Here is a 45,950-nt window from a genome sequence, read left to right as displayed (position 1 = left end):
CCCTCAATCCATCAGAAAAACGCCTAAGCCATCGTCACGCCAAATGGCCGGCTTTTACTCCGCCACACTGGCAGGTTTTTAATCCGCCGTTGACAGGTGATCCACACATCAAGCAACAGCGCCGTCAAAGAGCTCAGGAAATTGCGACAAATCAAATGTTGAGCGATGTTCCAAGCGCTGATGTGATTATAGTCAATCCGACCCACTATGCAGTCGCGCTCAAATGGAATCGTGCTCCTGGCGAGGCACCGGTGTGTGTGGCAAAGGGAGTGGACGAAGTTGCGAAATCAATAAGGGAATGTGCGCACGACGCTGGTGTGCCAATCAAGAGCGATCCGCCCACCGCACGCGCGCTTCACGCGATCGTGGAAATCGGTCACGAAGTTCCACCTGATCTATATCGCCCTGTTGCAACGGCAATTCGATTTGCTGAAGCCATGCGGCAAAAGGCAAAGGCGTTTGGATGAAAAAAGATGATTTGGCAGGGCTGCTGGAGATTTCGCTTACTGTTTTTGAGGCAAGCCAAGCAAAACTACATCCGATTTTGAAAGAAGAAATGCGATTGAGAGATTTGTTGGCCGATTTATCTCAAGACGCGGCCGTGGCGCGCCTGTCATTTCAAACGGATTTGAACATGCGCGCCGTTCGGGCAGACGAAGCATGGAACACTTGGGCAGAGCAAAACAGGCGCACCCTAAACCTGAAATTGGCACAGATTTTGGCGCAAAAGGAAGTTGCGATGGCGAGCGTAAAGAAGTCGTTTGGAAAGTTGGAAGCTTTAAGGGCGATCTCTGCTGTCGCAAAGAAAGAAAGCGAGGCCCGTCTTGCAGTTCGCAACAGCGACGCACAGCTTCAAGCATATTTGACACGTGTAAACAACACACGCACCTTTTGAGCACCGGTACACGCTTTCGAAATTGCTGTCTGGAACAAGGTATCGTTTCACACAAATGTTGCCAGCTTCTTCTCGGAAAAATTCAGTTCTTGGAGCATTGGTCATTCTGGCGCGATGAACCAAAGCCCTAAAATCGATCATGCTTGAACTGCGCTCGTTGCCAAAACTCTATTGATTTATTTCGCGCGATAAGAAAGCGTAAGGTTTGGGAAACTTTTTGAGGGGCCAGTTGCAATGCGCACAACCAGCATCCGTAATATGGAAGAATTCGCGTCATTCAGCGGAATCTCACGGCCGACAGTTTCCAAGTATTTTAATGATCCAAGCAGCGTGCGCCGTTCTACCCGCGAAAAAATCGAACGGGCATTGGAACGATGTGACTATCAGCCCAACATCTTTGCGATCAATCAGAACCGCAAGTTGACCAAGAACATTGGGATCATGGTGCCCTATCTGGCCGATCCGTTTTTTGCCGAAATCGCGCGGCGAATTGAGACTCTGGTGATTTCGTCCGGCTACACTCCCATTTTACTCAGTTCACATGGCGACGCGGACCTTGAGGTCGACAACCTGAATTCGCTGCGCGCCATAAAACCTGCTGGCGTATTGTTGGCGCCACTAGGTCGTGCATCCAACAGGGGCGCAATTGAATCGTTTTGTGCGGACTTTCCGACTGTGAATTTCGATGCAAATATCGAAGGGGTCGGTGAAGCGTTCGTGGGGCACAACAACGCTCAGGCCACCGCCGTTATGTTGCAGTACTTAGTGCGCAGCGGCGAGCCACCGGTCTTTTTCGAGATGCGGACGCCGCCTAACCCGAACGCCAACAAACGCCGGATTGCTTACATTGAGACGATGGAGCAATTGGGACACTCTCCACATGTCGTGCAGGCGGATGGAGAGGGTTGGGAAATTGAAGAGATCGGGTTTCGCGAAGGCAAACGGGCCATCGCCAATCGTGAGCTGGCCTCTGGCACAGTTTTTTGCTCAAATGATCGTCTGGCCATCGGGTTTCTGGCCGCAGCATACGAAATGGGCATCCGTGTGGGCTTGGGTGACGATTGTAGTCTGCGGGTCGCGGGGCATGACAACCATCCATTTTCGAGGTTCACCTGTCCGACTTTGACAACGATTTCTCACAATTACTCTGCCATCGCGGCACGTAGCGTTGAGACAATTATGGCGTTTATCGATTCGGGCACACGTGCCTCTAATCGCGAATCCATGCTTTTTGATGGAGAATTGATCATGCGGGCATCTGCGTAACACGCTATTTTCAAACATAAATTTTTTTAAATTTTTACGCGAGTAAACTTTTAGATTGACGTGACGCAAGCCTGTTGCGTAGGTTGGTCGGGCAAAACTTAAATCGAGGGGAGGACTCGTATGTATTTTAGAAACGCACTTGGTGCGGCAACCGCAATGTCGCTTATCACGGCTGGCGCATTGTCCGCTGAAACCATTACCATCGCGACCGTCAACAACGGCGACATGATCCGCATGCAGGGTTACACAGATGACTTCACGGCCAAAACAGGCCATGAAGTTGAGTGGGTGACGTTGGAAGAGAACGTTCTGCGTCAGCGTGTCACCACCGACATCACCACCAAGGGTGGTGCTTTCGACATCATGACCATTGGCATGTACGAAACCCCAATTTGGGGCGCAAACGGCTGGCTGGTTCCACTGGACAACCTATCCGCGGAATATGACGCTGGCGACATCCTTCCTGCGATGGCAGGTGGTTTGAGCCACGAAGGCACGCTCTATGCGGCGCCCTTCTATGGCGAAAGCTCAATGATCATGTACCGCTCTGACCTTATGGCAAAGGCTGGTATGGAAATGCCAGACGCGCCAACATGGCAGTTCATCCGCGAAGCTGCGGCTGCAATGACCGACCGCGATGCCGAGATCAATGGTATCTGCCTGCGCGGCAAGGCCGGCTGGGGTGAAGGCGGCGCGTTCATCACCGCGATGTCCAACTCGTTTGGTGCACGTTGGTTCGACATGGACTGGAACGCTCAGTTCGACACCGAAGCTTGGGCCAACACCTTGAACTTCTACAAGGGTATGATGGACGAAAGCGGCCCTGCCGGTTACGCCACCAACGGCTTTAACGAAAACCTGTCTCTGTTCCAGCAAGGCAAATGCGGCATGTGGATTGACGCCACCGTGGCGGCATCCTTTGTGACCAACCCCAACGACTCGACTGTTGCTGACAGTGTCGGCTTTGCTCTGGCACCCGATACCGGGCTGGGTAAGCGTTCGAACTGGCTCTGGGCTTGGGCACTGGCAATTCCAGCCGGTACTCAGAAACAGGATGCTGCAGTGCAATTCATCGAGTGGGCGACTTCCAAGTCCTATATCGAGTTGGTTGCTGCGAATGAGGGCTGGGCCAACGTGCCTCCGGGCGCCCGTACTTCGCTGTACGAGAACGAGAACTATCAGGCTGTACCGTTTGCTAAGATGACACTGGACTCGATCCTGTCAGCTGATCCGAACGACTCGACCGTGGAGCCTTCGCCTTACGTTGGTGTTCAGTTTGCCGCTATTCCAGAATTCGCGGGTATCGCTACCGAAGTGAGCCAGGAATTCTCGGCAGCCTATGCCGGTCAGCAGACCGTCGAAGAGGCGCTTGCCAAGGCTCAGGCAATTACAAACGAAGCAATGGAAGCCGCTGGCTACCGCTAAGGCTTTGACCTAGTCAGGGGGGCGGTGCGCCCGCCCCCCTGCACACACCCCCCCCTGTCCTGTACATTCGAACCGACGCAACAAGACGGCACCGTCCGTCAACAAAGGAGGCGTGCCAATGGCGACCCAGCATTCACGATCCGCCGCCCGAGTGATGATGGCCCCCGCGGTTATCCTGCTCCTGGGATGGATGCTCATCCCCCTGACAATGACGCTCTACTTTTCCTTCAAGAAATACCTGCCACTGCGCGGTGGTGATCTCGGTTGGGTAGGGTTTGACAACTATGTTCGCTTTGTAAGTTCCAGCGCCTTTTGGCCGTCTATTCAGACGACGCTGATTATCGTTGGTGGCGTTCTGGCCATTACCGTGTCGCTGGGAGTGCTATTGGCGATCCTGCTGAACCAGCCCATGTGGGGCCAGGGCATTGTGCGCATTCTCGTTATCGCGCCCTTCTTTGTTATGCCGACAGTCTCGGCATTGGTTTGGAAGAACATGTTCATGGACCCAAACTATGGCCTGTTAGCGCATCTTTGGAAATTCTTCGGCGCCACCCCGGTGGAATGGCTTAGCCAAGCATCGCTGCCGTCGATTGTCATGATCGTATCCTGGCAATGGCTGCCATTTGCGACCCTGATCCTTCTGACCGCGATCCAGTCGCTGGACAGCGAACAACTTGAAGCCGCCGAAATGGACGGCGCCCCACCAATCAAACGGTTCGGGTTCATCGTTCTGCCGCATCTGGGGCGCGCGATCACTGTTGTGATCCTGATCCAGACGATCTTTTTGCTGGCCATCTTTGCAGAGATCTTTGTAACAACAGGCGGTGCCTTTGGAACCAAGACGCTCAGCTACCTGATCTTCCAGCGTGTGCTGGAAAGCCAGAACATCGGCCTAGGCTCTGCTGGCGGTGTCTACGCAATCATTCTCGCAAATATCGTTGCCATCTTCCTGATGCGCATCGTCGGCAAGAACCTGGACGCGTGAGGAGAACATCATGGCACGTGCAGTTACGCAACAACGCAAGATCATCAACACCGCCGCCGCATGGGGCATTGGGCTGCTGATCTTCTTCCCGATCCTCTGGACCATCCTGACCAGCTTCAAAACCGAAGCACAGGCGATTGCAGATCCGCCCATCTTTTTGGGCTTTGACTGGACGCTTGAGAACTACTCGGTTGTGATGGAACGCTCAAACTATGCCCGGTTCCTGTGGAATTCGATCATTATTGCAGGCGGCTCGACCGTTCTGGGCATTATCATCGCGGTGCCCGCTGCCTGGTCGATGGCCTTTGTGCCATCCAAGCGGACCAAGGACATCCTGATGTGGATGCTCAGCACCAAAATGCTGCCAGCGGTGGGTGTGCTGTATCCGATCTACTTGCTGTTCATTCAGCTGGGTCTGCTCGACACAAAGCTGGGTCTGGTAATCGTTCTGATGCTGATCAACCTGCCGATCATCGTCTGGATGCTCTACACCTACTTCAAGGAGATCCCTGGTGAAATCCTTGAAGCGGCTCGGATGGACGGGGCGACACTTAAGGATGAGGTGCTTTATGTCCTCACTCCAATGGCAATCCCCGGCATCGCGTCCACACTACTTTTGAACGTGATCCTTGCCTGGAACGAAGCCTTCTGGACGCTCAACCTGACGGCGGCCAAGGCGGCCCCCCTCACGGCATTCATTGCCAGCTACTCCAGCCCAGAGGGCCTGTTTTATGCAAAACTCAGCGCGGCCTCGACCATGGCTATCGCGCCAATCCTCATCCTTGGCTGGTTCAGCCAGAAACAACTTGTCAGCGGCCTGACCTTCGGCGCTGTGAAATAAGGAACGGACCAATGGGACAAATTCAACTGAACCAAGTCACCAAAAGCTTCGGCGACGTGCAGGTCATTCCACCTTTGGATCTGACCATCGAAGACGGAGAGTTTACAGTATTCGTCGGCCCTTCGGGTTGCGGAAAATCCACCCTGCTGCGCCTAATTGCAGGGTTGGAAGATGTCTCTAGCGGCATGATCTCGATTGATGGGGCGGATCAAACCATGACGCCCCCGGCCAAACGCGGTCTGGCGATGGTGTTCCAGTCATATGCGCTTTACCCGCATATGTCGGTACGCAAAAACATCGCCTTTCCACTGCGCATGGCCAAGATGGATCAAGCCGAGATCGACCGTCGCGTCGAAGGGGCCGCATCTGTTCTGAACCTCGCGGATTATCTTGACCGACGCCCCGGCCAATTGTCTGGCGGTCAGCGTCAGCGCGTTGCCATTGGCCGCGCCATTGTCCGTGAGCCTGCCGCATTCCTTTTTGACGAACCTTTGTCCAACCTCGACGCCGCGTTGCGCGTTGGGATGCGGTTGGAGATTTCGGAACTTCACAAACGTCTGACAACGACAATGATCTATGTGACCCATGATCAGGTTGAAGCCATGACAATGGCTGACAAAATTGTGGTGCTACATGCTGGTGTGATTGAACAGGTTGGCAGCCCGCTGGAGCTGTACCGCAACCCGCGCAACACATTTGTCGCTGGCTTCATCGGCAGCCCCAAAATGAACCTTCTGGAAGGGCCAGAGGCGCAAAAGTTCAACGCAAAAACCATCGGCATTCGCCCCGAGCATATTGGCATATCGGCGGACGCCGGAGACTGGGAAGGCGTCGTTGGGGTTTCGGAGCACCTTGGCTCGGACACTTTCTTCCATGTGAAATGCGATGCGTTTGAACACCCTCTGACTGTACGTGCCAGCGGGGAGTTGACCATGTCTTATGGCGCTAAGGTCTTCCTGACGCCGGACCAAGCTCATTTGCACCGCTTTGACGACCAAGGGCTCCGGCTGGGATGAAGCGACTGGACGGAAAAATTGCCCTTATCACGGGGGCTGCAAGGGGCATAGGTCTGGAGTTTGCCAAGGCCTATGCCGCTGAAGGCGCGACGGTTGCCATTGCAGATATAGATATCGAACGCGCACAAGGTGCCGCCGCCGATATCGGTGGCACGGCTATTGCAATCGAGATGGATGTATCTCGACAGGACAGCATCGATGCCGCGCTGAACCACGTCGTTGAGCAGTTTGGCGGTATAGACGTCCTTGTAAACAATGCTGCCTTGTTCACAGCTGGGCCGATTGTCGAAATAACGCGTGCTGAATACGATCGCATATTTTCCATCAACGTCTCTGGTGCCCTGTTCACGATGCAGGCCGCCGCACGCCACATGATTGCGCGCGGAAAGGGAGGCAAGATCGTCAATATGGCCAGTCAAGCCGGGCGTCGTGGCGAACCGCTTGTTGCGGTCTATTGCGCCTCCAAAGCCGCGATCATTAGCCTGACGCAATCTGCCGGGCTGAACCTGATCCAACATGGCATTAACGTGAACGCCATCGCGCCGGGCGTCGTGGATGGCGAACATTGGGACGGTGTGGACGCGTTGTTTGCAAAATACGAAGGCAAACCAGCCGGACAAAAGAAAAAAGAGGTTGGTAAAGCCGTTCCGTTTGGCCGCATGGGCCACGCCTCAGACCTGACCGGCATGGCCATCTTTCTCGCTTCCAGCGAAGCCGACTACATCGTGGGTCAAACGTTCGGTGTGGACGGCGGCAATTGGTTGGCGTGATGAATATAGACGTGCGGGGACACTCAATGATCAAGCTTTCGAACAAAACTCTTTCTGCGCTACCCGCCAAAACATCTCGCCCTAGCTATGATCGCGAGGCGTTGTCGGCGGGGATAGTGCATATCGGAGTTGGAAATTTTCACCGTGCGCATCAGGCTTGGTACCTTCATCGATTGTTTGAACAGGGGTTGGACCATGATTGGGCGATCGTTGGTGCCGGTGTTCGTGCATTCGATGAGACACAGCGTCAGAAACTCGCGGCTCAGGACTACTTAACAACGTTGATTGAACTCGACCCGCAGGGTCGGTCAGCCGAAGTCGTTGGAGCAATGATCGATTTTGTACCGGTCGAAGACGCGAATTGGGCGCTAATCGACAGAATGGCCAAGCCGGACATTCGCATTGTTGCCCTGACTGTAACTGAAGGCGGGTATTATATTGACCCGGCAACCAAAGGATTTGACGCTTCTCATCCGGACATCGTGCATGACGCGCAGAACCCAAACGCACCCCGCACGGCATTTGGTGCGATGATTGCAGCACTCAAGAAGCGTCGCCAAAACAGCGAACGGCCATTTACTGGAATGAGCTGTGACAATTTGCAGGGCAATGGTAACATCCTGAAGCAGACCGTTGTTTCGCTTGCTCGAATGTCAGACCCCGGATTGGCCGACTGGATCGAATCCGAGTGTAGTTTTCCCAATTCAATGGTTGATTGCATTGTGCCCGCGACAGGCCCAAATGAATTGGCCTTGGTCCAGGATTTCGGGATCGCGGATGCCGTACCTGTAACTCATGAAAATTTTCGCCAATGGGTTATTGAGGATGATTTTTGCGCTGGTCGTCCAAGCTGGGACAAGGCCGGTGCCATCTTTTCTGAGCAAGTTCACAGATTTGAGGCCATGAAAATCCGCGTTCTAAACGGAGGGCATCAGATAATCGCAAACGTGGGCGAAGTGCTGTCCGTCCCAACAATCGCGGACTGCATGGCCCACCCTCAGATTGGAGCGTTCTTTTCCAAAGTGGCCCGCGATGAAATCGCACCGCTTGTCCTTCCAGCGCCGGGGATGCCTGCACAGGCCTATGTCGATCTTGTGGAACGCCGATTTTCAAATCCCGAGATCATAGACACAACACGTCGCGTTGCATTTGATGGCTCTTCCCGCCATCCGGGCTTTATCGTACCCAGCATCCAATCTGCTTTACGAGAAGGCGGAGCATCAATGTCGGGTCTCGCGCTTGTAGAAGCTTGCTGGGCGCGTATGTGCGAAGGTACCCGTGAAGATGGAAGCGTCATTGAAGCAAATGATCCTTTTTGGGACGATCTGCGAAGAATCGCGATTGAAGCGAAAACACGTCCTGAGGCATGGATTTCCCAAAGCCAGTACTACGGTGACATCGGTTCTAATTCAGAGTTTTCGGAACGGTTTGATCACTGGTTACGAAAAATCTGGAACGACGGAATTATTGCGGCCATCGACGCGTACCTCGCTGAGTAATCCATTTTTCTGTGTGTGCGACGTGTAATTGCACACACATCGAACAGTATTATCAGAAGTCAGTTTTGCGAATTTGATGGCTTGTAGTTGCTAACTAAGCTTGCTTGCGTCGGTAGCTTTAAGTGAATGCGTTTCTAGGAGAGAGCAAATGGACGCGATTTCGAAACAGGACCTGATCCGCGAAATTAATCGGCTAGCGCATGTCAGAAAACGGACCATTGTTGCCATTGCCGGGCCGCCCGGCTCTGGCAAGACGACGCTTGCGAAAGAATTGGCCGCCGAGCTTAACGTGAAATCCGCTGTTCTTCCGATGGATGGCTTTCATTTTGATAACGAACAGCTCCGAGAAATGAAGCTACTTCATCGAAAGGGTGCCCCCGAAACGTTTGACGCGGTTGGATTTGTCGACCTTATCCAACTTGCCAGACAGGGTGGGGCATTGCGATTTCCCACATTTGACAGAACCCTTGACGCTACTGTGCCAGATACTGGCCTCATCACGAGTGACACATCCGTCGTGTTGGTTGAAGGGAACTACCTACTTCTAAAAACATCGCCGTGGAACCAACTGAGGGAAGCTTTCAATTTGACGGTTCTCCTTGATGTTTCCCAGCAGGAGCTGGAAACGCGGTTAATCGACAGATGGCTGAAACATGGATTTACATTAAATGAATCCCGTGATCGGGCACTGGCAAATGACATTCCAAACGCCCTATTTGTTCTGGAACAGTCCACGACACCCGATTTTGTCCTTGGCACCGGCCCATCGCCGGCTAGCCGTCAGTGAGGCCAGACAGAACAGCCGGGGAATGCGCGTCGTCTTCTGCATAGCTCCGAGCCTTGGACATCTTTCCAATGCCCGGATTAAAAGAGTTGGTCGGATCACAGCATTTGTAATGCGCGGCTAGATCTGGCTTTGCCTTGTAAAGATGCCCGACGTTGTGTTCTGCGGGGTATTCCGCACCTCTTTCGTCGAAGAGCTTTAACATGGCCGCCTTCAGCGCCTTGGGATCGGCACCTTTTTTGACCACATAGTCCTGATGCATGACGTGACACATAAAGTGCCCATAGTAGAGTTTGTGCACAATTTGGTCGTCAATCTCTTTGGGCAGCTTTTCCAACCAGTCATTATCATTGCGCCGCAAGGCCACGTCCAAGGCGATGATGTCTTCAACTTCGGAGCCATGGATCGCCATGTAACGCACTGCGGCACCAGCCGCCGCAAACCTATGCAGGCCGGCGATTTTGGCCTCGCGCGCGCTGCACTCAAAGAAATCACCATCACGATCAGAAAAGAACGTGGGCAGCGAATCCGCGGCTTCCTTAATGCCTTCGTTCTTCATTTTCAGGATCAAATGGTGCTCGTATTGATCGCGATAAGACGTCATCCGCAGCGGCAGCACACGCGGCCACAGGCGCGACACGACTTGCATAAGACGATCGGTGAAATTGCTCATCAGGGGGATTTTGCGCAACCGCGCGTCGACAGCGCCTTTCATTGCGAAGAATGTTGGCAACCTGGCAGTGCCCAGTTTGTCGATCATGACAACCGTGTCCTTGCCGTATGTCTCGGTAATGTTGAACACATCACGATGGACGTATTCAGCGGACACCGGCAGGGAGCCGAAGTTTTCGAGGATTTCGCGACGTAAATCGGCAAAATCGCCGGGATCGTTTGCGCCGATATAGAATATCTTTTCGGCCTCGTTTTTCTTGAACGTGTCAAGCCGGACAGCAAAGACTGCAAGCTTTCCCGCAGACCCGGCAGATTCAAACAGTTTGGATTTATCCGCGTTGAAACGTGCGGGTGTTTGGGCATTCACATCGCGCACGATCTGAACATAGTCACTAGCAGAGGCGCGCTTGTTTGTCGGTGTTGGATGTGGGTCAAAAGAGCCGTTTTCCAGCGTTGTCAGAATGTCCTCTGGAGTATTCCCCAGATCCATTCCCAAATGGTTCACCAGCTCCAGCCGCCCTTCGTCGGTAATCTGAGCGTAAAGCGAAAGTTCGGTATAGGCAGGGCCACGCTCGACCAAAGAACCACCGGAGTTATTACAGACACCACCGATGATTGATGCACCGATACAGGAGGATCCGATGACGGAATGCGGTTCTCGCCCCAATGGCGCCAACAGCTTTTCCAGCGCAAACAAGGTCGCCCCTGGAAAGCTGATCACTTGTTTTCCGTCTTGCAAGAGGGCCAGCTTGTCCATGCGGCGCGTATTGATCAGAACAACATCGCGGTCGTATGATCCGCTGGGTGTTGACCCTTCGGTCAAACCCGTGTTTGCAGCCTGCATGATGACAATTTTGTCGGCCGCAACACACGCCTGTAACACCTTCCACTGTTCCAAAAGTGTACCTGGGCGCAGCACACACAGCGCTTCGCCTTCGCCAGAGCGAAAGCCCCGCCGAAACCGTTCCGTGGCACGCATTCCTGTCAGAACGTGGCGATTACCGACAATTGTACGGAATTTTTCTAACAGTTCACCATTCGTCATGTTGCGGCCCTCTGGCTGTTCATTGCGGCACCGATCGGTGTACTGCGCAGATTTTCACGAGACAGCTGGTCGATGCTAGTCGCGCCCATCAATTTCATATCGCGCTCGATCTCTGCCTTCATGAGCCCCAGCGCCCGCTCTACTCCGGGCTGACCAGCGGCGGCCAACGCATAGAGGTAGCCCCGCCCGATCCCGACGGCTTTGGCCCCAAGCGACAATGCCTTAAGCACATGAGTTCCACGCTGTATTCCGCTATCCATCATAACATCAATACGGTCGCCAACCGCGTCCATGATCTCGGCCAGCTGATCAAAGGGGGTTCGTGACCCATCCAGCTGACGACCGCCATGGTTTGACAGCACAATGCCAGTGCAGCCGATTTCGGCCGCACGTTTTGCATCTTCGGCGGTCATAATCCCTTTGAGACAAAATTGACCATCCCAGTCTCGCACCATCTGGGCCACATCATCCCAGTTCATCGACGGGTCGAGCATCTCGGAAAAATAGCCGCCAATCGAGCTTGCACCGCCGCCCATGTCGACATGATCTTCCAGTTGCGGCAGGTGAAATTTTTCGTGGGTCACATAGTTGATACCCCACATCGGCTTGATCGCGAACTGGATCATGCCGCCCAAAGTCAGACGAAATGGGATCGAAAACCCAGTGCGCAGATCACGCTCGCGATTACCACCTGTGATGCTGTCAACTGTCAGCATCATCACTTCGACACCGGCCTCTTTGGCGCGCTGCATCATTGCGGCGTTCAACCCGCGATCTTTGTGAAAGTAAAACTGGTAGACTTGGGGGGATTTATGCTTTTTGCGCAATTCCTCTAGCGACACGGTGCCAAGGGACGATACGCCAAACAGCGTACCATATTTCTCTGCTGCGGCTGCGACGGCGCGTTCCCCTTGGTGGTGAAACAAACGTTGCAACGCAGTGGGAGAGCAATAAATCGGCATATCCAACCTTTGCCCCATCACCGTCACGGACATGTCCACGTCGGACACACCCGTCAGAACCGACGGCAAAAGATCACACTTATCAAAAGCCGCCGAATTCTTGCGATACGTGACTTCGTCGTCGGCCCCACCATCAATGTAGTTGAAGATGGGGCCCGGCAGGCGACGTTTGGCCAGAAGCCGGAAGTCATGGAAGTTGTGACAGTGACGCAGTGCCATATTGATGTCCCTCCTTAGTATGCGACCGAGGGAAGCCATGTCGCCAGTGTCGGCCACAGGAAGACCAGCGCAAGTCCCGTAAGCTGCAAGAGCACGAAGGGGATGATGCCGCGATAAATGTGCATCAAGCTGATTTCGGGGGGGCAGACACCTTTGAGGTAGAACAAGGCAAAGCCAACGGGTGGGGTGAGGAAGCTGGTTTGCAAAGTCACGGCGACAAGGATCACGAACCAGATCAGCGCGGGTTCGTCGACCACACCAAAGCCCGGAATATCAATACCAAGGCTGTTGATGATTGGGCGCATCAGCGGCAGCACGATTAACGTAATCTCGATCCAGTCCAGAACAAAGCCCAACAGGAAGACAATGAACAGGATGAAAATTACCGTTCCATTTGCCCCAAGACCAGTTGACAGAACAACATGTTCGATCAGCTCGTCACCGCCCAGTTCACGCAGTACATAAGAGAAGACGGTCGCGCCAAGGAAGATGGCAAAGATGTAAGCGGTGGTGTTGAACGTGGCCTTAAGCACGTTGACCAATTTTGCAATTGTCAGTTTGCGATACCCAAGCGCCAGCACCGTAGCACCCAGCGCGCCAATACCCGAGGCTTCGGTCGGCGTGGTTAAGCCCGCAAAGATTGAGCCAAGCACAGCAAGGATCAGAGCGAGCGTTGGAATGACCGCAATCAGCACATCCTTAACGGCGGCCCAGTCGGGACGTTTGGCCCCTTCGGGCACCGGGGCGGCATCGCGCTTAACCAAAGCGATAATGAAAATGTAGGTCAGGTAAAGACCACCAATAATCACGCCCGGAAACACGGCGGCCATAAAAAGATCACCGACCGAAAGCGCCATCTGATCCGCCATGATCACGAGCATAATTGACGGAGGGATCAGAATGCCAAGTGTGCCGCTTGCCGAAACAACACCCGCCGCAAGGCTTGGTGAGTATTTCTGCTGCATCATAGAGGGCAGCGACAGAACACCCAGCAGAACCACAGAGGCACCGATGATACCCGTCGAAGCGGCCAGAATAATGCCGATGAGTGTCACAGTGATCGCAAGTCCACCACGTACGGTGCCGAACAGGCGTTGCATGGAGGTCATAAGACGCTCTGCTACTCCGCTTTCATCCAGCATAAGGCCCATGAAAATGAACATCGGCAGCGCAACGAGAACTGCGTTCGACATTGTTGCGTAAACCCGGTTCACAACCGCGCCCAGCGTTAGATAGTCGAGTCCAGTAAAGGTGCTTTCTAATCCTGTCCACAGCATCAGATCGTTGTCAAAAAGGTAAGCCAACCCGCAGTAAGCGACGCCAACACCAGCCAAAACCCATGCCACTGGATAGCCAGTAAACAGTAGGGCAATGAAAGTCAGGAACATGGCGACGACCAGCTTTTCCTCGGTCGTTTCAACCAGGAATGTCAGGCCAAAGCAGATTGCCGCAAAGACAGCAAGCACGAGAAATACACGCCGCAATCCCGCGCCTGTGCGCTCGGAATCCGGGCCAGTGAACAGCGCGTGGAGATCGTGTATCAACCGGGCCAATGCGGCCAAAGCCAAAAGAACAAAGCTGATCGGGATGACGGATTTAAAAGCCCAGCGACCGGGCAATCCAGTGGGGCTGTCGGAGCGTTCGTTCACTCGAAGGCTCTCGTAAAAGTAATCGTACCCTTGGTCGATCATCAAGTAGATGAAGGGCACCAGCAATGTCAGGATCCCGCAAACCTCAATAATGCGCTGGGTCCGCCGGGAAAGCTGCATGTGCAAAACGTCTACGCGCACGTGGCTGTCGGTGACCAAGGCATAGGAAATGCCGATCATGGTAACAATGCCGTAAAAGTGCCACTGAATCTCGTCTAGCTTTGGGTAATTCTGACTAAACAGATAGCGTAGGGCGACTTGGCTAAAGATCGCAGCGACCAGCAAGATATTGGCCCACATCACCACATGGCCCACAGCCTTGACGCCACTGTCGATGACAACGGCGAGTTTTTGGCGATCTGCGTCTGGGTGCTCTAGCAACCCTTCATACACCTCGACCGGGTCGTTCAGCTTATTGTCGGCCATCAGAATTCCTCCTCAAATGCCCGGGCCACAGACAACAGCGGCCTCAGGGGCGGTCAGTCAGTTCAATAACGAAAATCATGGGATATACGGGGCGGCGAAATATGCCGCCCCGAAGGGAGAGCGCTTATTTGCGTGGGAGGAACGCGTGGCTCTTCCAAAGCTCGTAGCCTTCACGGAATTCGTTCATGTCGCCAAGAACCTTGGCAAAGAACGCGTCATTGGCGGCTTCTTCTGCGGCAACCGATTCCCAAGTGGTGCGGAACGTGTCGAGCATTTCTGGTGACCAGTCTTTGATCATGACGCCGTTGTTTTCGACGTTGTCGATCAATGCGGCGTGCTGGATCGCTTCGCCTTCGGCAAAGGAATCCGCCATCGAAGCTTTGCACGCGTTTTCAATGATCGCCTTGTGCTGATCAGAGGCCTCGTTCCAGACATCTTTGTTGACCATCAATTCAAAGACGGTCGCTTGCTGGTGCCAGCCCGGAAAGTAATTAAACTTGACCAGCTTGTGGAAACCCAAGCGCGCATCAATAGCGGGCATCGAGAATTCGGTCGCGTCAATCGCGCCCTTTTCCAAGGCTGGGAAGATTTCACCACCTGGCAGCAACGAAGTAGCAACTCCGAGCTTTTGCATGACTTTCCCACCAAGACCAAAGAAGCGCATTTTCAGGCCGTTCAGATCCTCGGGAGAGTTGATCTCTTTGGCGAACCAGCCCGACGTTTCCGGCGCGATGACGGCGCAAGGAATGACTTTGACGTTGTAACCTGCCTGGTCATACATCTCTTGGTACAGCGTCATACCGTTGCCGTAATAGAGCCATGCCATGTATTCGCCGGCCTCAGGCCCAAATGGGACAGCCGAGAACAGCGGCGCTGCTGGGATCTTGCCTGCCCAATAGCCGGCAGTCGTGTATCCGGAATTGATCTTGCCAGTCGACACCGCATCAAGGATTTCGAACGGGGCGACAAGTTTTCCCGGCTCATAGATTTTCATTCTGAGCGTACCGCCCGACATCAATTCGACCTGCTCTGCAACGCGTGGGATTGGCGAACCCAGACCCGGCAACGCGGTCGAGAAGGCAATTGGTGTTTTCAGCAATAGTTTGTCAGCGGCCAAAGCTGGTGCAGCGATCAGGCTGGCTGCAACGGCAAGGCTCGTCAGGGTCTTTTTCATGAGATCTCCTCCAAAGTAATTCGGAACACCCGTTCCTTGAATTGGTGCGGACGACCCGGCACCTTGGCGATGGTAAATAATATTGACCAGCTTATTCAGTCAACAACTTAATTTACCACTTGTCCGATCTGATTGCGCAATACTCGCAAGACCAAGTCCCGATTGTGAAATTAGTCAACCGCCCAATTACGACAAAAGAAAGATGTTAAGGTATTCAGTTTTAACGGTTAATTTGCATGGAACAGCGCGAAATCTCAGGGTTGCGCTTTGCGAATTGGAGGTTATATTTATTTACCACACAGCGGAGGCTTCTCTATGCCGAAAACCAGTTCACTGACGCCCGCGTCACTTTTCGAACCCGTCGGCCACGAATCATTGGCCGACGCCGTAGTTGCTCAAATCGAGGAGCTTATTGCTGCGGGAATCCTGAAGCAGGGCCGTAAGCTACCATCGGAGCGGGACCTTGCGGAAAGCCTTGGAGTATCCCGACCGAAGCTTCGCGAAGCTTTGCAGGCCCTGGAAGAGCGCGGCCTTGTCAAAACCCGACACGGAGAAGGGACTTTCGTAGCGCCACTGACAGGTCAGGCCATGCTTCCTGCATTGCTGTCCCTCTATGGACGCCACGAGCCAGCCTTTTTTGATTATCTGGAATACCGTCGAGAACAAGAAGGGTTTGCCGCGCGCTTGGCCGCGGAACGGGCAACAAAATCAGACAAGGCTCGAATTGCCGAGATCCTTGTCGAGAATGAACGCGCTTGGAAGGAAAACGATCCAGGTGCTTCCAGAGAAGCCGATTTCCAATTGCATACCGCCATCGTTGACGCCAGCCAGAATGCTACCCTCATCCACATGATGGCGTCAATTTTTGAACTTACGCGGCAAGGGGTCTTTTACAATCGAGATTTTCTCAAAACCATTGATGGTACGGGACGCAAATTGCTGGATCAGCACTTGGAACTCGGCAACGCGGTAATTGAAGGGGATCCGACACGAGCCGAAAACGCAGCGCTTGATCACATTTCGTTTGTCGAAAAATCGTTCCGCACGGGGATAGAACAACAACAGCGTGAAGCAATGGCGGAAAAGAGGCGCTTGCTATCCAAGGAACGTTGACGTGGATAGGTGCCTGCGTTCCGGAGGTGTTTCTGTGGACGGCAAACGAGTTGCCGTCCACAGAGAGTGAAATTAGGCAGCTTCTTCGACCAACTTTTTGAGCACACCAAGCATTTCAGCAACCTCTGCCTCTGTGTTGTAGTGGCAAAAAGAAATCCGAATGCAATCGGGCAGCCCCAGAGGATCAAGAACGTTACCGCTGTAGTGATCTGCTTTGCGTGTATGTGTGCGAATGCCCTGTTGATTGAGCAATTCCACAACTTTCTCAGACGCAATCCCGTCAACTGCAATCGACACTAGTCCCTCGCGTGCAGGGTTGTCCTCACCGGCGATGATCTGAACACGCTCCATGTCGCGCAAACCGGGCAAATTACCTGTGCCATTGATCGCCGTTTGAGTCAGCCTCGTCTCATATGCGTGGATGGCTCGGCCAGCTGCCTCGATCCGGGCGCGGCGGTCTGTTTCATCAGCCGCCACTTCGCCGCCAAGCCAGTCAAAATATGAGATGACATCAGACATGGTCGCATATGAGCCAGTGTCGCGCGTACCAAATTCCCATCCAGTCGCTGGGGCGTTGATCAGCATATCATGCGGCATCGCACTCAGCTTGTCGGAGATCCAGGCAAGACCATAGCCGTGACGTGAGAAAACTTTGTACGGAGAAACCGCATAGCCGTCGACATTGTAGGCCTCGAGATCTAGCTGACCGTGGGCCGCGTGCTGGATACCGTCGACAATGATCAGGCAATCCGGTGAAACAGCACGGATAGCCTTGGAAATTGCGGCCACATCCATGCCCATTCCCGTCACGGGCGACGCATGCAAAATTGTCGCCACGGACACATCTGGTGTCATAAGCGCAGCATAATCTTCAGCCGTGACAAGGCCTGCGGCGTCATTATGTTGGACATTCACATACTCCAGCCCTGCAATCTCTGCCCAGCGCCGTGCTGCGCTGCGAGTGGCCGGGTGTTCAATCGACGACCCAATGACTTTGGTGCCTTTTTCAACCGCAACGCACGCGGTTCGGATCAGGCGGAACAGTAGTTCCGTACCACTTTCACCTGCAAAGAACTGACCAGACGTCGCATTCATGAAGACCGCCAAGTCAGACTTGGCCTTGTTAATCACGTCTTGTGTACCCTGACCGGCCGGGTTGATACGGCCCGGATTGTCGGGGATGGCAGCATAAAACGAAGACGTTTCGGCAACCTGTTTCAGCGTCAGCGCACCACCTGCGTTTTCAAAGAAAATGCGCTCTCCTTGGAATGGGCAAGCGTCAACATGGGCGAAGCGTTCGCGGATCGCGGAGATGAGGGTGGGGTTGTCTTGGATCATTCTATTTTCCTGTAGATATCAGAGCGCGCGGCTCACGATGGTGCGGCAGAGCTCTGCCATAGCAATATGACTGTTTCTGGGAAAGCCATCGACACTGTCATCGACGATTCCGTGGGTCGAATTGATCAGACCGTTGGCAACCATTGTATCAAGCAATAGCGCCTCTCGGTCTGGAGTGTGAAGCAAACGCACGTCGCCTGCCCGGGCGACCATTGCCGCAGCGATTGCGGTACAGCCCCAATTTGAGCAAGCCGCTGTAACAAGAAAATCGCAAGACGTGACGGCGCCGATCCCTCCGCCACAGCCGCATTGGCAAACATCGCCATAAGGCACGTGCGCCTTTACATGATCTGCCACTTTGCCCATGCCGATTTCGTTTCCACCATCACCAACCGCGACTACCGGGATGCCACGTTCCAACGCCTTGTCGAACAGGAAATCGACACGAGCACGTCCCATGCCATAGTCAATCCCGCGCATCGAGTGATAAACGCCGTGTTCATTTCGCCCAACACGCTCTGTCGAAAAGAGCAGGTCAGGCTGCAAATCATCCAACATCGCGTCTGCCTGCGCGGCGCCCGCTTCGTCTTCGGTCGCATAGGGCAGCATGACAATTGTCGCTAGGCTTTTGTCGGACCGCGCAATCGCCGCCTGTTCCAACGTCACAGGAAACAAGCCGCCAGCCTGGCACGTGTTACGGATTGCTGGCAACAGCGTCTCTTCGCACAACATCACGCACGTTACGTTTCGCGCTAGAACCAGAGCCCGCGCAATCGCAGCAGCACCAGATGGGCCATCGTTTTCCCCCAGGTCCGCCGTGATCCATGCCCGCGAGACGGAACCCGTGGTCATCACCACCGTTCCGCCCTCAGGCACAGACATAAGCGCATCTGCCGCTGCACCGACCAAGGATTCACCTTGCAAAGCGCGTGCAGCCTCAAACAGATTTTCGACGCCGCGTTCCCCAATGTCGATGTTCACCAGTTGATCCAGTCGATTGTCGAGCCGTCTGATGAGTTTTGTATCCACCATTCATCGTTCTCCAAACAGCGTGGCTGAAAACCAGTGATCATCATCCAGATGGTTCGCAACTTCGTCAAACGCCGCAACAAGGCAGCACGCCACAGCGGTGGCGCCACCAGCGCGGGCGACCGCACCCGACGTTGGCTTGAGACGAATTGATACCCTGCCACCGGGCTGGCCGTGGGTATTTACGGTAACGATGCCCTTGTCGCGCAATATCAGCATTCCGACAGCCGCAGTAACTTCGGCTGGAACGCGCGCAGTCTCTGAAACCTTGGCCATCTCCAAAACGATTTGCATCGCGTCTTGTTCGTCAATCTTTGGACCAAGCGCAGACCGTTTTATGCGGCTATTCCCTAAGGCTTCTTCGAGCGCGGCAGCCAGATCTTGACCATCCTGTGCTTCCTGGGTGAGCAGTTTAGGAGCAAATCCTTGCAGCGACCGCATTGCGCCAACAGCGATTGGCGCACGCGCCTCCATGCCCAATTCGCTCGCCTTTGCCTGAACTGGCACCAAGGCCGCAGGATCACCACACAGAACACCGGCGCGCGGTCCAGACAAGCCAGCCTTGTCAGCGTTAGTAATCACCAGATCAGCGCCAAAGGACAATGATGGTGCCCCACCATGCAACACAGGCCGGAACCTTGCACCATACGCCTCATCCAAAAAGACAACGCACCCGGCGCGCTTGGCCGTGCGAACGGCAGCGGCGGTGAGCGCGTCATCCAGCATCGCCAGTTCAGAGGTGACTGTTGTAATAACCACCAGCGAGGGAACATGCGCCGCAAGCAGCCGTTTCATTTCGGGCAGGTCGTATGCCTCGATCACGGGAACGCCTGCCAGCTTTGCACCACGTGCCACCGACGCGTGGCTGCGGTCACCCGCAGGCACCAACGAGAGAACCGGTCGGTTGGCTGAATGAGCAAGCACGGCGGCGACAATACCAGCACTTGTTCGGTTTACGACTGCTGCCGCCTCGTCGCCATCGCCACCCATGTGGGCAATTGCCGCCTGACGCAGTTCCTCGCCATAAAGACCTGGTCCAACCCATTCTTCGCACAACTCAGGCAAATCCGAAGCGTCGACCGGGTAGAATCGCAGGTTGCCAGTGCAAACCGCAATCTTATCAATCCCTTCTCGTGCAACAAAATCCGCTGCCACGCGCCCGCCTTGTGCCAGTCTGCGCACTTCGTCTGCAGATCCCGCCAGCAAAGCGCCACGCGCGTAGCCAACGCTCGGATCAATCGGGTTTCCAAACTGATCTTCGCTCATTCACCCGCCTCGATGTTGATCGTGACACATTTGCGGTATGTATAGGCCTCCAGCGCGCCTTCGATCGAGTATTCGCTGCCCATGCCGGACTGTTTTGTACCACCATAGGACATACCGGGAATCTGACCGCCGCCTTGGTTCACTTGGATCCAGCCGGCATCAATTGCGCGTGTCATACGGGTGATGCGGCTTACGTCGTGGGTGAACAGGAAAGCCGCGAGACCGTAATGTGTGTCATTGGCCATTTCGATGACCTCGTCTTCGGACTCAAACGGAATAGCGACCATAACCGGGCCGAAAACCTCTTCGCGAGAAATACGCCATGTGTTGTCGACACCCGTGAGGATGGTTGGGTTTGGGCAAAATCCGGTGGGATCTTCATCCGGGGTTTCCCCGATCAGAAACGTGGCGCCCTCGGCTTCAGCTTCGGCCACAAATGCGCGGATTTCGCCATAGCGTTCCGCGTTGACTACCGCACCCATATCCACATCTGGATCAAGCGCATCGCCGACATTCAAAGCTGCCGATTTCTCGGCCACCTTAGGCATTAGCTCGTCCCAAATGTCACGATGCACAAACAGCCGTGATCCCGCAGTGCAGCTTTGCCCTTGGCGCATAAAGCGCATGGCATTTGCGACCTGTTGAGCCGTAGTGTCCAGACGTCCGTCAGAAATGGCATCCGGGAAAACGATCGTTGGGGACTTACCGCCAAGCTCCAGCGTCAGATTTGCAATGCGATCAGAGGTGACCTTACCAATCAGCTTGCCCACTTCGGACGAACCAGTGAACGACACTTTGTCGACACCCGGGTGTGCAACCAGTGCAGCACCTGCTTCTTCACCAACACCAGTGACCACATTGAAGACACCTGCGGGAAACAGGCCATCGGCCAATTCAGCGAGCTTCAAAATGGCCAGAGGCGCGTCTTCTGCTGGCTTCAGTACGAGGCAATTCCCCGTGGCCAACGCCATCGAAATCTTAACCGCGCCGAGCTGAAGCGGAGAGTTCCATGGAATAATTGACCCGACAACGCCGTGAGGTTCGCGTGTGGAAAAACTCAACAATCCTGGGCCAAGTGGGAGCGTTTCACCCTTTTGTTCGACCGCAACACCGCCGTAGTACTTCAAAACGCCAGCGGCGCCCAACGCCTCGCCACGTGACTGTGTTTTGATCGCGTTGCCGCTCTCGGCTGCAAGCACCCGTGCAACTTCCTCTGCATTCTCCTCAAGCCGACGCCCGAGTTCCGCCAAAAGCTTGCCCCGCTCGCTCGCAGGCAAGGAGCGCCACGCGGGAAGCGCGGCACGTGCGGCATCAACCGCCATATTCACCTCGGTTGACGTGCCGCGACCGACCTCGCAGATTGGAGCGCGGCGGGACGGGTTTTCAATTGTCAGCCTGGCGCCACTTTCAGGCCAGTGCCATGCACCATTGATGTAGCTTCCGGCAAGCCCGGCCTCGGGCAGTTTCGGTTCTAGAAGTTTTGTCATTCGTGTTCTCCTCAGCGAGACCGGTGTTCTGAAATAGGGTGCGCCGCCCCGTCGGGAGATCGGGGGCGGCACAAGATCCGAATGGGCGCTAACCCAAACGAAACATTTTAAATCTTCGCTCGAACAACTGCCGAAGCATCGTCCAACGCGCCTTTGAAACGCTCTGTCGCAACTTCGATTTCATCCTCATTGATGATCAATGGCGGCATAAAGCTGATCCTATCGCCAATCGCGCGCAGGTATAGGCCACGGTCATGTGCGAAGTTCTGAACCATCTCTCCCACTTTCAGGGCGGGGTCGAATGGCTCGCGTGTCTTGGCATCTTTCATTAGCTCGAAGCCACAGAACAATCCAACACCGCGCACTTCGGCCACCAATGGGTGATCCGCCAGCGCATGACACTTGGACAAGAACTTTTCACTCACTTTGCGCACATGACCGACAAGGTCCATCTCGTCATAGATGTCCAGTGCCTCAAGAGCGACCGCGGCCCCAACAGGGTGGCCAGCATAGGTATAGCCATGGCCAAACACACCGACCTCATCCGAGTTTTTCATCATATCGGCATACATGTCATCCTTGAACATCAGCCCTGAGATCGGAAAAAACGCCGCCGATAGTGCTTTAGCACAAGTCACCATGTCGGGCTTCATTCCCCATGTATCGGAGCCCCACAAATTGCCGGTCCGCCCAAATCCACAAACAACCTCATCTGACAGCAGCTTGATGTCGTACTTGCGTAAGACCGCTTGCATGTGCTCCCAGTAACCGTCTGGCGGCATGAGTGCGCCGCCACCCGAAATCGCAGGTTCAGCAAAGAACGCCGCAATAGTTTCTGGTCCTTCGGCAAGTATGAGCTCTTCGAACTTGGATGCCATCCGGACCGAAAACTCTTCTTCGGTTTCACCATCGATGTGAAAACGGTAGTAGTTCGGCAGTTCAGTGTGCTTGAACTCAGGCAGCGGCAGACCGAATTTTGCGTGCATGTGTGGTTGCCCGGACAACGACACAGTTGCGATGGTGTTGCCGTGGTAGCCACGAACACGACCAATGATCTTGCGCCGCTCCGGCTCACCCTTCGCGGTGTTCGTGTACCACAATAGTTTGATCGCCGTGTCGTTGGCCTCTGAGCCTGAACACTGGAACATCGCCCGCGTCATGCCGTTAGGTGCAAGCGCCGTCAAACGTTCACCAAGCTCGGCCACCTTCGGGTGGGACCGATTGTAAAAAGTTGGCGCGAAAGGCAGTGTATTCATCTGGCGCATCGCGGCATTCGCGAGCCGCTCGTTATGATACCCAAGACTTACACATCCTAGACCGGAAAAACCGTCGATGATTTCGCGACCTTCGCTGTCATAGATGTAAACCCCTTTTCCATGGGTAATCATGACAGGCCCATTTTCGGCATGTTGGCGCAAGTTGGATTGCGGATGCACGTGGTGTGCTTTGTCCTGTGCGATCGAGCGTTTGGCGTCGGCGTTCATGTCTGGCTCCAAGGGAATTCGTTGTTCTGATTTCACACTTCACTTGACTGAAATCCAATCTCGAAGTTTTCTCTCTTTGTTGAATTTTGTTCAGGCAACCAAATATGCGACCACTCCTTGATCTCCGGCACTTGCAATTGATCCAAGCCATCATCGAAACCGGGCGAATTACAGACGCCGCTGAAAAACTGGGGGTTACACCCTCGGCTTTATCCCATCGGCTGCGTGAGGCTGAAAGGCGTCTGGATGTGCCGCTTTTTACGCGCATGCACAAGCGGCTTCGGGTGACGCCCGCGGCAGAGTATTTGGCAGTGGTAGCTGAGCGTGTTCTGTCAGATCTGAGCCGCGCCGAAGAAGACGTGCGACGCATGAACGCCGGAATTCAGCATGTTGTGCGGCTCTCGGTTGAAGCCTACAGCAACTACCGGTGGTTGCCAGCGTTCATCAAATTCTTAAAGTCACGTACTGAGGCCATTGACCTTCAAATCATGGCTAGCGCGCGCAGTGATCCCCTTACAGGTGTGCAGAATCGTCAGATCGACATTGCGGTCATGTCTGGCGACATAACTCAACCTGGACTTGCATCTCTTCCTTTGTTCGAAGACCCCCTGCTCTACATCATGGCACCCACTCATAGGTTGGCGGATCGGCGATATGTCGAAGGCAGCGACATCGTCGGAGAGCCGTTTATTACCTATACCAAGGTCCCCCGACCTGACAGAGAATTTGCCCGCCTGTTTCGACCAACTGACAGTTACCCGACGTGGGCGGCAACAGTGGAATTACCTGAAGCCATTGTTGAACTGGTAGCTTCCGACCTTGGCACTAGCGTTCTGTCGAACTGGGCTCTGCGAACCGCGATAGCAGAAGGGCGCATTGTGGGCGCGCAGGTGACAGAGGACGGGATCACAATACCTTGGTGCGCAGTACTGCGCACTGAAGACATGCAAGAGGATGATCCGATTCGCGTGGTTGCGAACCTGTTGGCAGAGTGGTGTGGTCAAACCGATTCTGGATTTCACATTACCTGAGGCCCGTCTCAAGCACGCTTTTCATCGTCGCCAATCGCGGATCATCGTCGCCAAGTACCTGCATTTCGCGCGCTAGTTCTGAACGCATTAACCGCTTTTGTTCAGTAGCTGTACTGTGGTTGGCGAGGTTCAAGAGTTCGCTTGGGTCATTTTCAAGATCGTATAGCTCATCAAAGCCGTTTGATTGGATAACATATTTCCAACGATCCCGATAAAGCGCCCGCTGAAGGATGGGCACGTGCAGCCCGTAGTGCTGGGTCATCAGACGCTCGCGTGCTGGCGGAGCGTCTGGATCAGTCAAACACTTCGCCACCGAATTACCTTGCATTTGGAGACCAGCCGGAATGCCACATAATTCATGCAATGTTGGCGCAATATCCACGTTGCCGACCAAATGATTGCATTCCCACCCAACTCGCACTTTGGGTCCTGAAAACAATAAGGGAATACGCATCGTTTCCTCGACCATCAGGCTGCCTTTGTTCATCACCCCTCCGTTGGAGGCCACAGCGTCGCCGTGATCAGAACAGAACACAATCACAGTGTTCTCAAGTTCACCCGTGGCTTCCAGATGATCTACTAACCGCTCCAACGCGCGTTCGACCAATATGCAATGTTCAAGTGCGCGACGGGATAGCAGATCCCAGTCGAGTGACTCGGGTCGCAAGTCACTTTTCCATCGGTCTCTATAGTCTCGGTGATGCTCTGGTCGCTGAGAGAGGTCGCTGTTCAGATTTTCCGACGGTTGCACATTATGCAAAGGGGACGAGAACCCTGTCGGCATTGTATACGGCGGATGCGGCCCCCACGTATCGATCCGTAAGAAAAACGGCTGCGTTGCGTCCGTTTCCCGCACCTTTTCAAGCCACTTGATCGAAGCATCTGCCAAAAAGAAGGCTTCGTGAACTTCCTCCGGTCCATGCAGCAAAGCTGTGCCAGCCTCGTAGTCGAACCATGCGTCCTCGGCAGTGAGGTCAATCTTTTCGCCTGTGGCACGCCGAGATTCTCCGGGGCTTTCAACCTCAGCCCAAAGAGAGCCATCATGAAACTGTGCAAGATAGGCGCGGTACTCGGGCGTGCCATATGGATATCCATAGCCGGGCAGGGAAAACCCCTCGAATCCAAAATCCTGCGCCGATTGCGTTTGGCTCAGATGCCACTTGCCGAACCAGCCACAGCGATAGCCTGCGTCGGCAAAGTCGTGCTGGATCAAATGGTCGGATTGATCCAACTCTGCACGCCCTCCAAACCGGCCGTCGTTTTCTGTCACGCCATGTGTGTGGGGATATTGCCCCGTCAACATAGTCGCCCGCGAAGGCGAACAGATCGGAAGTACGGTGTAGGCCCGCGAGAACGACGTTCCCAGCTTTTGCAAGCGCGATTGCAGCGGAAACAAGGATGGATCCACCCCGCGGTTCGCGAATGCCTGATGATCTGCAACAATCCACAAGACATTCGCGTGGGACATGGTGTTAGCCTCGCTCTAACCTGCTGTTGGTTGGATCATACAACGGACGCTGGCTAGCGATAGCATTGATCCGCTGCCCTGCGACCATGATGTGGTAGCTGCGGCCAACCATGTCCTTGATACTCATGCCTTGCGGGCGTTCAACATACCCCATGCCGATAGCACCACCAACCGTCCAACCAAAACTCGCCGAGGTTAGTCGACCGACGATCTTGCCATCACACAGTATCGGCTCTTTGCCAAACACGAGCGCATTGGGATCATCAAGGCGGAACGACAAGAGACGACTTGCAGCGCCTTCGGACTTTCGGCGCTGAATTACCTCTTTGCCGGTGAATTCTGTCGAAAAGTCACAAGCAAAGGTCAATCCGCTCTCTACTGGGCTATCATGCGGCCCGATATCGTGACCCCAATGGCGAAAACCCTTTTCGATGCGGCAAGAGTCAACGGACATGCCACCGCAGTGGCGTGGCGCATTTGGCGTAGATACAATTGTTTCATAGACTTGCTGCGCAAATTCTGCCGGTATGTGCAGTTCCCAGCCCAGTTCGCCAACATACGTAATTCGCTGTGCCCGAACTGGCGCATGACCGACATGCAGGTCTTGGAAACTGCCAAAAGGGAATGCTTCATTGGACAGATCTGCGTCGGTGAGCGTTTCCAGAAACTCGCGTGAACGCGGGCCCATAAGGGCAAGCGTCGCCTCGCCGGAGGTTACATTGACAACCGACACACCTGAACCTGCAAGTTGTGTTTGCAACCAGCGATGGGTCTGAGGCTCTGCACCGGCAGAGGCCATGACCATGAAACGCGTGGGCGAAAGACGCGCGACAGTGACGTCTGCCTCGATGCCACCATGATCATTGAACATATGCGTATAGACCAATTCGCCCGCAGCAACGGCCATATTGCCCCCGCATACCCGCTGCAATTGCGCCTCGGCGTCCTGCCCATCAACAAGGAAGCGGCCAAAAGTCAGGTCGATCATACCCAGATCGGTTCGCAGCGCCTCGTGCTCTGCTTTCCAGTCATCAAACCAGGGCTCGCGCCTAAACCCGTCGGTCATGTCGCGACCGAAATACAATGGCCGTTCCCAGCCGTTGGCACTGCCGAATTGAGCGCCCGCGTCGCGCAGGTGGCTGTAATACGGCGTCCGGCGCAACCCGCGGGCGTCTGGCTTGCGCAAATAGGGCCAATGCATCGCATAGGCATGGCTTAGCGTTTCCGCCGCCTTGGTCGCCGTATAGCTGCGCGAATTCAGCGCTGGTACGATCCGGCGACTGTCGACATCGGTCAGGTCCATGGTCATCTGACCGTTCATTATCCACTCCGCCAGAGCCTTGCCCGCGCCGGGTCCGTTCTGGATACCTGTTGAGTTGAACCCTGCAGCCACCCAGAGGCCAGTCACATCAGTGATCGGCCCCAGATAGTGTTTGGAGTCTGACGTAAAACACTCTGGACCATTAAAGAACTTACGAATGCCGCTCTCGGCCAGCGCTGGAACACGTTCCATTGCTGCTTCAAGGATCGGATATAGGTGTTCCTCATCACACGGCAGCTCGTCAAACTCGAAATGCTCTGGCAATCCGTCTTTGGGCATCCAAGGCGTTGCATTGGGTTCGGAACACCCTATCAAAAGCTTGCCAGCGTCTTCCTTGTAGTAGGCGTATTCATCCATCACACGCAGCACTGGCAAATCGCCCGTAACGCCTTCGATGGGATCGGTCACCACATAATAGTGGTTGGTGTAATGCAGCGGCACCTGAACCCCGTGGCCCAGACCGAATTCGCGCGCCCACATGCCCGTGGCATTCACCACATGCTCGGCGCGCACGAGGCCCGCTTCTGTTTCCACTCCAACCGCGCGACCACCTTCGATCACCACGCGCTCGACTTTGGTATCCTCAAAGATCTGCGCACCGTTCATCCGCGCGCCTTTGGCCAGCGCCATCGTGGTGTCGATCGGGTTTGTGTAACCGTCACCAGGGAACCAGAACGCGCCCTTTGCCCCTTCGGTCGAGAGCAATGGCCAGCGCTCTTGTGCCTCTTGTGTCGAAATTTCTTCGGCGCGCACGCCGCAGCCATGGGCATAGTCGACTTTGCGCCGCAACTCTTCCATGCGCGCGTCATTCAGGGCGACGGTCAGCGACCCGTTGCGCTTGAAACCAGTGTTTTGCCCAGTCTCACCCTCTAGGCTCTCCATCAGATCGAGACCATATTTGGCAAGCGCCGTCATAACCGGCACGCTTTGGGTTTCACTGACCAGCCCGGCGGCGTGCCACGTGGTACCCGATGTAAGTTTCTTGCGCTCAAACAGCGCAACCGACCACCCGGCTTTGGCCAGGTGGTAAGCCGTTGCGCAGCCAACTATGCCGCCACCGACAATGGCGACCTGTACATCCGTGGGAAGAGTTTTGGACATGTTCAGCCTCTGAGCCGGTCGTTTTCTGGGTCATAGAATGGCGTAGACGCAACTGTGGCTTTGACAGGCACACCTAACACCTCGATCTCGAACTCATCGCCGGGTTTTGTCGAAACGGTCAGATAACCCAGCGCGATCCTTTTGCCGATCCGAAAACCGGTCCCGCCCGAGCTGACATAACCCACCGGCTTGCCGTCTTTGCAAATTGGGTCCGAGGACAGCGCGTCCGCGCCGTGCCCTTCAAGTTCAAAGGCTGTGAAATGATAGTCCTTTGGCGCACCCGCCTGCGCCAAAAAGGCGTCACGCCCTACAAATGAGTCTTTCTTCTTGCTGACAAATCGGTCCAGTCCGGCATCAAAGGCGGTGTATTCAATGCCAAAGTCCGCACCCCACCCATGATAGCCTTTTTCCAACCGCATTGCGTTCAGGGCATAGGAACCAAATTCAATGATACCCTTGTCCGCGCCTTGTTTCATAATCGCGGAATAAACCGTCGTCAGGTCCTCAGAGCGAATGTGAAGCTCCCAACCCAGTTCACCAACATAAGAAACGCGCAGTGCAATTGCGGGCACACCCGCAATAGTGATCTCGCGCACCGTCATCCATGGCGCGGCCTCTTTGGAAAGGTCATCATCGGAAAGCGGTTGCAATACGTCGCGCGATTTGGGGCCCATGACCATCAGCGCCGCGTCAAACTTTGACCCACGCGTAAGTGTCACACCTGTTACGGGCAAAAACTGCGACATCCAATCGTGGTCGCGCTGATCTGCGAGTGTTGGGCCACAGAGCAGGTATTTGTTTTCATCCAAACGCGCGATGGTCGCCTCTGACCAAACTTTGCCCTTGGGCGTCAGCATATAGCTGAGTTTGACCCGCCCGACTTTGGGCATCGCGCCACAGAACACTTCGTTCAAAAAGTCGGTTGCGCCCTGTCCTTCGACCTCATACCGCGTGAACCCGCCGTGATCCATCACGCCGACATTATCGCGCACACCCTGACATTCGGCCTCAACCGCGTCATGCCACACTTCGTGATGATAGCTCAGCTTACCATCATCCTTGATCGCATCGGTCTCAAACCAGAATGCGCGTTCCCATCCAGCAACTTGCCCAAACACTGCGCCTTTGGCTTTCAATGTGTCGTAGAGCGGGGTTGTCTGAACGGGCCGACCCGCTTTCCACAAGCGATGCGGATACGGAATGGCGTATTGGTTTTCATAAAGCTCGCTCGACCGTTTGACAGTAAAATCAAACGTCGCCCACTCTTCTCCGAAGCGGCGAGGATCCCACATCGACATATCCCATTCAGGTTCGCCTTCGGTGATCCATTCAGTCAGGGTTTTGGCGGCAGCTGCGGAATGGGTGATCCCAACGGGGAAACAGCACGCGTGGTAGAAGTTGGGCAAGCCAAAGGCGGGGCCACACAGTGGTGCGCCATCGGGGCTGTAGGGGATGGGCCCGTTTACAAACCGGCTCACGCCCGCTTCGCCCAACAGGGGAACATGCTCAAGTGCAGATTCAAGGATTTCTGCTATGTCATCGACGCTGTCAGGATAAAGCTGATTGGCAAAGCAATCGGGCATTCCATCCAACCAGGCCGGACGCCCTTCGTGGCCATAACTGCCCAAAAGCAGCCCGTTCCGCTCGCGGCGGAGATAATACATGATGTCCGGGTCGCGCACGAGCGGGAAGTTATCCGGGTTCGCCTCAAGCTCGGGCAAGCTTTCGGTAACCAGATACTGGTGCTCCAATGTGACAACCGGAAGCTTTTGGCCGACCATTTCACCCACAACGCGGCCGTAATATCCACCCGCGTTGATCACGACGTCACAAACAACGTTGCCCTTGTCCGTCACGACTTCCCACTCGCCCGATGGGCGGCGGGTGATCCCGGCAACTTGGGTAAAGCGAGCGATCTGGGCCCCCAGGTCACGCGCCCCTTTCGCCAAGGCTTGCGTCAACTGGCTTGGATCTACATCGCCCTCATACGGGTCCAGAATTCCACCAATGATACTGTCGCCAGAGCTGAAATAGGGATGCATGTCGTCCATTTCAGACGGCGTCAGCATCGCCATGTCATATCCCAACCCCTTGGATATCCCCACCAGATGGCGGAATAGATCCATCCGCTCTTGGGTGTGAGCGGGCCAAAAGGCGCCGGTATGGCGATAAGTGATCGGATAATCTACCTCGTCGGCCAGATCTTTATAGAGCTTCCACGCGTAGTTCCCAGCGCGCATCCCCCCCCAGCTGTTAGCATAGGTTGGGATGTTCCCGGCAGCATGCCATGTTGAACCTGATGTAAGCTCGTTCTTCTCGATCAACAAAGTGTCTGTGACACCCGCTTTTGCGAGGTGGTACAGAGTAGAGACGCCGACGGCGCCCCCACCAATAATCACAACCTTGGCATGAGTTTTCATGTTTTAGACTCGTGGAATTTCTGGAAATAGAATTGGGAACTTGGCGCGTATAGCGGCCTCGGCCTCGGCCGGAAGATGGCTTGGCACAGGTAGAGTCTCGATCTCTGACACCTTTGCCATGGCGCGATCCCATACGGTCAACGCGCCACTCTCAAGCCAGTCATTTACACTTTGGCGATCGCCGATCGCCGGATAGACGTATTCTTTGGTCATCAAGTCCAGCGTCTGGGCGGTGCCCAGGTAATGGCCTTCACCCGTTACGACCTGCTCGATCACGTCGAGATCAACGGCCCCTTCAAACATCTCAACCCCACGCACGGACCGCAAGATCGCGCCGCACATGTCGTTGTCGATCACCAGCGCCTCTTTGGAGGCGGCCATAATGGAACCCAGCATGCCGACGCTCAGGTTGATCATGTCCGCGCCACCCTGCGCGGCAAGGGCGATGGTATACCCCTTTTCATAGCCTGACTGCGCATCTGCGGTTTTGGCATCAGTCATCCCAGCGGAAACGGTCGACGGCAAGCCCAAGTGGAAGAGCAGCTGTGCAGCGGCAGCGTTTGCTACTGCGGCCTCGCCCGATCCACCGGTCATCGCGCCGGTGCGCAAGTCGGAAATGAATGGCAAGAATGCCAAAACACAGGGGAAACCCGGCTCCATCATATTAACCAGAATCAAGCCCGCCAAAGATTCTGCGAGACCCTGAGCCAATGCGCCCGCCAGAGAAGCCGGGCTGGTTGCTCCGGCCTGGGCCGCCGAGCAAATTTGCAATGGCATCCCCAGACGCACACATTCCCGCATAACACCAATTGCCTCTTCGGCAAGCGTGAGCGGCGGTACGACATGACAGATCGAAGCGAAACAGAACGGCTGCTTTTTGAACGCCCCCTCTCCACCGAGCGCGATGTCAAACATTTCGACAACCGGCGCCACGTTTGCAGGCTCGAAAAAGCTGGTTCCAATTGGTTTGGACGTCGCCTTCATTGCCGCAAAAGCAGTGTTGATATCAAGAGTACGTGGATCTTCGATGTCGCGCGCGACAACAGGGCGAAGTGAATAGTGGATGTTTTCACTAATATCCACAACGCGCATGAGTTCGTAGAGGTCCTTTAACGTGCTGTCGCGAAATTTCTGGGTGTGGGCATCCAACACCTGAACCGCGGCACCTCCGGTCCCAATATGCACCCGACCGCCACCAACTTCGATCCCGCGCTCCCGCACAAAGCCTGGCAACTCAACCCGCTTGCACGCCTTGGCGATCACGTCCTCGGTCAGGCTGCGGGGAAAGGTGATCCTGCCGTCTTCTCGCGCTTGCGCGCCGTTGGCCAAGGCCAGGTCGCGCACATCTTCGGGCACGCCCCCAACGCCAATCTTTTCCAGAATTTCAAAAGCGGCATTCGTGACATGCTCAAGCTTGTCACGATCCAATGGCTTAAACTGCCCGCCAACAGGCGGAGCACTTACAATATCAGGTAGCTGAGAAGCGCCTGTCTTTCGTCTGGTTCGCCGCATTTGCGCCTCGTAGAACTAGGTATCGAACATCACTTTACGAGTGAGTCTTGATTAATCCAATTCCAATAAACGCTCATTATTGTGAATGATTTTCACGCAAAAAATTTTGTTCGTGGCGACTATCTACAGCTTTCAACTTACTCAAGTGAAACCCAAAGTACCTGCGCATCTTCGTCACTCGTGGAAATACAACCATGTCCCATCGCGCTGTCGTAATAGACGGAATCCCCGGCAGTCATGGGCAGCGGACGGTAGTGCTCAGAGAAAAAGGTCAAATCGCCACTGAGAACATACATAAACTCTTCGCCCGAGTGACGAATCCACGTGTCAAACTCAGAGACATCACGCGCCTTGATCGTCGCGACATAGGGTAACATGCGCTTACTGGCCAATTCAGCGCAAAGCAGCTCGTGGTGGTAGGTCGGCGTTTCGCGCACTTCACCTCCCCCTTTCGGGGTAAAATCACGACGCCCTGTTACGCCTGACTGGCCAGATTGCACAAACAACTGCGGTGGGTTCATATCCAGCGCTTGTGTTAATCGGCGTACGATCTCAAAACTTGGGCGCGTTTGGTTATTTTCAATTTTGGAAAGCGTTGAACGACCGATTCCCGCAATGCGTCCTGTTTCCTCTAACGTCCACCCTTTCGCGCGCCGAGCGTCTCGAACCGACCGCCCAAGTGCCGCACCATCTTCTGGCACGTCCATTCCAGACGTTTCCCGTGGAATTTCTTCCCCCATAAAATCCCCCTATTTTCCACAGGTTATCGAGAGGACATAGTTCCTTCAACCGCGATAACAAGAAAAAGAGTTGCCTCATAGGGAATTTTTCCACTATAGGAAACAAAACGACCTATAGGAGGAAATGCTTGTGGAAAATGCACTGTTTAAGGCTTCTCTGAGCGCCACAGACCCTGTTATCGCCAACGCAATTTCTCTGGAAAACGACCGTCAGAGCGGACAGATTGAGCTGATCGCATCTGAGAACATTGTCTCCAAAGCTGTTATTGACGCGCAGGGATCCGTCCTTACCAACAAATACGCAGAAGGGTATCCGGGACGCCGCTACTATGGTGGCTGCGAGCATGTCGACGTTGTCGAGGCTGAGGCGATAGACCGCCTCAAGCGCCTGTTCCGTTGCAACTTTGCCAACGTACAGCCGCACTCAGGCGCTCAAGCCAACGGTGCCGTCAAGCTGGCATTGTTGAAACCCGGTGACACAATTCTGGGAATGTCGCTTGATGCCGGTGGCCACCTAACCCATGGCGCGAAACCTGCAATGTCCGGAAAATGGTTCCGCCCTATTGCCTATGGTTTGGACCAGAACGGCCAGATTGACATGGCGCAGGTCGCCGAACTGGCGCGCGCCGAGCGTCCGCAGATGATCATTGCAGGTGCGTCCGCGTACTCTCAAATCATTGATTTTGCCGCGTTCCGCGCAATTGCCAACGAAGTGGGTGCCTGGCTTCTGGTCGACATGGCGCACATCGCCGGACTGGTCGCTACCGGCCTACACCCATCTCCAATTGGGCATGCGCATGTCGTGACGTCGACAACTCATAAAACCCTTCGTGGCCCGCGCGGTGGCATCATTCTGACCAACGACGAATCCATAGCTAAAAAAATCAACTCGGCAGTCTTCCCCGGCCTTCAGGGCGGCCCGCTCATGCACGTCATTGCTGGTAAGGCCGTCGCCTTTGGCGAGGCTCTGCAACCCGAGTTCAAGGATTACATGCAACGTGTTGTAAACAGCGCATCGACGCTCGCGAACGTTATGATTGAACGTGGGTGCGACATCGTTTCAGGCGGCACACAAAACCACCTGATGCTGGTCGACTTGCGCCCCATCGGCGTAAAAGGCAACGCAGCAGAAGCTGCGCTGGAACGCGCAGGTTTCACCTGCAACAAGAACAGCGTGCCTGGTGACCCAGAGAAACCAACTATCACTAGCGGAATTCGCTTGGGTACTGCCGCAGGATGCAGCCGAGGCTTTGGCCCCGAAGAGTTCAGCCAGATCGGCCATCTGATCGGCGATGTTCTGGATGCGCTCGCTAAATCGCCTGAAGGAGACGAAGCCGTCGAAAAAGCGACCTTCGAAAAAGTCAATGCGCTCTGCGCAAAATTCCCAATTTACTAAGGGGCAGACTATGAAGACCTACGACCTCATCGTGATCGGTGGCGGACCTGGCGGCTATGTTGCGGCCATCCGTGCCGCTCAGCTGGGCTTGAATGTCGCTTGTGTCGAAGGGCGCGGTACCCTTGGCGGAACTTGCCTGAATGTGGGGTGTATCCCCTCCAAAGCGTTGCTGACCTCCTCGGCCAAGTATGCCGAACTTGCCCATCTCTCCTCCCACGGCATCTCGGTCGAGGAGGCCAGCATCGATGTGAGCACAATGATGGGGCGCAAGGATAAGATCGTTGGCGATCTGACCAAAGGTATCGCCTTTCTCTTCAAGAAGAACGGCGTCGACATGATCGAAGGCTGGGCCAGCATTCCCGCCGCCGGACAAGTGAAAGTTGGTGACGATATTCATGAAACCAAAAACATCCTGATCGCGACTGGCTCTGAACCGACATCTATACCGGGGATCGAGATTGACGAGAAAGACGTTCTCAGCTCGACCGGCGCAATCGCTTTAGACGCAGTACCCGAGCATCTGGTTGTTGTCGGTGCAGGCGTAATCGGCCTGGAACTGGGACAAGTATGGGCACGGTTGGGTGCAAAAGTAACGGTCATCGAATATCTCGACCGCGTTCTTCCCGGTATCGATGGTGAAATCGCCAAGCTCGCGCAACGCGCCCTGTCAAAGCGCGGGCTGAAATTTCAGCTTGGCCGCACATTGAAATCGATTGATGCAAATGACGGAGGCCTGTCCCTGACGGTGGAGCGCGTTGGCAAGGACAAAGAAGACGTAATAGAGGTCGACAAGGTTTTGATCGCTGTCGGCCGTCGCCCCGTCACACGCGGACTTGGGCTTGATGACCTTGGCGTTAAGATCAATCCTCGCGGCTTCATCGAAGTCGATGCAACCTTCCAGACGTCGGTTCCGGGAATATACGCCATAGGTGACTGCGTGCCGGGGCCAATGCTTGCGCACAAAGCCGAGGAAGACGGGGTCGCTTGCGTCGAAATGCTCGCGGGCGAGGCAGCTCACGTTGACTACAACACCGTACCCGGCGTGGTCTACACAGACCCCGAAGTTGCCTCAGTCGGCCTGACCGAAGAGGCCTTGAAAGAGGTTGGCACAGAATACTCGGTCGGCAAATTCAGCTTTATGGCAAACTCTCGTGCGCGTTCCAGCGGTGAAACTGACGGTGCTGTCAAAGTACTGGCCGCACCTGACGGAACGATCCTCGGTGCACATATCTGTGGTGCACATGGCGGAGATCTGATTGCCGAGTTGGTTTTGGCCATGAACAAAGGTGTCACCGTTGGTGAAGTGGCCGCGACCTGCCATGCACACCCGGCCATGGGCGAGGCGGTCAAGGAAGCCTGCCTCGATGCTCTGGGTCGCGCAATTCACGCATAAGGAAGACGAGCCAATGACCATCCAGCAGCGTCCTCGCCATCCTGAAAAGGCCAAAAAGGCGGATAGCGTGATCCCACGCAAGCCAAAATGGATTCGCAAGAAAAAGGTCGAAGGCGACGCGTATTATGAGACCCGCCGTCTCATGCGGGATCACGACCTGACCACGGTCTGTGAAGAGGCTGCGTGCCCTAACATCGGCGAATGCTGGTCCAAGCGCCACGCTACCATGATGATAATGGGCGAGGTCTGCACGCGGGGGTGCTCATTCTGCAACGTCTCGACTGGTCGGCCAGATACTCTGGACGCATTTGAACCCGGACGTGTCGCCGCCGCGGTCAAGAAACTGGGCTTGCGCCATGTTGTCATCACGTCTGTGGATCGGGACGATCTGTCAGATGGCGGGTCTGAACATATCGCACAAACGATCCGTGCCGTACGGCATCAAAACCCCGGCACAACTATCGAAGTTTTGACACCTGATTTTCTTGGTAAAGGTGCCGCAGCTGAAACGGTTTTTGATGCAGCACCAGACGTGTTCAATCACAATCTGGAAACGGTCCCGCATCTCTACCCAACCGTGCGCCCCGGCGCGAGGTATTACACCTCGCTGCGCCTTTTAGACGACGCCAAGCGTGCAAATCCAGAGATCTTCACCAAATCCGGCCTCATGGTCGGACTTGGTGAAACACTGAACGACATACGTCAGGTGATGGACGACCTGCGCGCAGCTAACGTCGATTTTCTGACCGTCGGTCAGTACCTGCAACCAACCCCGAAACATCATCCAATTGATCGTTTCTGGACACCGGAGGAATTCGCCCAACTGGAACAGATCGCCCGCTCAAAAGGCTTTCTGCACGTGTCAGCGACTCCGCTAACGCGTTCATCGTTCCACGCAGACGAAGATTTTGCCGCTCTGAAGGAGGCCCGTCAAAAGGCCATCGCCAACAGGGCATAAACCAAAACGCAAATGGGAGGGAAACCATGGAAGCGTTAAATTCAATCGTAGGAGCCATCAATGGCGTCGTGTGGGGGCCGCTAATGCTGGTCCTCATTCTCGGCGTAGGCTTCTTTTTGCAAGTCGGCCTGAAGTTCATGCCGATCCTAAAGCTGGGCACGGGCTTCAGCCTGCTGTTCAAAGGCCGTGAAGGGCAAGGCGAAGGCCAGATCAGCCCGTTTAACGCGCTTATGACATCGCTCTCGGCAACCATCGGTACCGGCAACATCGCTGGTGTGGCCACTGCTGTCTTCCTGGGCGGTCCAGGCGCATTATTCTGGATGTGGATGACCGCCTTGGTGGGCATGGCCACCAAGTATGCCGAAGCTGTGCTGGCGGTGAAGTATCGCGAGACTGATGAACTGGGCAACTACGTTGGCGGCCCGATGTACTACATCAAAAACGGCCTCGGTTCCAAATGGGCCTGGCTCGGTGGTGCATTCGCTCTGTTTGGTGCGATCGCAGCATTTGGCATCGGCAATGGCGTGCAGGCCAACGGTGTTGCACAAGTACTGGAAGCCAACTTTGGCCTGAACACTTCGGTTACTGGCGTTGTTCTCATGGTGTTGACCGCAGCTGTTATTCTGGGTGGCATTACACGCATCGGCGCGGTCGCAGGTAAGCTGGTTCCGTTTATGGCGGTTGCATATATTGTCGCTGGCCTTCTGGTGCTGCTGATCAATATCGGCAACATCGGCTATGCGCTGAACCTTGTCTTCACTCACGCATTCACTCCGTCTGCTGCTGAAGGTGGTTTTGCCGGTGCAGCGGTCTGGGCGGCGATCCGCTTTGGCGTGGCACGTGGTGTCTTTTCGAACGAAGCTGGTCTGGGTTCGGCCCCAATCGCGCACGCTGCTGCATCGACCAAAGGCCCAGTTAACCAAGGTCTGGTTGCCATGCTGGGTACGTTCATCGACACGATCATCGTCTGCTCGATTACTGGCCTTGCCATCATCGCCTCCGGTGCTTGGACATCTGGAGAATCCGGTGCTGCACTGACCAGCCTCGCGTTTGAACTGACATTGCCGGGTATCGGCGGTTACCTGATCGCAGTCGCGCTGTCGATCTTTGCCTTCACAACCATCCTAGGCTGGTCCTTCTATGGTGAAAAATGCGTCGGTTTCTTCTTTGGCCATCGCGCATTGATCCCTTACCGGTTCCTTTGGATCGTGATGATCTACTTCGGTGCGACCGCAGATCTGGGCTTTATCTGGCTTCTGGCGGATACGCTCAACGCCATGATGGCAATCCCGAACCTGATTGCGCTGGCACTGCTGAGCCCAATCGTCTTCAAATTGACCAAGGAGTTCTTTGCCTCGGGCGGTCAATCAGAAGAGCCGAGCGGCACGGCTGCCGAATAAAGCAACACTGGCCGGGGGGCCGCATGGCCCCTCGTGCATCAATTGTATTCCTACCTCGAGGAGAAAGACAAATGGCCACCAAAATCCTGCTGCCGATTGATCATACAGACGACCGTTCGTGGAAAAAGGCCCTGCCGCTCGCACTGGAGCAGGCCAAGTTTTATGGCGCAGAGCTGCATGCCGTTGAGGTCATCCCCGAGATCATCCAACTGCCAAACCTGCCACAGGGATACGGCGCAGGTGCCAAGGACTTTGTCCGTGGGAAAGTCGAGACCATCCTTGCCAACAACGACGCCGCGCATGTGCCGGTTCACATCATCGAAGGCAGCGTCTATCGTGAAATACTCAAGCTGGCCCACAAGGACGGCTATGACATGATCATTATGGCTTCGGCCAAGGGCGATTTTCCGAACTACGAAATTGGCCCGAACCTCGCACGTGTCGTGCGCAACGCGCATTGCACAGTCACCGTCGTTCGCGACTGATACGTCAACACACTTCCGGGATCACAGACATGTCTGACAATTCTCCGAAACGTACCCCGCTTTATGACCTCCACGTTGAACTCGGTGGAAAAATGGTCGATTTCGCAGGCTGGGAAATGCCTGTTCAGTACCCCATGGGCATCATGGGAGAGCACAAACATTGCCGTGAAAAAGCTGCTTTGTTTGACGTCAGCCATATGGGTCAAGTGATCTTGCGCGGTGACAACGTTGGCGAAAAGCTCGAAGCGCTGTGCCCACAGGCCTATGCAACGCTTAAGCCTGGCAAAGCGCGCTATGGCTTTTTCACCAACGAAGACGGCGGCATAATGGACGACTTAATTGTCGCCAATGCAGGCGACTATTTCTTTGTCGTTGTCAACGCAGCACTGCGTCACCAAGACATCCCGCACATGCAGGCAAATCTAGACGGCGTCGAAGTCACCGAAATCTTCGATCGTGCGCTTGTTGCCGTTCAGGGCCCCAAGGCAGAAGACGTCGTGGGCGACCTGTGCCCGGCAGCCCGTGAGCTGAACTTCATGGAAACCACACTGGACGAAATCAACGGCATCGAATGCCGCATCTCCCGCTTGGGCTATACTGGCGAAGACGGTTACGAAATTTCGATCCCAGAGGACAAAGCGATCGAAGTTTCGCGCGCCTTTCTGGCGCATGAAGACTGCGAACCAGCTGGTCTAGGCGCACGTGACAGCTTGCGTCTCGAATCTGGTCTTTGCCTTTATGGCAACGACATCGATCAGTCGACTTCCCCAATCGAAGCCTCGCTGGCATGGGCAATTCAAAAACGTCGCAAAGAAGAAGGCGGGTTTCCCGGTGCCGCACGCGTTCAAAAAGAACTCGCCGAAGGCGCAGCGCGCCGCTTGGTGGGCATTAAACCAGATGGCCGCGCACCGGCCCGCCAAGGCGTCGAAGTACAATGCCTGGAAGGCAACACTATCGGTCAGATCACCTCTGGCAGCTTTGGGCCAACCGTTGGCGGACCCGTTGCCATGGGCTATGTTTCAGCAGGACACGGCACCGCGGGCGAGAAGGTTAACCTGATCATCCGGGGCAAAGCCCAACCGGCGGAAATCGTCGCCCTTCCTTTTGTAAAACAAAACTACAAGCGCTAAATCGGGAGCACATCACATGACAACTTACTACTCTGAAGATCACGAATGGATCACTTTTGAAGGCGATATCGCCACCATTGGCATCACGGCACACGCTGCCGAGCAGCTAGGCGAAATCGTGTTTGTTGAGCAAAAAGAAACCGGTGACGAATTCGAAAAGGGCGAAGAAATCGGCGTGATCGAATCCGTCAAGGCAGCTTCCGAAATCTATGCGCCGGTCGACGGCGAAGTTGTGGAAGCCAATGAAACTTTGGGCGACAATCCTGGTGCGCTGAACGAAAGCCCCGAAGGCGATGCTTGGATCTACAAGGTCAAACTGTCTGACGCGAGTCAGCTGGACGACTTGATGGATCTGGACGCTTACAAAGCACTGATCGGCTAGAGGATACGTAGATGGAATTTCAACCAACCGACTATCAGGCCTACGATTTTGCAAATCGTCGCCACATCGGCCCATCTCCGGCTGAGATGAAAGAAATGCTGGATACGCTGGGTTACGAGAGCCTCGATGCACTGATTGACGCCACCGTTCCAGCTGAAATTCGCCAGAAATCCCCACTGGATTTCGGCACCCCCGGCATGACCGAACGCGATGCACTGTTTCACATGCGTCAAGTGGCGGAAAAGAATAAAATCCTGACCTCGCTAATTGGTCAGGGTTATCACGGAACCACCACGCCTGCGCCGATCCTGCGAAACATTCTGGAGAACCCAGCATGGTACACGGCCTACACGCCTTACCAGCCTGAAATCAGTCAGGGCCGTCTCGAAGCTCTGCTGAATTTCCAGACGATGGTCAGCGATTTGACCGGTCTCGACGTGGCCAATGCCTCGCTGCTTGACGAAGCCACCGCTGCTGCGGAAGCAATGGCTATGGCCAAGCGCAGCGGCCGCTCCAAAGCCAACAACGCTGCTTTCTTTGTCGACAAGAACTGCCACCCGCAGACAATCGAAGTGATCAAAACGCGTGCAACGCCATTGGGCATCGACGTTGTGGTTGCTGATCCAGATACGCTAGATGCAGGTGCTGTCTTTGGTGCGATTTTCCAGTATCCCGGCACACATGGTCATGTGCGCGACTTCACAAATGAAATCGCTGCACTGCATGAGCACAAGGCGATTGCTGTTGTTGCCGCTGACATCCTGTCGCTCGCGCTTCTGAAGTCACCCGGCGAAATGGGGGCGGACATTGCGATTGGTTCGACCCAACGCTTTGGCGTTCCGATGGGTTATGGCGGTCCGCACGCCGCCTACATGGCAACGTCAGATAAACTGAAACGCTCCATGCCGGGCCGGATTATCGGTGTGTCCATCGACAGCCGTGGCAACAAGGCCTATCGTTTGTCGCTGCAAACACGCGAACAGCACATCCGCCGCGAAAAAGCCAACTCGAACGTGTGCACCGCACAAGCCCTTTTGGCCGTAATCGCGTCGATGTACGCGGTCTATCATGGCCCCGAAGGCATCAAGGCGATCGCTCAATCGGTTCACCGCAAGACCTGCCGTATGGCCGAAGGCCTCGAGGAAGCAGGATTTTCGGTAGAGCCCGAAGTCTTCTTTGACACAATCACTGTCGACGTTGGCCCGTTGCAGAAAACCGTGATGGAGGCCGCCGTTGCGCGCGGGGTCAATCTGCGCAAGGTCGGCGACACCAAAGTCGGAATCAGCCTCGACGAACAGACCCGTCCAGAAACCATCGAGGCGGTCTGGGGTGCGTTTGGTATTGAAAAGACTGACGATAGCTCGATCAAACACTATCGTTTGCCAGATTATGCACTGCGTCAAAGCGAATATCTCACTCACCCGATTTTCCACAAGAACCGGGCAGAAGCCGAGATGACCCGCTACATGCGTCGCCTTGCTGACCGTGATTTGGCGCTGGATCGCGCCATGATCCCGCTGGGATCGTGCACGATGAAGCTGAACGCAACTATCGAAATGATCCCTGTGACGTGGCCCGAATTTGGCAACCTGCACCCCTTCGTTCCCGAAGATCAGGCGCAGGGGTATCACGAGATGATTGCCGACCTGAACGACAAATTGTGCCAGATCACTGGATACGACGCGATTTCCCAACAGCCCAACTCAGGTGCTCAGGGTGAATACGCCGGTCTCTTGACCATCCGCAGCTACCACATGGCGCGTGGCGAAGGCCACCGCAATGTTTGCCTGATCCCGACTTCGGCACACGGAACGAACCCAGCATCCGCTCAGATGGTCGGTTGGAAAGTTGTGCCGATCAAGGCAGACGACAAAGGCAATATCGATCTGGCCGATTTCCGTGAAAAGGCAGAGAAGCACTCTGACCAGCTTGCCGCATGTATGATCACATACCCTTCGACCCACGGTGTGTTTGAAACCACTGTGCAAGAAGTATGCCAGATCACGCACGAACACGGCGGTCAGGTTTATATCGATGGCGCCAACATGAACGCGATGGTCGGCCTGTCTCGTCCAGGCGATATTGGCGGCGATGTTAGCCACCTGAACCTGCACAAGACCTTCTGCATTCCGCATGGCGGAGGCGGCCCCGGCATGGGTCCGATCGGTGTCAAAGCGCACCTGACCGAACACCTGCCCGGTCACCCGGAATACGGCACCGCCGTTGGCCCGGTTTCAGCGGCACCTTTCGGTTCGCCCTCAATCCTTCCTGTGAGCTGGGCATATGTTCTGCTGATGGGCGGAGAAGGCCTTACTCAAGCAACCAAGGTTGCCATCCTGAACGCCAACTACATCGCTGCGCGCCTCAAAGACGCATACCCGATCCTCTACACATCAGAGAGCGGTCTGGTGGCGCACGAGTGTATTCTCGATACACGCCCCCTCAACGACGACGCAGGCGTGAGCGTGGATGACGTTGCCAAACGTCTGATCGACAGCGGTTTCCACGCGCCAACAATGAGCTGGCCGGTGGCTGGTACGCTGATGGTGGAACCAACCGAGTCTGAGCCTAAGGACGAGTTGGACAGGTTCTGCGACGCGATGCTGTCCATTCGTGGCGAAGCGCAGGACATCGTTGACGGCAAGATCGACGCGGACAACAACCCGCTCAAGAATGCGCCCCACACAGTTGCGGACTTGGTTGGTGACTGGGATCGGCCCTACACCCGCGAAGCGGCGTGTTATCCAGCTGGCTCACTTGGTGTCGACAAATACTGGTCTCCGGTCAATCGGGTTGATAACGCCTATGGCGACCGGAACCTTGTCTGCACTTGCCCCCCGATGGATGCTTACGCAGAAGCTGCCGAATAAACACACTACAAGGCGCACCGGTTGTACTGGTGCGCCTTTTTTAATGCATGGATGCCCTAATGTTCCTAAGTGTCTTTGATATTTTTAAAATTGGAATTGGCCCGTCATCGTCGCACACGATGGGTCCAATGACGGCGGCCGTTCACTTTCTGGATCGTCTCAAGACTGGCGACAACGGGCGGTTTGGCGCCGCTGACGTTGACCGGATCAAAGCATCGTTGCACGGGTCTCTTGCTTTCACCGGCAAAGGCCACGCCTCTGACCGCGCGGTCATGCTTGGTCTGCTGGGATTTCGACCAGACAATTTGAACGCCGACCTTGCCGAAGCCCAGCTGAGCGAACTGCAAACCCGAAAATCGCTCAAAGTGACTGGAATTGGTGATATCAATTTCAACCCTAATTCAGATCTGGTTTTTGATTTCGGCTCCGCGCTCCCTCTGCATGCGAACGGGTTAAAATTTGAAGCCTACGCTTCTTCAAATGCGCTCTTGGTATCTGACACCTACTATTCCATTGGCGGCGGTTTTGTGATGACTGAGGCCGAAATGCTGGCCGAAATTAATGCGGACCCCTCCGATCTCGGCGAAGAACAACAAGCGCTTGGCTACCCTTTTCCGTTTGGCTCGGCTGCTGAGATGTTGGCGATGGGCTCCAAGGCAAACCTCAGCATTTCAGAGATGAAACGCCTAAACGAGGAGGCTGTTCTTGGTCCGGAAGAGTTGACCGATCGTCTCGCCAAAATCTGGGGCGTCATGAGCGACTGCATTTCGCGAGGTCTTGAGCATGATGGGATTCTTCCTGGCGGATTGAATGTGAAACGCCGCGCACGCACGATCCATCAACGCTTGTTGAATCAAACAGGATCAAACAGCCAGCAACCGCATAGCATTAACGACTGGCTTTCTGTCTACGCAATGGCCGTAAACGAAGAGAATGCGGCGGGTGGGCAGGTTGTCACCTCACCAACTAACGGCGCGGCAGGCGTTGTACCTGCCGTGATCCGCTACTACCAAGATCACTGCAACGGTGCGACCAAACAAGGGGTCGATACATTCCTTTTGACCGCTGCCGCGATTGGCGGAATTGTCAAACACAACGCGTCGATCTCAGGCGCTGAATGCGGTTGCCAGGCCGAGATTGGCAGCGCATCGGCCATGGCAGCAGCAGGTTTGTGCGCGGCTCTTGGCGGCACCAATGAACAAGTTGAGAATGCCGCTGAAATCGCCTTAGAACACCATCTTGGCCTGACATGTGACCCGGTCAACGGGCTGGTGCAAGTGCCGTGCATTGAACGAAACGGTATCGGTGCCATCACAGCTGTTTCAGCGGCGTCGCTTGCGCTTCATGGCGATGGCACACACTTTATGCCGTTGGACAACTGCATCGAAACCATGCGCCAAACGGGTGTAGACATGGCAGAAAAATACAAAGAAACTTCTCTTGGAGGGCTGGCCGTCAATTTGCCGGAGTGTTGACAAGTTTCACGCTGTCGCCGTTCGAAAAGTCGTATCAACAAGATCGTTGTTAGGCCACAGCTTGAGTGAGCTTCACTCAATTGGCTCCACAGACTGCTAAACCGAAAACGTGCGGTTTGAACGCTTTTGTTTCAGGCGGACCTGAGAAACAGGTAAAATCTGCCTGATACATGTGTATTTTCTCTGGCAAGCTCGCTCAAAGCGCGCACGCTGAGATCCTCAGTGACAGGTTTGGATCTCTGCACCTGCCTTCACGCCCTGTTAAAGTCGATACCAAGTTGGTATTCAGATTTGAATTTGGCTGTAATGGAAAAGGTTAGATCTTGGCAGACTCGCATGAAAGCAGCCACTCTTGTTGCGCTCCATCAAATTGGAACCTGCACTCCCCTTCCGCAGATCTCTACCTAAATGCCGCATTGTGCGTGAACAAAGCTTCGCACGAGAAACAAGAACAGTTGCGTGCGCATCTCGTGCCTATCAACGGTGGCTTCTTTGAAATGGGCGCACGAACCACTCGGTTTCCAATCGATCTAGATAGCCCCCGGCGCAGGCTCAAAGTCCCGCCATTTCTCATTTCGCCCACAACAGTCTCAAACCAAGAATACGCAGATTTCGTCTCTCATACCGGTTATCGCACAGTCGCCGAGCAAGAGGGTTGGAGCTTTGTTTTTTACTTGCTTTTGCAGGACCCTAACCGTTGGCAAGAAAGCCCACCTGGCCTGCCGTGGTGGCGCAAAGTGGATGGCGCTTATTGGGGCTGCCCTGAAGGTCCCGATAGCAACACTGAAGACCGTCTCGACCACCCGGCAACGCATCTTTGCTGGTATGACGCCGTCGCGTACTGTCTTTGGGCAGGTTTGCGGTTGCCATATGAGGCCGAATGGGAATACGCCGCGCGCGGTGGCCTGACAAACAAAAAATTCCCATGGGGAAGCACAATGCACACTGCCGAAAATTTTCTAATGAACACGTGGCAAGGCGATTTCCCAGTCGAAAACACGGCAGAGGATGGATATGTCGGAACCGCGCCTGTTACATCGTTTCCACCAAATGGTTTTGGCCTTTTTAATATGACCGGAAACGTCTGGGAATGGGTAGATGCCTCACACGGTGAACTTCCAAGACAGTTTATTAGGCCCGACCAGCCCTTTGCCTCGGCGCTCGATCAACAACCCAAGGTTCAACGCGGTGGATCGTACCTATGCCACGAAAGCTATTGTGATCGGTATCACGTGCACTCCAGAAGTTGTAACGACATGGACAGCTCCACTGGAAATTGCGGTTTTCGGACTGCCGCGGATCTGGAAACGACAACAAAATCTTAACGCGTGCGAACCTAAACATCTTGTCGGCCAATGTCGGTGATCAATACATTGGAAACCCTCTCTCCTGACACGTTCTTTGCCACCGTAGTCAGGGTTTGGCGTATGTCAACGGCGGATTAAAAACCTGCCAGTGTGGCGGAGTAAAAGCCGGCCATTTGGCGTGACGATGGCTTAGGCGTTTTTCTGATGGATTGAGGG

At 54.9% G+C, this 45,950-nt stretch carries 36 protein-coding genes; 22 read left to right on the top strand and 14 right to left on the bottom strand.

All coding sequences use genetic code 11. From position 1 onward, the window contains the following. The 10 genes from CLV88_RS21595 to CLV88_RS21550 all read left to right on the top strand — a co-directional run. A partial coding sequence (locus CLV88_RS21595) for an EscU/YscU/HrcU family type III secretion system export apparatus switch protein (RefSeq protein ID WP_207797123.1) occupies window positions 1-467 on the top strand: 467 nt, incomplete at its 5' end. After that, entirely contained in the window at window positions 464-895 is a 432-nt protein-coding gene (locus CLV88_RS21590; RefSeq protein ID WP_106610486.1) for a hypothetical protein, read from the top strand. The genes CLV88_RS21595 and CLV88_RS21590, both read left to right, overlap by 4 nt. 234 nt (window positions 896-1,129) lie before the next feature. Beyond that, the gene (locus CLV88_RS21585; RefSeq protein WP_106610485.1) at window positions 1,130-2,161 is read left to right on the top strand and encodes a LacI family DNA-binding transcriptional regulator; all 1,032 of its coding nucleotides are present in this window, start codon (window positions 1,130-1,132) and stop codon (window positions 2,159-2,161) included. 120 nt (window positions 2,162-2,281) lie between these two features. Next, window positions 2,282-3,586 (top strand): ABC transporter substrate-binding protein, encoded by a 1,305-nt coding sequence (locus tag CLV88_RS21580; protein WP_106610484.1) that lies wholly within the window; start codon window positions 2,282-2,284, stop codon window positions 3,584-3,586. A 118-nt stretch (window positions 3,587-3,704) separates the two neighbouring features. Beyond that, window positions 3,705-4,571, top strand: coding sequence for a carbohydrate ABC transporter permease (locus tag CLV88_RS21575; protein ID WP_106610483.1), 867 nt, complete (start codon window positions 3,705-3,707; stop codon window positions 4,569-4,571). 10 nt (window positions 4,572-4,581) lie between these two features. After that, the gene (locus CLV88_RS21570) at window positions 4,582-5,412 is read left to right on the top strand and encodes a carbohydrate ABC transporter permease (RefSeq protein WP_106610482.1); all 831 of its coding nucleotides are present in this window, start codon (window positions 4,582-4,584) and stop codon (window positions 5,410-5,412) included. An 11-nt stretch (window positions 5,413-5,423) separates the two neighbouring features. Further along, window positions 5,424-6,428, top strand: coding sequence for an ABC transporter ATP-binding protein (locus CLV88_RS21565; RefSeq protein WP_106610481.1), 1,005 nt, complete (start codon window positions 5,424-5,426; stop codon window positions 6,426-6,428). After that, on the top strand, window positions 6,425-7,198 hold the full coding sequence (locus tag CLV88_RS21560; RefSeq protein ID WP_106610480.1) for an L-iditol 2-dehydrogenase: 774 nt from the start codon (window positions 6,425-6,427) through the stop codon (window positions 7,196-7,198). The genes CLV88_RS21565 and CLV88_RS21560 overlap by 4 nt, the downstream gene beginning before the upstream one ends. Window positions 7,199-7,224: 26 nt before the next feature. Next, a complete protein-coding gene (locus CLV88_RS21555; RefSeq protein ID WP_106610479.1) occupies window positions 7,225-8,697 on the top strand; it encodes a mannitol dehydrogenase family protein in 1,473 nt (490 codons plus the stop codon). Window positions 8,698-8,845: 148 nt separating this feature from the next. Continuing rightward, window positions 8,846-9,484 carry an AAA family ATPase gene (locus tag CLV88_RS21550; RefSeq protein ID WP_106610478.1) on the top strand — a complete coding sequence of 213 codons (639 nt, stop codon included), beginning with the start codon at window positions 8,846-8,848 and terminating at the stop codon, window positions 9,482-9,484. Here the strand turns inward: CLV88_RS21550 and dld are convergent. The 4 genes from dld to CLV88_RS21530 form a co-directional block, all read right to left on the bottom strand. After that, entirely contained in the window at window positions 9,471-11,198 is a 1,728-nt protein-coding gene (dld, locus tag CLV88_RS21545) for a D-lactate dehydrogenase (RefSeq protein WP_106610477.1), read from the bottom strand. The two genes, CLV88_RS21550 and dld, sit on opposite strands and share 14 nt — an antisense overlap. Further along, window positions 11,195-12,379, bottom strand: a complete 1,185-nt coding sequence (locus CLV88_RS21540; RefSeq protein WP_106610476.1) for an alpha-hydroxy acid oxidase — start codon at window positions 12,377-12,379, stop codon at window positions 11,195-11,197. The genes dld and CLV88_RS21540 overlap by 4 nt, the downstream gene beginning before the upstream one ends. A 14-nt stretch (window positions 12,380-12,393) precedes the next feature. Then, entirely contained in the window at window positions 12,394-14,454 is a 2,061-nt protein-coding gene (locus CLV88_RS21535) for a TRAP transporter large permease subunit (RefSeq protein ID WP_106610475.1), read from the bottom strand. 124 nt (window positions 14,455-14,578) lie between these two features. Next, on the bottom strand, window positions 14,579-15,628 hold the full coding sequence (locus tag CLV88_RS21530) for a TRAP transporter substrate-binding protein (protein ID WP_106610474.1): 1,050 nt from the start codon (window positions 15,626-15,628) through the stop codon (window positions 14,579-14,581). Between the two features lie 315 nt (window positions 15,629-15,943). Between CLV88_RS21530 and CLV88_RS21525 the strand changes: the two genes are divergently transcribed. Then, the gene (locus tag CLV88_RS21525; protein ID WP_106610473.1) at window positions 15,944-16,741 is read left to right on the top strand and encodes a FadR/GntR family transcriptional regulator; all 798 of its coding nucleotides are present in this window, start codon (window positions 15,944-15,946) and stop codon (window positions 16,739-16,741) included. Between the two features lie 72 nt (window positions 16,742-16,813). Here the strand turns inward: CLV88_RS21525 and CLV88_RS21520 are convergent, their stop codons facing one another. The 5 genes from CLV88_RS21520 to CLV88_RS21500 all read right to left on the bottom strand — a co-directional run bounded on the left by CLV88_RS21520 (window position 16,814) and on the right by CLV88_RS21500 (window position 23,345). Beyond that, a complete protein-coding gene (locus CLV88_RS21520; RefSeq protein ID WP_106610472.1) occupies window positions 16,814-18,079 on the bottom strand; it encodes an aminotransferase class V-fold PLP-dependent enzyme in 1,266 nt (421 codons plus the stop codon). An 18-nt stretch (window positions 18,080-18,097) separates the two neighbouring features. Next, window positions 18,098-19,111, bottom strand: coding sequence for a glutamate cyclase domain-containing protein (locus tag CLV88_RS21515; RefSeq protein ID WP_106610471.1), 1,014 nt, complete (start codon window positions 19,109-19,111; stop codon window positions 18,098-18,100). Continuing rightward, window positions 19,112-20,374, bottom strand: coding sequence for an aminotransferase class I/II-fold pyridoxal phosphate-dependent enzyme (locus CLV88_RS21510; protein ID WP_106610470.1), 1,263 nt, complete (start codon window positions 20,372-20,374; stop codon window positions 19,112-19,114). Then, on the bottom strand, window positions 20,371-21,861 hold the full coding sequence (locus CLV88_RS21505; protein ID WP_106610469.1) for an aldehyde dehydrogenase family protein: 1,491 nt from the start codon (window positions 21,859-21,861) through the stop codon (window positions 20,371-20,373). Before CLV88_RS21505 ends, CLV88_RS21510 begins: the two co-directional genes overlap by 4 nt. Window positions 21,862-21,968: 107 nt before the next feature. Further along, a complete protein-coding gene (locus CLV88_RS21500; protein WP_106610468.1) occupies window positions 21,969-23,345 on the bottom strand; it encodes an aminotransferase in 1,377 nt (458 codons plus the stop codon). Window positions 23,346-23,449: 104 nt separating this feature from the next. On the opposite strand from CLV88_RS21500, the gene CLV88_RS21495 reads away from it, so the two are divergent. Beyond that, a complete protein-coding gene (locus CLV88_RS21495; RefSeq protein ID WP_106610467.1) occupies window positions 23,450-24,376 on the top strand; it encodes a LysR family transcriptional regulator in 927 nt (308 codons plus the stop codon). Here CLV88_RS21495 and CLV88_RS21490 read toward each other — a convergent pair. The 5 genes from CLV88_RS21490 to CLV88_RS21470 form a co-directional block, all read right to left on the bottom strand. Next, window positions 24,369-25,844, bottom strand: coding sequence for a sulfatase-like hydrolase/transferase (locus tag CLV88_RS21490; RefSeq protein WP_106610466.1), 1,476 nt, complete (start codon window positions 25,842-25,844; stop codon window positions 24,369-24,371). The two genes, CLV88_RS21495 and CLV88_RS21490, sit on opposite strands and share 8 nt — an antisense overlap. Window positions 25,845-25,848: 4 nt before the next feature. After that, window positions 25,849-28,266, bottom strand: a complete 2,418-nt coding sequence (locus CLV88_RS21485; protein WP_106610465.1) for a GcvT family protein — start codon at window positions 28,264-28,266, stop codon at window positions 25,849-25,851. 2 nt (window positions 28,267-28,268) lie between these two features. Next, window positions 28,269-30,686 carry a GcvT family protein gene (locus CLV88_RS21480; protein WP_106610464.1) on the bottom strand — a complete coding sequence of 806 codons (2,418 nt, stop codon included), beginning with the start codon at window positions 30,684-30,686 and terminating at the stop codon, window positions 28,269-28,271. A 3-nt stretch (window positions 30,687-30,689) separates the two neighbouring features. Continuing rightward, complete coding sequence (locus CLV88_RS21475) at window positions 30,690-32,198, bottom strand: trimethylamine methyltransferase family protein (protein ID WP_106610463.1); 1,509 nt, start codon at window positions 32,196-32,198, stop codon at window positions 30,690-30,692. Between the two features lie 137 nt (window positions 32,199-32,335). Further along, window positions 32,336-32,938, bottom strand: a complete 603-nt coding sequence (locus CLV88_RS21470; protein ID WP_106610462.1) for a helix-turn-helix domain-containing protein — start codon at window positions 32,936-32,938, stop codon at window positions 32,336-32,338. 142 nt (window positions 32,939-33,080) lie between these two features. Between CLV88_RS21470 and glyA the strand changes: the two genes are divergently transcribed. The 10 genes from glyA to CLV88_RS21420 all read left to right on the top strand — a co-directional run bounded on the left by glyA (window position 33,081) and on the right by CLV88_RS21420 (window position 45,752). Then, the gene (glyA, locus tag CLV88_RS21465) at window positions 33,081-34,334 is read left to right on the top strand and encodes a serine hydroxymethyltransferase (protein WP_106610489.1); all 1,254 of its coding nucleotides are present in this window, start codon (window positions 33,081-33,083) and stop codon (window positions 34,332-34,334) included. A gap of 10 nt (window positions 34,335-34,344) precedes the next feature. Further along, the gene (gene lpdA / locus CLV88_RS21460; protein WP_106610461.1) at window positions 34,345-35,727 is read left to right on the top strand and encodes a dihydrolipoyl dehydrogenase; all 1,383 of its coding nucleotides are present in this window, start codon (window positions 34,345-34,347) and stop codon (window positions 35,725-35,727) included. A 13-nt stretch (window positions 35,728-35,740) separates the two neighbouring features. After that, on the top strand, window positions 35,741-36,685 hold the full coding sequence (gene lipA / locus CLV88_RS21455) for a lipoyl synthase (protein WP_106610488.1): 945 nt from the start codon (window positions 35,741-35,743) through the stop codon (window positions 36,683-36,685). 26 nt (window positions 36,686-36,711) lie between these two features. Next, entirely contained in the window at window positions 36,712-38,085 is a 1,374-nt protein-coding gene (locus CLV88_RS21450; protein ID WP_106610460.1) for an alanine/glycine:cation symporter family protein, read from the top strand. Between the two features lie 71 nt (window positions 38,086-38,156). Beyond that, window positions 38,157-38,570, top strand: a complete 414-nt coding sequence (locus tag CLV88_RS21445; RefSeq protein ID WP_106610459.1) for a universal stress protein — start codon at window positions 38,157-38,159, stop codon at window positions 38,568-38,570. Between the two features lie 29 nt (window positions 38,571-38,599). Beyond that, the gene (gene gcvT, locus CLV88_RS21440) at window positions 38,600-39,700 is read left to right on the top strand and encodes a glycine cleavage system aminomethyltransferase GcvT (protein WP_106610458.1); all 1,101 of its coding nucleotides are present in this window, start codon (window positions 38,600-38,602) and stop codon (window positions 39,698-39,700) included. Window positions 39,701-39,716: 16 nt separating this feature from the next. Continuing rightward, a complete protein-coding gene (gene gcvH / locus CLV88_RS21435) occupies window positions 39,717-40,082 on the top strand; it encodes a glycine cleavage system protein GcvH (protein WP_106610457.1) in 366 nt (121 codons plus the stop codon). 11 nt (window positions 40,083-40,093) lie between these two features. Beyond that, a complete protein-coding gene (gcvP, locus tag CLV88_RS21430) occupies window positions 40,094-42,952 on the top strand; it encodes an aminomethyl-transferring glycine dehydrogenase (RefSeq protein ID WP_106610456.1) in 2,859 nt (952 codons plus the stop codon). Window positions 42,953-43,011: 59 nt separating this feature from the next. Continuing rightward, entirely contained in the window at window positions 43,012-44,427 is a 1,416-nt protein-coding gene (locus tag CLV88_RS21425; protein WP_106610487.1) for an L-serine ammonia-lyase, read from the top strand. Between the two features lie 422 nt (window positions 44,428-44,849). Further along, the gene (locus CLV88_RS21420) at window positions 44,850-45,752 is read left to right on the top strand and encodes a formylglycine-generating enzyme family protein (protein WP_106610455.1); all 903 of its coding nucleotides are present in this window, start codon (window positions 44,850-44,852) and stop codon (window positions 45,750-45,752) included. Window positions 45,753-45,950 lie beyond the last annotated feature (198 nt).

It is taken from the genome of Shimia abyssi (assembly GCF_003014475.1).
Taxonomy (GTDB): domain Bacteria; phylum Pseudomonadota; class Alphaproteobacteria; order Rhodobacterales; family Rhodobacteraceae; genus Shimia; species Shimia abyssi.
Note: the sequence above shows the minus strand (reverse complement) of the source record. Positions and strands in the feature narration are given on the sequence as shown.

Coding starts and splice junctions, on each gene's coding strand:
- CLV88_RS21555 (WP_106610479.1), top strand. CDS start 7,225: ATGATCAAGCTTTCGAACAAAACTCTTTCTGCGCTACCCGCCAAAACA.
- CLV88_RS21590 (WP_106610486.1), top strand. CDS start 464: ATGAAAAAAGATGATTTGGCAGGGCTGCTGGAGATTTCGCTTACTGTT.
- CLV88_RS21515 (WP_106610471.1), bottom strand. CDS start 19,111: ATGGTGGATACAAAACTCATCAGACGGCTCGACAATCGACTGGATCAA.
- CLV88_RS21525 (WP_106610473.1), top strand. CDS start 15,944: ATGCCGAAAACCAGTTCACTGACGCCCGCGTCACTTTTCGAACCCGTC.
- CLV88_RS21505 (WP_106610469.1), bottom strand. CDS start 21,861: ATGACAAAACTTCTAGAACCGAAACTGCCCGAGGCCGGGCTTGCCGGA.
- lpdA (WP_106610461.1), top strand. CDS start 34,345: ATGAAGACCTACGACCTCATCGTGATCGGTGGCGGACCTGGCGGCTAT.
- CLV88_RS21540 (WP_106610476.1), bottom strand. CDS start 12,379: ATGGCACTGCGTCACTGTCACAACTTCCATGACTTCCGGCTTCTGGCC.
- CLV88_RS21535 (WP_106610475.1), bottom strand. CDS start 14,454: ATGGCCGACAATAAGCTGAACGACCCGGTCGAGGTGTATGAAGGGTTG.
- CLV88_RS21425 (WP_106610487.1), top strand. CDS start 43,012: ATGTTCCTAAGTGTCTTTGATATTTTTAAAATTGGAATTGGCCCGTCA.
- CLV88_RS21575 (WP_106610483.1), top strand. CDS start 3,705: ATGGCGACCCAGCATTCACGATCCGCCGCCCGAGTGATGATGGCCCCC.
- CLV88_RS21550 (WP_106610478.1), top strand. CDS start 8,846: ATGGACGCGATTTCGAAACAGGACCTGATCCGCGAAATTAATCGGCTA.
- CLV88_RS21585 (WP_106610485.1), top strand. CDS start 1,130: ATGCGCACAACCAGCATCCGTAATATGGAAGAATTCGCGTCATTCAGC.
- gcvT (WP_106610458.1), top strand. CDS start 38,600: ATGTCTGACAATTCTCCGAAACGTACCCCGCTTTATGACCTCCACGTT.
- gcvP (WP_106610456.1), top strand. CDS start 40,094: ATGGAATTTCAACCAACCGACTATCAGGCCTACGATTTTGCAAATCGT.
- dld (WP_106610477.1), bottom strand. CDS start 11,198: ATGACGAATGGTGAACTGTTAGAAAAATTCCGTACAATTGTCGGTAAT.
- CLV88_RS21485 (WP_106610465.1), bottom strand. CDS start 28,266: ATGTCCAAAACTCTTCCCACGGATGTACAGGTCGCCATTGTCGGTGGC.
- CLV88_RS21480 (WP_106610464.1), bottom strand. CDS start 30,686: ATGAAAACTCATGCCAAGGTTGTGATTATTGGTGGGGGCGCCGTCGGC.
- CLV88_RS21565 (WP_106610481.1), top strand. CDS start 5,424: ATGGGACAAATTCAACTGAACCAAGTCACCAAAAGCTTCGGCGACGTG.
- CLV88_RS21500 (WP_106610468.1), bottom strand. CDS start 23,345: ATGAACGCCGACGCCAAACGCTCGATCGCACAGGACAAAGCACACCAC.
- CLV88_RS21570 (WP_106610482.1), top strand. CDS start 4,582: ATGGCACGTGCAGTTACGCAACAACGCAAGATCATCAACACCGCCGCC.
- CLV88_RS21450 (WP_106610460.1), top strand. CDS start 36,712: ATGGAAGCGTTAAATTCAATCGTAGGAGCCATCAATGGCGTCGTGTGG.
- CLV88_RS21445 (WP_106610459.1), top strand. CDS start 38,157: ATGGCCACCAAAATCCTGCTGCCGATTGATCATACAGACGACCGTTCG.
- CLV88_RS21475 (WP_106610463.1), bottom strand. CDS start 32,198: ATGCGGCGAACCAGACGAAAGACAGGCGCTTCTCAGCTACCTGATATT.
- CLV88_RS21530 (WP_106610474.1), bottom strand. CDS start 15,628: ATGAAAAAGACCCTGACGAGCCTTGCCGTTGCAGCCAGCCTGATCGCT.
- CLV88_RS21560 (WP_106610480.1), top strand. CDS start 6,425: ATGAAGCGACTGGACGGAAAAATTGCCCTTATCACGGGGGCTGCAAGG.
- CLV88_RS21580 (WP_106610484.1), top strand. CDS start 2,282: ATGTATTTTAGAAACGCACTTGGTGCGGCAACCGCAATGTCGCTTATC.
- gcvH (WP_106610457.1), top strand. CDS start 39,717: ATGACAACTTACTACTCTGAAGATCACGAATGGATCACTTTTGAAGGC.
- CLV88_RS21510 (WP_106610470.1), bottom strand. CDS start 20,374: ATGAGCGAAGATCAGTTTGGAAACCCGATTGATCCGAGCGTTGGCTAC.
- lipA (WP_106610488.1), top strand. CDS start 35,741: ATGACCATCCAGCAGCGTCCTCGCCATCCTGAAAAGGCCAAAAAGGCG.
- CLV88_RS21470 (WP_106610462.1), bottom strand. CDS start 32,938: ATGGGGGAAGAAATTCCACGGGAAACGTCTGGAATGGACGTGCCAGAA.
- CLV88_RS21520 (WP_106610472.1), bottom strand. CDS start 18,079: ATGATCCAAGACAACCCCACCCTCATCTCCGCGATCCGCGAACGCTTC.
- CLV88_RS21495 (WP_106610467.1), top strand. CDS start 23,450: ATGCGACCACTCCTTGATCTCCGGCACTTGCAATTGATCCAAGCCATC.
- CLV88_RS21490 (WP_106610466.1), bottom strand. CDS start 25,844: ATGTCCCACGCGAATGTCTTGTGGATTGTTGCAGATCATCAGGCATTC.